Origin of the sequence: Arthrobacter sp. MYb23 (genome assembly GCF_002979775.1) — a bacterium.
Lineage (GTDB): Bacteria > Actinomycetota > Actinomycetes > Actinomycetales > Micrococcaceae > Arthrobacter.
The window spans coordinates 1-57671 of the sequence record NZ_PCPR01000001.1 but is presented as its reverse complement, the minus strand read 5'-3'; the positions used below and the strand labels follow the sequence as shown (position 1 = coordinate 57671).

The 57671-nt window shown below is 62.3% G+C and carries 48 protein-coding genes and 1 tRNA gene (1 of these 49 running past the window's edge); 37 read left to right on the top strand and 12 right to left on the bottom strand.

Annotated features, from left to right (window positions below; genetic code table 11):
- The 6 genes from CQ020_RS00250 to CQ020_RS00225 form a co-directional block, all read left to right on the top strand.
- Positions 1-318, top strand: partial view of an NAD(P)H-hydrate epimerase gene (locus CQ020_RS00250; protein WP_181151706.1) — the final stretch only. Its footprint begins 1260 nt before the window's first position; the window shows 318 of its 1578 coding nt (coding positions 1261-1578); its start codon lies beyond the left edge, outside the window; it ends in the stop codon at positions 316-318.
- A gap of 69 nt (positions 319-387) precedes the next feature.
- A complete protein-coding gene (glgX, locus tag CQ020_RS00245) occupies positions 388-2670 on the top strand; it encodes a glycogen debranching protein GlgX (RefSeq protein WP_105690072.1) in 2283 nt (760 codons plus the stop codon).
- Positions 2667-4979: a malto-oligosyltrehalose synthase gene (gene treY / locus CQ020_RS00240; protein ID WP_105690071.1), complete on the top strand. Its 2313-nt coding sequence runs from the start codon at positions 2667-2669 to the stop codon at positions 4977-4979. Before glgX ends, treY begins: the two co-directional genes overlap by 4 nt.
- Positions 4980-5070: 91 nt before the next feature.
- Entirely contained in the window at positions 5071-6843 is a 1773-nt protein-coding gene (gene treZ / locus CQ020_RS00235; protein ID WP_105690070.1) for a malto-oligosyltrehalose trehalohydrolase, read from the top strand.
- An 82-nt stretch (positions 6844-6925) separates the two neighbouring features.
- Positions 6926-7963: an L-glyceraldehyde 3-phosphate reductase gene (mgrA, locus tag CQ020_RS00230; RefSeq protein ID WP_105690069.1), complete on the top strand. Its 1038-nt coding sequence runs from the start codon at positions 6926-6928 to the stop codon at positions 7961-7963.
- A gap of 168 nt (positions 7964-8131) precedes the next feature.
- Positions 8132-9217, top strand: coding sequence for an inositol-3-phosphate synthase (locus tag CQ020_RS00225; protein ID WP_024817551.1), 1086 nt, complete (start codon positions 8132-8134; stop codon positions 9215-9217).
- A 223-nt stretch (positions 9218-9440) separates the two neighbouring features.
- Here CQ020_RS00225 and CQ020_RS00220 read toward each other — a convergent pair whose 3' ends face one another.
- Together CQ020_RS00220 and mshA are read right to left on the bottom strand one after the other, a co-directional pair.
- Positions 9441-11129: a formate--tetrahydrofolate ligase gene (locus CQ020_RS00220; RefSeq protein ID WP_105690068.1), complete on the bottom strand. Its 1689-nt coding sequence runs from the start codon at positions 11127-11129 to the stop codon at positions 9441-9443.
- Between the two features lie 98 nt (positions 11130-11227).
- Complete coding sequence (mshA, locus tag CQ020_RS00215) at positions 11228-12472, bottom strand: D-inositol-3-phosphate glycosyltransferase (protein WP_105690067.1); 1245 nt, start codon at positions 12470-12472, stop codon at positions 11228-11230.
- Between the two features lie 111 nt (positions 12473-12583).
- On the opposite strand from mshA, the gene CQ020_RS00210 reads away from it, so the two are divergent.
- Positions 12584-13102 (top strand): GNAT family N-acetyltransferase, encoded by a 519-nt coding sequence (locus tag CQ020_RS00210; protein WP_105690381.1) that lies wholly within the window; start codon positions 12584-12586, stop codon positions 13100-13102.
- Here CQ020_RS00210 and CQ020_RS00205 read toward each other — a convergent pair.
- Positions 13083-14471, bottom strand: coding sequence for a 6-phospho-beta-glucosidase (locus CQ020_RS00205; protein ID WP_105690066.1), 1389 nt, complete (start codon positions 14469-14471; stop codon positions 13083-13085). The genes CQ020_RS00210 and CQ020_RS00205 overlap by 20 nt on opposite strands.
- Positions 14472-14535: 64 nt before the next feature.
- On the opposite strand from CQ020_RS00205, the gene CQ020_RS00200 reads away from it, so the two are divergent.
- From CQ020_RS00200 to tsaD, 6 genes are read left to right on the top strand one after another with little or no spacing between them, the layout of a single operon-like run.
- Complete coding sequence (locus CQ020_RS00200; protein ID WP_258141617.1) at positions 14536-15630, top strand: carbohydrate kinase family protein; 1095 nt, start codon at positions 14536-14538, stop codon at positions 15628-15630.
- Between the two features lie 57 nt (positions 15631-15687).
- The gene (gene alr / locus CQ020_RS00195) at positions 15688-16941 is read left to right on the top strand and encodes an alanine racemase (RefSeq protein WP_105690064.1); all 1254 of its coding nucleotides are present in this window, start codon (positions 15688-15690) and stop codon (positions 16939-16941) included.
- Positions 16938-17513 (top strand): tRNA (adenosine(37)-N6)-threonylcarbamoyltransferase complex ATPase subunit type 1 TsaE, encoded by a 576-nt coding sequence (gene tsaE, locus CQ020_RS00190; protein ID WP_105690063.1) that lies wholly within the window; start codon positions 16938-16940, stop codon positions 17511-17513. The genes alr and tsaE overlap by 4 nt, the downstream gene beginning before the upstream one ends.
- A complete protein-coding gene (gene tsaB, locus CQ020_RS00185) occupies positions 17513-18184 on the top strand; it encodes a tRNA (adenosine(37)-N6)-threonylcarbamoyltransferase complex dimerization subunit type 1 TsaB (protein ID WP_105690062.1) in 672 nt (223 codons plus the stop codon). Before tsaE ends, tsaB begins: the two co-directional genes overlap by 1 nt.
- A gap of 13 nt (positions 18185-18197) precedes the next feature.
- Positions 18198-18701: a ribosomal protein S18-alanine N-acetyltransferase gene (rimI, locus tag CQ020_RS00180; RefSeq protein WP_105690380.1), complete on the top strand. Its 504-nt coding sequence runs from the start codon at positions 18198-18200 to the stop codon at positions 18699-18701.
- Positions 18698-19843 carry a tRNA (adenosine(37)-N6)-threonylcarbamoyltransferase complex transferase subunit TsaD gene (tsaD, locus tag CQ020_RS00175; protein WP_105690061.1) on the top strand — a complete coding sequence of 382 codons (1146 nt, stop codon included), beginning with the start codon at positions 18698-18700 and terminating at the stop codon, positions 19841-19843. The genes rimI and tsaD overlap by 4 nt, the downstream gene beginning before the upstream one ends.
- A gap of 32 nt (positions 19844-19875) precedes the next feature.
- On the opposite strand, the gene CQ020_RS00170 is transcribed toward tsaD, so the two are convergent.
- Positions 19876-21027 (bottom strand): glutamate--cysteine ligase, encoded by a 1152-nt coding sequence (locus CQ020_RS00170; RefSeq protein WP_024817541.1) that lies wholly within the window; start codon positions 21025-21027, stop codon positions 19876-19878.
- Positions 21028-21191: 164 nt separating this feature from the next.
- Between CQ020_RS00170 and CQ020_RS00165 the strand changes: the two genes are divergently transcribed.
- From CQ020_RS00165 to CQ020_RS00155, 3 genes are read left to right on the top strand one after another with little or no spacing between them, the layout of a single operon-like run.
- Positions 21192-22343 (top strand): GTP-binding protein, encoded by a 1152-nt coding sequence (locus tag CQ020_RS00165; RefSeq protein WP_105690060.1) that lies wholly within the window; start codon positions 21192-21194, stop codon positions 22341-22343.
- Positions 22344-22391: 48 nt separating this feature from the next.
- Positions 22392-22514, top strand: a complete 123-nt coding sequence (ykgO, locus tag CQ020_RS00160) for a type B 50S ribosomal protein L36 (protein WP_011775528.1) — start codon at positions 22392-22394, stop codon at positions 22512-22514.
- Positions 22515-22567: 53 nt separating this feature from the next.
- Complete coding sequence (locus CQ020_RS00155; protein WP_105690059.1) at positions 22568-23380, top strand: shikimate 5-dehydrogenase; 813 nt, start codon at positions 22568-22570, stop codon at positions 23378-23380.
- Positions 23381-23393: 13 nt separating this feature from the next.
- Here CQ020_RS00155 and CQ020_RS00150 read toward each other — a convergent pair whose 3' ends face one another.
- Positions 23394-24623, bottom strand: a complete 1230-nt coding sequence (locus CQ020_RS00150; protein WP_105690058.1) for a class I SAM-dependent methyltransferase — start codon at positions 24621-24623, stop codon at positions 23394-23396.
- A 67-nt stretch (positions 24624-24690) separates the two neighbouring features.
- Here CQ020_RS00150 and CQ020_RS00145 point away from each other — a divergent pair, with 67 nt between their 5' ends.
- From CQ020_RS00145 to CQ020_RS00105, 9 genes are all read left to right on the top strand, one after another.
- Entirely contained in the window at positions 24691-25053 is a 363-nt protein-coding gene (locus tag CQ020_RS00145) for a hypothetical protein (protein ID WP_105690057.1), read from the top strand.
- A gap of 191 nt (positions 25054-25244) precedes the next feature.
- Positions 25245-25541: a co-chaperone GroES gene (gene groES, locus CQ020_RS00140; protein WP_011775524.1), complete on the top strand. Its 297-nt coding sequence runs from the start codon at positions 25245-25247 to the stop codon at positions 25539-25541.
- Between the two features lie 84 nt (positions 25542-25625).
- Positions 25626-27239 carry a chaperonin GroEL gene (gene groL, locus CQ020_RS00135; RefSeq protein ID WP_062073085.1) on the top strand — a complete coding sequence of 538 codons (1614 nt, stop codon included), beginning with the start codon at positions 25626-25628 and terminating at the stop codon, positions 27237-27239.
- Between the two features lie 173 nt (positions 27240-27412).
- A complete protein-coding gene (locus tag CQ020_RS00130; protein ID WP_105690056.1) occupies positions 27413-29050 on the top strand; it encodes a response regulator transcription factor in 1638 nt (545 codons plus the stop codon).
- 150 nt (positions 29051-29200) lie between these two features.
- Positions 29201-30298: an NAD(P)/FAD-dependent oxidoreductase gene (locus tag CQ020_RS00125; RefSeq protein WP_105690055.1), complete on the top strand. Its 1098-nt coding sequence runs from the start codon at positions 29201-29203 to the stop codon at positions 30296-30298.
- Between the two features lie 216 nt (positions 30299-30514).
- Positions 30515-32578, top strand: a complete 2064-nt coding sequence (locus CQ020_RS00120; RefSeq protein WP_258141616.1) for an acyltransferase family protein — start codon at positions 30515-30517, stop codon at positions 32576-32578.
- Positions 32578-34656, top strand: coding sequence for an acyltransferase family protein (locus tag CQ020_RS00115; protein ID WP_374955173.1), 2079 nt, complete (start codon positions 32578-32580; stop codon positions 34654-34656). Before CQ020_RS00120 ends, CQ020_RS00115 begins: the two co-directional genes overlap by 1 nt.
- A gap of 261 nt (positions 34657-34917) precedes the next feature.
- Entirely contained in the window at positions 34918-36429 is a 1512-nt protein-coding gene (gene guaB / locus CQ020_RS00110; RefSeq protein ID WP_024817531.1) for an IMP dehydrogenase, read from the top strand.
- Between the two features lie 104 nt (positions 36430-36533).
- Complete coding sequence (locus CQ020_RS00105; protein ID WP_105690052.1) at positions 36534-38426, top strand: ABC transporter ATP-binding protein; 1893 nt, start codon at positions 36534-36536, stop codon at positions 38424-38426.
- 3 nt (positions 38427-38429) lie between these two features.
- Here CQ020_RS00105 and CQ020_RS00100 read toward each other — a convergent pair whose 3' ends face one another.
- Genes CQ020_RS00100 through CQ020_RS00090 form a run of 3 tightly spaced genes read right to left on the bottom strand, consistent with a single transcriptional unit; the run spans position 38430 to position 40664 of the window.
- Positions 38430-39080, bottom strand: coding sequence for a hypothetical protein (locus tag CQ020_RS00100; protein WP_105690051.1), 651 nt, complete (start codon positions 39078-39080; stop codon positions 38430-38432).
- Positions 39081-39085: 5 nt separating this feature from the next.
- A complete protein-coding gene (locus CQ020_RS00095; protein ID WP_105690050.1) occupies positions 39086-39715 on the bottom strand; it encodes a hypothetical protein in 630 nt (209 codons plus the stop codon).
- A gap of 49 nt (positions 39716-39764) precedes the next feature.
- Entirely contained in the window at positions 39765-40664 is a 900-nt protein-coding gene (locus CQ020_RS00090; RefSeq protein WP_105690049.1) for a WXG100 family type VII secretion target, read from the bottom strand.
- 150 nt (positions 40665-40814) lie between these two features.
- Between CQ020_RS00090 and CQ020_RS00085 the strand changes: the two genes are divergently transcribed.
- The 7 genes from CQ020_RS00085 to CQ020_RS00055 all read left to right on the top strand — a co-directional run bounded on the left by CQ020_RS00085 (position 40815) and on the right by CQ020_RS00055 (position 51750).
- Positions 40815-41948 carry a GuaB3 family IMP dehydrogenase-related protein gene (locus tag CQ020_RS00085; RefSeq protein WP_024817526.1) on the top strand — a complete coding sequence of 378 codons (1134 nt, stop codon included), beginning with the start codon at positions 40815-40817 and terminating at the stop codon, positions 41946-41948.
- Between the two features lie 81 nt (positions 41949-42029).
- Positions 42030-43784, top strand: a complete 1755-nt coding sequence (locus CQ020_RS00080) for a glycerol-3-phosphate dehydrogenase/oxidase (protein ID WP_105690048.1) — start codon at positions 42030-42032, stop codon at positions 43782-43784.
- A 47-nt stretch (positions 43785-43831) separates the two neighbouring features.
- Positions 43832-44320 carry a PTS sugar transporter subunit IIA gene (locus CQ020_RS00075; RefSeq protein WP_105690047.1) on the top strand — a complete coding sequence of 163 codons (489 nt, stop codon included), beginning with the start codon at positions 43832-43834 and terminating at the stop codon, positions 44318-44320.
- Between the two features lie 64 nt (positions 44321-44384).
- The gene (locus CQ020_RS00070; RefSeq protein ID WP_105690046.1) at positions 44385-45242 is read left to right on the top strand and encodes an SURF1 family protein; all 858 of its coding nucleotides are present in this window, start codon (positions 44385-44387) and stop codon (positions 45240-45242) included.
- Positions 45239-45739 (top strand): DUF3817 domain-containing protein, encoded by a 501-nt coding sequence (locus CQ020_RS00065; RefSeq protein WP_105690045.1) that lies wholly within the window; start codon positions 45239-45241, stop codon positions 45737-45739. Before CQ020_RS00070 ends, CQ020_RS00065 begins: the two co-directional genes overlap by 4 nt.
- A 105-nt stretch (positions 45740-45844) precedes the next feature.
- Positions 45845-47434 (top strand): glutamine-hydrolyzing GMP synthase, encoded by a 1590-nt coding sequence (gene guaA, locus CQ020_RS00060; RefSeq protein WP_105690044.1) that lies wholly within the window; start codon positions 45845-45847, stop codon positions 47432-47434.
- A gap of 161 nt (positions 47435-47595) precedes the next feature.
- Positions 47596-51750: a DUF4011 domain-containing protein gene (locus tag CQ020_RS00055; RefSeq protein ID WP_105690043.1), complete on the top strand. Its 4155-nt coding sequence runs from the start codon at positions 47596-47598 to the stop codon at positions 51748-51750.
- A gap of 26 nt (positions 51751-51776) precedes the next feature.
- Here CQ020_RS00055 and CQ020_RS00050 read toward each other — a convergent pair whose 3' ends face one another.
- The 3 genes from CQ020_RS00050 to CQ020_RS00040 all read right to left on the bottom strand — a co-directional run bounded on the left by CQ020_RS00050 (position 51777) and on the right by CQ020_RS00040 (position 53684).
- Positions 51777-52349, bottom strand: coding sequence for an RcpC/CpaB family pilus assembly protein (locus CQ020_RS00050; RefSeq protein ID WP_258141613.1), 573 nt, complete (start codon positions 52347-52349; stop codon positions 51777-51779).
- Positions 52350-52650: 301 nt separating this feature from the next.
- Entirely contained in the window at positions 52651-52914 is a 264-nt protein-coding gene (locus tag CQ020_RS00045; protein ID WP_105690041.1) for an FmdB family zinc ribbon protein, read from the bottom strand.
- Positions 52915-53069: 155 nt separating this feature from the next.
- Positions 53070-53684 carry a 5-formyltetrahydrofolate cyclo-ligase gene (locus tag CQ020_RS00040; protein WP_105690040.1) on the bottom strand — a complete coding sequence of 205 codons (615 nt, stop codon included), beginning with the start codon at positions 53682-53684 and terminating at the stop codon, positions 53070-53072.
- A gap of 100 nt (positions 53685-53784) precedes the next feature.
- Between CQ020_RS00040 and galU the strand changes: the two genes are divergently transcribed.
- The 5 genes from galU (at position 53785) to CQ020_RS00015 (ending at position 56904) form a co-directional block, all read left to right on the top strand.
- On the top strand, positions 53785-54717 hold the full coding sequence (gene galU, locus CQ020_RS00035) for a UTP--glucose-1-phosphate uridylyltransferase GalU (RefSeq protein WP_181151705.1): 933 nt from the start codon (positions 53785-53787) through the stop codon (positions 54715-54717).
- Between the two features lie 11 nt (positions 54718-54728).
- Positions 54729-55340, top strand: coding sequence for a GNAT family N-acetyltransferase (locus CQ020_RS00030; protein ID WP_105690379.1), 612 nt, complete (start codon positions 54729-54731; stop codon positions 55338-55340).
- Between the two features lie 145 nt (positions 55341-55485).
- On the top strand, positions 55486-56376 hold the full coding sequence (locus CQ020_RS00025; RefSeq protein ID WP_105690378.1) for a hypothetical protein: 891 nt from the start codon (positions 55486-55488) through the stop codon (positions 56374-56376).
- 65 nt (positions 56377-56441) lie between these two features.
- A complete protein-coding gene (locus tag CQ020_RS00020) occupies positions 56442-56726 on the top strand; it encodes an SDR family oxidoreductase (RefSeq protein ID WP_258141612.1) in 285 nt (94 codons plus the stop codon).
- Between the two features lie 105 nt (positions 56727-56831).
- Positions 56832-56904: transfer RNA gene (locus CQ020_RS00015), tRNA-Ala, on the top strand.
- A gap of 39 nt (positions 56905-56943) precedes the next feature.
- Here the strand turns inward: CQ020_RS00015 and CQ020_RS00010 are convergent.
- A complete protein-coding gene (locus CQ020_RS00010; protein ID WP_105690039.1) occupies positions 56944-57411 on the bottom strand; it encodes a hypothetical protein in 468 nt (155 codons plus the stop codon).
- Positions 57412-57671 lie beyond the last annotated feature (260 nt).

The following is a 57671-nucleotide window of genomic DNA, read 5'->3' as shown; positions in this document are numbered from 1 at the left end:
GTTTTCAGCCAGTCCGAAGGCACTGCGTGGATGGCCACCGCAGGGAGCGGCGATGTCTTGGCCGGCGTTCTGGGGGCCTTGCTGGCGCAGTCTACGGAGTTGATCCGCCATGACGACGGCGCGTATGCCGCCTTGGGCTTGGATCCCGCCGACCGCTGGGCTGCCGTGGCAGCGGTAGCGGCGAGCGTCCACGGACGAGCGGGAGCCCTGGCATCCGCGGATTTCGACGCAGGCCCCATTACAGCCTCGGCCATCATGACGGCGGTTCCGCGGGTCATTGGTTCGCTCAACGCGGAATACGACCGAACAAGACCCTAAGGTTGCTGTCGGTGTCTGGGGGCTTGAGTAGGCTTGCAACAGTTGTTCGCATCATCTAGAGGAGAACGCATGGAAGTCTGGCCTGGATCGGCTTATCCGCTGGGTGCCACCTTTGACGGCACCGGCACCAACTTCGCGCTGTTTAGCGAGAAGGCCGAAAAAGTGGAATTGTGTCTCTTCGACGACGACGGCGGGGAAGTCCGCGTAGAAGTTACTGAAGTAGATGGTTACGTATGGCACTGCTATCTGCCGCAGGTCCAACCGGGACAGAAGTACGGCTACAGGGTGCACGGTGCCTACGACCCTGACGCCGGCCAACGCTTCAACCCCAACAAACTGCTGTTGGATCCTTATGCCAAGGCTGTCCACCGGCAGATTGACTGGGACCCGTCCTTGTTCTCATACAACATGGGTGACCCGGATTCGCGCAATGACGAGGACTCTGCACCGCACATGATGCTGGGCGTGGTCATCAACCCGTTCTTTGACTGGGACGGCGACAAGCTCCTGCGAATTCCGTACCACAAGTCCGTGATCTACGAGGCCCATGTCAAGGGACTCACTCAGATGCATCCCGAAGTACCCGAGGAACAACGCGGCACGTACGCCGGCGTGGCGCACCCGGCGGTTATTTCCCACCTGCAGAAGCTGGGCATTACCGCGATTGAACTCATGCCGGTGCACCAGTTCGTCAACGACGGCATCCTGCAGGACAAGGGCCTGAATAACTACTGGGGCTACAACACCATCGGCTTCTTTGCGCCCCACAACAGCTACAGCTCCAAGGGCGATACGGGACAGCAGGTCCAGGATTTCAAAGCCATGGTTCGGGCGCTGCACACGGCTGGTATCGAGGTCATCCTTGACGTCGTGTACAACCACACTGCTGAGGGAAACCATCTGGGACCCACTCTGTCCTTCAAGGGCATTGACAACTCTGCGTACTACCGCCTGGTGGAAGACGACCAGAAGTACTACATGGACTACACCGGAACGGGCAACTCGCTGAACGTGCGCAGCCCGCACTCCCTCCAGCTGCTCATGGACTCCCTGCGCTACTGGGTTACCGAGATGCACGTTGACGGATTCCGGTTCGACCTCGCCTCCACGCTGGCACGCGAGTTCTATGACGTGGACAAACTGTCCACCTTCTTCGAACTTATCCAGCAGGACCCCGTGGTCTCCCAGGTGAAGCTCATTGCCGAGCCTTGGGACGTCGGACCCGGCGGATACCAGGTGGGCAACTTCCCTCCGCAGTGGACGGAGTGGAACGGCCAATACCGTGATACGGTCCGGGACTTCTGGCGCGGCGAACCCGCCACCCTTGGCGAGTTCGCTTCACGGCTGACCGGTTCGGCGGATCTCTACGAACACTCGGGGCGTCGACCCGTGGCGTCCATCAACTTCGTCACCGCCCACGACGGTTTCACGCTGGCAGACCTTGTGTCCTACAACGAGAAACACAATGATGCCAACGGCGAAGACAACAACGACGGCGAATCCCACAACCGTTCCTGGAACTGCGGTGCGGAAGGGCCCACGGACGATCCCACTGTCCTTGGCCTGAGGGCACGTCAGCAGCGCAACTTCATTGCCTCGCTGTTCCTGTCCCAGGGTGTTCCCATGCTCCTGCACGGCGACGAACTGGGCCGGACGCAAAACGGCAACAACAACGGCTACTGCCAGGATTCCGAACTGACCTGGATCAACTGGGACAACGTGGACCAGCCCCTGATCGAGTTCACGGCAGCGGTCAGCGCACTCCGGGCCAAACACCCCAGCCTGCGCCGAAGCCGCTTCTTCGATGGCCGTCCGGTGCTGCGTGGAGAAGGCGAGCGACTCCCGGACATCGTATGGCTGGATGCCGACGCCAGCACCATGACTCCGTCCGATTGGGACGAAGCTTTGGGCCGCTCCGTGGGCGTTTTCCTCAACGGCGATGGCATCCATGGCCGGGATACGCAGGGCCGACGCATCACTGACGTCAACTTCCTGTTGTACTTCAACGCCGACCAGGACGAGGTAGGCTTCCGGATTCCTTCCGATGAGTACGCACCGGCCTGGGATGTCATGATCGATACCGCCGGAGAAGGTGCTGAAGCGGGTGTGATCAAGCCCGACCAGATCCTGATGGTAGGCGGTAAGTCACTGGTGGTCCTCCGCGCCCACAGCACCCCCGAAATCGAACCCGATCACTCGGTGGCAGCTTCCCTCGCCGCGTTGACGCAGACGAGCACCCCGGAAACGGCGTCCATCACCGCCCCTGCAGTGACGTCCTTGCCGTTCGACTACAAGGGCTCTGCGCCCGAAGGCAACGACGGTGAAGGTGAAACAAAGGAGACGGAAGCATGAGGACGCCTGTCTCAACGTATCGGCTCCAGATTCGCCCGAGCTTCACGTTGCAGGACGCGGCTGAGCTCACCGGATACTTGCAATCCCTGGGAATCGATTGGGTCTACGTCTCACCCATCCTGACTGCAGAAAAGGGTTCGGACCACGGCTATGACGTGACCGATCCTTCAACTGTTGATCCCTCCCGCGGAGGCCCGGAGGGGCTTGCTGCGCTGTCCCGTGCTGCTAAGGACAAGGGCCTGGGCATTCTGGCTGACATCGTGCCCAATCACATGGGCGTAGCGTCGCCCAAGCAGAACCTCTGGTGGTGGCAGCTCCTCAAGGAAGGCCGCGGCTCAAAGTATGCCGAAGCTTTCGATGTCGACTGGGACTTTGGCGGGGGAAAGATCCGCATCCCGGTCTTGGGAAGTGACGACGACCTGGACGAACTGAAGATCGTGGACGACGAACTACGGTACTACGATCACAGTTTTCCGCTGGCCGAGGGCACCTACACCCCCGGGGAGAGCCCACGCGAAGTCCATGCACGGCAGCACTATGAGCTGGTTGGCTGGCGCCGGGCGGATGCCGACCTGAACTACCGCCGGTTCTTCGCAGTGAACACCCTGGCCGGAGTTCGCGTGGAAGTTCCCTGGGTCTTTGATGAGTCCCACGCAGAGGTAGTCCGTTGGTTCCGTGAAGACTTGGTGGACGGGCTGAGAATCGACCACCCGGATGGGCTCGCCGATCCTGAGGGCTACCTCGCAAGGCTGCGCGAAGCTACTGGAGGCGCCTACCTGCTGGTGGAGAAGATCCTGGAGCCGGGGGAGCAGTTGCCGGAGAACTTCGAGTGCGAAGGGACCACGGGATACGACGCCTTGGCTGACGTCGACCGTCTATTGGTGGACCCGACGGCGGAGGAGTACCTGAACTCCCTTGATGCCCGTCTCCGGAATGCAGACGCGCCCGCGGATTACGAGGCCATGATTCATGGGACCAAGCGCCGGATCGCCGATGGGATCCTGCGCTCGGAAGTCCTGCGCCTGGCCCGCCTCGTGCCTGAATCCTTGGAGCTGCCTTTCGCCAAGGTAGCCGATGCCCTGGCTGAGGTCATTTGCTGCTTCCCCATCTACAGGACGTACCTGCCCTATGGCGGGAAAACCCTGACGGAGTCCGTGGAGAACGCCGCCAGGCAGCGCCCTGACCTGGCAACTGTCCTGAGCCACCTTCAGCCGCTCTTGCTGGATGAGTCGAGTCTTCTGGCCCGGCGTTTTCAGCAGACGTCCGGCATGGTGATGGCCAAGGGTGTGGAGGACACCGCATTCTTCCGCTACACCCGTCTGGGGTCACTGACGGAAGTGGGCGCCGATCCCACGGAATTCTCCATCCCCGGCAATGTCTTCCATGAGCGCATGGCGCGGCGGCAACAGCTTTTGCCGCTTTCCATGACGACGCTGAGCACCCACGACACCAAACGGAGCGAGGATGCCAGGGCAAGAATCTCCGTGATCTCCGAGGCAGTACCGGAATGGGAGCTTTTCCTCGGCATCGTCCACGAGCTCGCTCCCATCCCCGACGGCCCCCTCTCCGCCTTGGTGTGGCAATCGATCGCAGGCGCGTGGCCGGCAGATCGCCAGCGGTTGCAGTCCTACGCCTTGAAAGCGGCACGGGAGGCCGGCAACTCCACCAACTGGACCGATCCCAACCAGGATTTCGAGCACCAGTTGGCTGCCGCCGTCGACGCCGTTTTCGACGTACCGGAGGTAGGAGCCGCACTGACGAACTTCGTCAACGAGCTCGAACCATATGGAACCTCCAACTCGCTATCCGCCAAGCTGATCCAGCTGACCATGCCAGGAGTTCCTGACGTGTATCAGGGGACCGAATTCAGGGACGGTTCACTGACCGACCCCGACAACCGGCGGCCCGTGGATTTCAAGGCCCGGATCGCCGCTCTGGAAGAGTTGGATGGCGGTGGCAAGCCCGCATTCACCGATGATGCCGCCAAACTTCTGGTGGTTTCCCGCGCACTGAGGCTTCGCCGTGACAGGCCGGAGCTGTTCGCCGGTTACCTTCCGGTGGCGGCCCAAGGCGCTGCAGCGGGCCACGTGGTGGCCTTCGACCGCGGAGCCGAACGTCGGGGAGCTCTCACCGTTGCCACCCGCCTGCCCAAACGGCTGGCCAGGGAAGGCGGCTGGCGGGACACGGCCATTGACTTGACGGTGAACTGCCGGGACGAACTCACCGGGGCCAGCTATGAGGCAGGCACCGTCCCTCTGGCCACCTTGCTGGAGCACTACCCGGTGGCCTTGCTGGTTCCAACGGACTAATTTCCGGACGGTGCGATCACCGTTTCACGCTGATCGCACCGTCAACACCCGTCATTGCAAAGCACGCTTGAAACACGTACAGGGGAGCATGATGCTGGAGCACGCTGCTGGAAAGAATCTTTACGACCTCTGGGCTCCGAATGCGGATTCGGTTCGGTTGCTCGCCGGAGGCCACGAGTACGCCATGGAGAAGCATCACGACGGCGCCGCGTCCGGATGGTGGCGGGCGCCGGCTGATGTGGCCACGCAGGAGACCGACGGGGTGCGGTACGGCTACATCGTTGACGGCGAGGGACCGTTTCCCGATCCGCGCTCGCGGAGGCAGCCAGACGGGGTCCACGCATTGTCCGCCACTTTCGATCCTTCCGCCCACGAGTGGAAGGACAACGAATGGAAGGGGCGGAGCCTCAAGGGTTCGGTCATCTATGAACTGCATCTGGGCACCTTCACTCCGGAGGGCACGCTGGATGCCGCCGCAGGAAAACTGGATTACCTGGCGGACCTCGGCGTCGACTTCATAGAGTTGCTCCCGGTCAACGGATTCAACGGTGTTCACAATTGGGGCTACGACGGCGTCCTTTGGTATGCCGTGCACGAGCCTTATGGTGGCCCCGCCGCCTATCAGCGCTTTGTGGATGCGGCGCACGCTGCGGGCTTGGGCGTCATCCAGGACGTTGTCTATAACCACCTCGGGCCAAGCGGTAACTATCTGCCGAAGTTCGGCCCCTACCTGAAGTCGGGGGAGGGCAACACCTGGGGTGATTCTGTAAATCTTGACGGCCCAGGCTCGGACGATGTTCGCCGCTACATCCTGGAGAACGCAGCGATGTGGCTCCGGGATTACCATGTGGACGGACTCCGTCTGGATGCTGTGCATGCGTTGCGTGACGAGCGTGCCGTGCACATCCTCGAGGAGTTCGGGGCGCTGGGAGATGAGGTAGAGGAGGCAACGGGGATACCCAGGACGCTGATTGCAGAATCGGATCTGAACAACCCGCGGCTCATTTACCCACGCAAAGACAACGGCTATGGCTTGGCGGGCCAATGGAGCGACGACTTCCACCACGCTGTGCACGTCAACCTCAGCGGGGAAACCACCGGCTACTACTCAGACTTTGACTCGCTCGCAGTCCTTGCGAAGGTCCTGGAACATGGATTCCTTCATGATGGCAGTTACTCCAGCTTCAGGGGCCGGCATCATGGACGGCCTATCCGCCACGATCTTGCCCACCCTTCCGCGCTTGTTGTCTGCTTGCAGAACCACGACCAAATCGGGAACCGGGCCACAGGGGACCGCCTTACCGCGTCGTTGTCGTACGGAAAGCTGGCCATCGGCGCTGTGCTGACCATGACGTCCCCCTTCACGCCCATGTTGTTCATGGGTGAGGAGTTTGCGGCGTCCACCCCGTGGCAGTTTTTCACCTCCCACCCCGAACCTGAGCTGGGTAAAGCTACCGCCGAAGGGCGTATCAAAGAGTTCGAACGCATGGGATGGGACCCCGCGGTTGTTCCCGATCCGCAGGATCCCGAGACATTCCAGCGCTCCAAGCTCAGGTGGGACGAAGCCGGGGAGGGGGAGCACGCACGCTTGCTGCAGCTGTACAGGGATTTGGCACAGCTGCGCCGTAATACTCCGGAGTTGGTGGACGGCGGCTTCGGCGGGACATCCGTTGAGTTCGACGACGACGAACACTGGCTGCAGTTCTCCCGCGGCACCGTCAGGGTGGTGTGCAACTTCGGAAACGAAACTCTGGGCACGCCCTTAAGTGGCTCCGTGATGCTGGCCACTGACGATGAAGCAGCCCTTGAAGACGGGACGCTGACACTTCCCGGCGGTAGCGCCGCCGTCGTGCGCGTTCACTAAGTCCACGGCAGAGCAGAGGTGACGGCGCCCACATAGCGGACGGCGCCGTCACCTCTGTTTCTGCAGTGGCAGGATGGTACGTATGACTTATTCGGCTGCGGAAAACCGCTACGAAACCATGCCCTACCGCCGCGTCGGACGCAGCGGACTCAAACTCCCGGCCATCTCCATGGGCCTTTGGCACAACTTCGGCGATGACAAGCGCTTTGACGAACAGCGTGCCATCCTGCGCCGTGCATTTGATCTCGGTGTCAACCACTTTGACCTCGCCAACAACTACGGACCGCCGGATGGCTCGGCCGAGACCAACTTCGGGCGACACCTGAAGGACGACTTCAAGCCCTACCGTGACGAACTGGTCATCTCCACCAAGGCTGGTTACTACATGTGGCCGGGCCCCTATGGCGAGTGGGGATCCCGTAAATACCTGATCTCCAGCCTGGATCAGTCCCTGGAACGCATGGGCCTGGACTATGTGGACATTTTCTACAGCCACCGTCCTGACCCCGAGACGCCGATGGAAGAGACCATGGGCGCACTGGACTACGCGGTCCGGTCCGGCAAGGCACTGTACGCGGGCATCTCGTCTTACACCCCGGAGCAGACGCTCGAAGCCGCCCGGATCCTGAAGGAACTCGGCACCCCGTTGCTCATCCACCAGCCCAGCTACTCCATGCTGAACCGGTGGACGGAGAACGGCTCACCCAACCTTTACGAGGCATTGGATCAGGTGGGTGCCGGTTCCATCGCCTTCTCACCGCTGGCGCAGGGCATGCTCACCAACCGCTACCTCAACGGTGTACCGGCAGACTCCCGGGCAGCCAAGGAACGGTTCCTGTCTGGATCCCAGCTGACCGAGGAAAAGCTGGACCGGGTCAGGGGCCTGAACGCCATCGCCGAAGGGCGTGGGCAGACACTCGCGCAGATGGCCATCGCCTGGATCCTGCGCGATCAGCCCAAGGGTTCACCCGTGACCTCCGCACTGGTTGGTGCCTCCAGCGTGGCCCAGCTGGAGGACACCCTCAGCGCGATCAACAACCTGAACTTCACCGCCGAAGAGCTGGCGGCGATTGACGAATTCGCTGTTGAATCCGACATCAACAGGTGGGCGCAGAAGTAGCCTTCAAGAACTGACACAAACAGCGGAGGCCGGTAGGGAACAAAACCGGCCTCCGCTGTGTTGGTTACAATGCAAGTGTGCGCCGAATGGCGCCGTGCCAATCAGCCGTGCCCTGGACTCAGTCAGGGATGCGCCTGGCACCTGAGGTTATTTCTCAAAAGGAGTTCCGTGTCTTCACATCCGATTCGTGTTGCCATTGTCGGCGTAGGTAACTGCGCTGCATCGCTGGTCCAAGGAGTTCAGTACTATCGCGACGCTGACCCTAAGGCCACGATCCCGGGTCTGATGCACGTCGAGTTCGGCCAGTACCACGTCAACGACGTCCAGTTCGTTGCTGCCTTCGACGTCGATGGCAAAAAGGTTGGGCTTGACCTCGCAGATGCCATCGGTGCCAGCGAAAACAACACCATCAAGATCGCCGACGTTCCCGCCACCGGTGTGACTGTCCAGCGTGGCCACACCCTGGACGGCCTCGGCAAGTACTACCGCGAAACGATCGTGGAGGCTCCGGAAGAAGCTGTTGACATTGTTGCCGCGCTCCGCGAAGCCAAGGCCGACGTCATGGTTTGCTACCTGCCCGTTGGTTCGGACCAGGCCGCCAAGTTCTACGCCCAGTGCGCCATTGACGCAGGCGTGGCCTTCGTCAACGCCCTGCCCGTCTTCATCGCAGGCACCAAAGAGTGGGCTGACAAGTTCACCGAAGCCGGGATCCCGATTGTGGGCGATGACATCAAGAGCCAGATCGGTGCCACCATCACGCACCGTGTCATGGCCAAGCTGTTCGAAGACCGTGGTGTGACGTTGGACCGCACATACCAGCTCAACGTCGGCGGCAACATGGACTTCAAGAACATGCTGGAACGCGACCGTCTTGAGTCCAAGAAGATCTCCAAGACCCAGGCCGTCACCTCCAACGTGGAAGCAGAACTGCACGCCGACGACGTCCACATTGGACCGTCCGACTACGTTGCTTGGCTCGATGACCGCAAGTGGGCCTTCGTCCGACTTGAGGGCCGCAACTTTGGTGACGCCCCCGTTTCGCTCGAGTACAAGCTCGAAGTGTGGGACTCCCCGAACTCCGCCGGCGTGATCATTGACGCTATTCGCGCTGCGAAGATCGGCCTGGACCGCGGAATCGGCGGCCCGCTGCTCTCCGCTTCCAGCTACTTCATGAAGTCTCCGCCGGAGCAGTTCAACGATGACCTCGCCCGCGACAAGGTTGAAGCCTTCATCCGCGGCGACATCGAACGCTAAACACCCCCATCAGAGCAAACGCCCCCGTCTTCCGATGCGGGGGCGTTTGCTGTATCCGGACGCTCTATCAGTTCCCTCGGGCTTGACCGCGACCCTCTCTCCCTTTCCTCAAGAAAGTGATAGATGGTCGGGTTGAAGGGCTTGGGATGTGATAGATGGTCGGGTTGAAGGGCTGGGGATGTGAGAGATGGTCGGGTTGAAGGGTATGGGATGTGAGAGAGGGTTAGAAGAGGCCGGTAGGTTGGCCGTCAGAGTCCACGTCCATGCGCATGGCGGCCGGTTCCTTGGGGAGGCCGGGCATGGTCATCACCGCACCGGTCAGCGCAACAATGAAACCAGCTCCGGTCTTGGGGATCAGATCGCGGACGTGCACCCGGAATCCCTTGGGCGCACCAAGCCTGGACGCATCGTCGGTGAAGGAATACTGGGTCTTGGCCATGCAGACAGGGAACTCTGACCACCCGTTCTTCTCTATTTCGGCGAGACGCTTGAGTGCCGGGACGGAGAAATCCACGCCGTCGGCCCCGTAGATTTCCTGCGCAATCGTCTGGATCTTGTCCTCAACACTGAGTTCCAGCGGGTACAGGTGGTGGAAGTTGGCCGGCGCATCCAGCGCAGCGGCCACCTTGGCGGCGAGCTCATCACCGCCGTCGCCTCCACCCCCGCGCCCCCAAACATCGGCAACCGCCGCCTGCACGCCTTCTGCGGCACACCAGGCGAGGAGCCACTGCAGTTCCTCGGGACTGTCCGTTGCAAATTTGTTGATGGACACAACAGGGGAGAGGCCGAACTTCGCCACGTTGCCCAAGTGCCTTTTCAAGTTCTCGACGCCGGCTGCCACGGCGTCGACGTTGGGCTCGCTGAGATGTTCCTTGGCAACGCCGCCTTGCATCTTGAGCGCGCGGATGGTGGCCACCACCACGACGGCGGATGGCGCCACTTCGCCGACGCGCGCCTTGATGTCCATGTACTTCTCGGCACCAAGGTCAGCGCCGAAACCGGCTTCGGTGACCACGACGTCGGCAAGCTGCATGGCGGTGCGGGTGGCGATCAACGAATTGCATCCGTGCGCAATGTTCGCGAAGGGGCCGCCATGGACCAAAGCCGGGGTCCCCGCGATGGTTTGGACGAGGTTGGGCTTGATGGCGTCCTTCAAGAGCATGGTGAGCGCGCCCTCCACTCCGAGGTCCGAAACCGTGACTGGTGCGCGATCGTAGGTGTACCCGAAGGTGATGCGTCCCAGCCGGTCCCGAAGATCGTCAAGGTCTGAGGCGAGACAGAAGACCGCCATGATTTCCGAGGCCACGGTGATGTCGAAGCCGTCTTGCCTGGGCACTCCCTGCATGGGGCCGCCGAGTCCGATGATGACTTCGCGCAAAGCGCGGTCGTTCATGTCCAGCACGCGTTTGAACGTCATGCGGCGTGGGTCGATGCCGAGTTGGTTGCCTTGAAAAATGTGATTGTCCACCAGGGCCATGAGGGCGTTGTTTGCCGAGGTGATGGCGTGGAAGTCGCCCGTGAAGTGCAGGTTGATGTCGTCCATGGGCAACACCTGGGAGTAGCCGCCGCCCGTGGCTCCCCCCTTCATGCCCAGGATGGGACCCAGGGAGGGCTCGCGCAGGGCGATCATCACGTTGTGTCCGGCGCGGGCCAGGGAATCCGCGAGTCCCACGGTGGTAGTTGATTTGCCTTCGCCGGCCGGGGTGGGGGACATGGCAGAGACGAGCACTACCTTGCCGGGCGCCTTGCCCTGAGGCAGCACCAGTTTGGCGGTATTGATCTTGGCTTTGTAAGGCCCGTAGAGCTCGAGGGCGTCCAGAGGGATACCGGCGCGTTGGGCGATGTCCTCAATAGGAAGCATGGTGGCGTGGTGGGCAATCTCAAGATCACTCAGGACCTTGTTTTCAGACATCGTTGTCCTTCGGCTCTGCCCGCAGCGGGGATGCTGCTGCTGGGGTTCTTACGCTGTGCGCGACAATCTACCAGCCCGGGAGCGTATACGAGCTGAACTCAGCGCCGTGGGACCAGCAGACCACCGACGGCCTCCCGGTAGCTTTCCAGGGTGATGGCGGCGGTGCGCTGCCATCCGAAGGACTCGGCGTGGGTAGCTGCCAGCCGGCCCATGTCCTCGCGCGTTTGAACGTCGTCGTAAAGATCCTCCAGGGCGTCTGCCCAATCGGAGGGATCGTGTCCGTCCACCAGCATCCCCGTCCGCCCGTCGGAGATGGCGCGGGAAAGACCACCAACGTTGGTGGCCACCACCGGAGTGCCGCACGCCTGTGCTTCCAACGCCACCAAACCGAAGGACTCGCTGAAGGAGGGCATCACCACCACATCTGCTGAACGGAACCAGCTGGCCAGCTCCGGTGCCACTACAGGCGGCCGGTGCGTGACGACGTCGGACAAGCCGGCCTCTTCGATGATGTGCTGGAGGTTGAAGTCCTTGGCCCCGCTGAGGGATCCCAGTATGGTCATTTCCAAATCTATGTCCGGGCGGCGTTTGCGGAGGATTCCGGCGGCTTTGACGAACACTTGAGGACCTTTGAGCCGTTGGATCCTGCCGGCAAAGAGGATATGAAAGCTGTCCGGCCTGACTCCCCGCAAAGAACGGGACTTCCGACGGAATGACGGCGTGAACACCTTGAGGTCCACTCCGGGCGGAGCGACATCGATCCTGTCCAGTTCCGCCCCGTAGTGCGACACCAATTCCTCCGCCTCGGCAGGAGTGTTGGCGACCAGCCTGGAGGCACCGTCCACAATCCGTTGTTCGCCGTCTTCCCTGCGCCGCGGCTCCGGCCGTTCACCTGACTCCAGGACCAGGTTTTTGACCTTGGCCATGGTGTGCATGGTGTGGATCAGGGGGACACCCCAGAGTTCTGACAACTCGAGCCCCGCCACGCCGGAAACCCAGTAATGGGAGTGGATGGCGTCGTAGCGGCCGTGGAGCTGTTTGTGGCGGATCTTGTCGATTTCTTCGACCATGTGGTGCAGAAGTGCCGGGAGTTCTTCCTTGGGGAGTTTGCGCCGTGGTCCTGCCATGACGTTGTGAACGCAGACGCCGGGCCCCGGATGCTCGACGGCGGGCTGGCCGGCTTTGGTGGATCGCGTGAAGATCTCCACCTCCACTCCGGACTCAGCAAGTGCCATGGCCAGGGCGCGGACGTAGACGTTCATTCCGCCGGCATCTCCCGCGCCGGGCTGTTCCATGGGGGAGGTGTGGAGCGACAGAAAGGCCACACGACGGATCAATGGCACCCGGGTCCTCCTCACGATCACAGCAAAATCAACTTTGCGCTGCAGAAAACATTACTCCTGCCGTTGACTCCCCAGCTGGGCAAGCTCCGCTATGTGGACAAGACTGCTAGCGTGGCCGCTGTGAGCCAAGAACAATCCTTTGACATCCGTACGGCAACACCTGAGGACTGGCCTGGAATGTGGTCGATCCTGCAACCGGTGATCCGCGAAGGCGAGACCTTCACGTGGGACCGTGACACCACCGAACAAGCCGCCAGGACCAAATGGATGAAGGAAGCACCCGGCCAGACCTTCGTTGCGGTGCGTCAGGACACCGGCGAGATCCTGGGTACGGGGGAGTTCCATGCCAACCAAGCGGGCGGTGGAAGCCACGTTGCCAACGCCGGTTACATGGTGGGGGCCAACAACTCGGGCCAAGGCATCGCCAGGGCACTCTGCGCCTACTCACTGAGCGAAGCAAAGGCGGCAGGTTTCCGTTCCATGCAGTACAACGCCGTGGTGGAGAGCAACGTGCGTGCTGTGTGGTTGTGGCAGTCCATGGGTTTCAAGATTCTGGCGACTGTTCCTGAAGCCTTTAACCATCCGGAGATCGGCTACGTGGGCCTGCATGTCATGTACCGGAAGCTTTAAGCCACAACCGGGTTAAATCAGGAAAAGCGGCCTCGTACCCTTCCAGCAATTGCCGGCCCAGGGGGAGCGAACCCACCAGCGGGTGAGCGGCAAAGGCTTGCACGGCCGCCTCGCGTTCTCCGGAAACCACAGCGCGGATGGTTAGCCGCTCCACCTCTTTGACGTGCCGCATGAGTGTAAGGAACTGCCCGTCCGGGCGGTCCTGTGCGAGCGGCACCGCGCCGTCGGGAGTTACCTCGCAAGGAACCTCGACGACGGCGTCCGCTGGCAGGCCGGGCACGGCAACCTCGGCGCCGGGCCCAGCAAGTGACACGGGCGAGTTGGGCACATTGAGGACCAATTGGGCCGTGCCGCCGCCGGAGAGCGCACGCATGACCGAAAGCGCCACACGTTCGTAGCCGCCGCCTGCGAGATCGGACTCGTCCCGCTGCTCCCCGTGGGTCCGAGCCTCTGCCAGGTAGCCTTCCTCACGGGAGCGCCGGGCGGCATCCCAGAGCGGGTACGGATGCGAAGCCTGCAGAAGCGAGGGATACAGCGATTGCTGCTGGCTGTGAATGGACGCTCCACGGGTTTGCTGTTGCTGTCCGATGGCTTCGGTGGCGTGGGAGGTTTGGTAGTAGTAATAAAGATATTCGTTGGGCAGGCAGCCGAGCTGAAGCAGGGTGTGCTGCCCGAACAAGCGGCCTTCCTCCATGGTCTCAAGAGCAGCGTGATCGGACAGCAGAGCCGGCAAGAGGTCCCGCCCCTCCGGGGCCAACCGGTAAAGCCAGCCCAAGTGGTTCAGCCCGTAGTAGCCCACGCCGTCGAGCGTTCCTTCTCTCAAGGGTGCCCCCGCGGCCCGGGCAGCCCGCTGGACCAAGCCCCCGGCGGAATCACAGATGCCGATCACCCGGTTCCCCAAGACCGGCACCAAAGCCTCGGTGACCATGCCGGCCGGATTGGTGAAGTTGATGAGCCACGCGTCAGGGCAATGGCGACGCATCGCCTCAGCGAGTTCCAGCATCCGTGGAATGGAGCGGAGCGCGTAGGAGATGCCGCCGGCCCCGGTAGTCTCCTGGCCCAGCAACCCCAGCTTCAAGGGAATCTGTTCGTCTGCGATCCTCCCCGCAGTACCGCCCGGACGGATTGCCGAGAACACCATGTCCGTCCCGGTGAGCGCCTGCCCAAGATCAGTGGAAACCACGACGGCCGGCGAAGAAGCGTCGTCCACGGGCATGTCGCGGAGCACCGCCTCAATGGCTGTGAGCCGTGATTCATCCACGTCAAAGAGAACAAGTTCGTCTACCAAACCCGCGAAAGGGCCCTCGCACAACGCCCGGTACACGAGGGGAACCCGGAATCCGCCGCCACCGGCGATCATGAGCCGCATGCTCCGAGTCTATGCAGGCCCGCAAGTCTATGCAGCCCACTACGTGCAGCGTAGTCTGCCGTGCATGGACGCTATGCCCCAGCGACGATTCGACCCCCTGGCTGCCGTGCGGTCGGACGGGGACCACCAGTGCGACCTTCTCCTGACCGGAACGGTTTTCCAGGACATCATCTTTACCGGACTTCCGCACGCACCCGAACCCGGTACGGAGGTGTGGAGCGAAGGCATGGGCAGTTGCCCCGGCGGTGTGGCCAACCAAGCCATTGCTGCCGCGCGGCTCGGCTTGCGAACCAACCTCGCGGCAACCTTCGGGGACGACGGCTACGGCGACTACAACTGGCAGATCCTGGAAAGCCAGGAGCACGTTGACCTCTCGCTTTCCCAGAGGGTTTCCGGCTGGCACTCACCCGTGACGGTATCCATGTGCGTGAACCAGGACCGGTCCATGGTCACGCACGGCCACCCGGCTCCGATCAGTTCCTCGGAACTGATCGGGAAGCCGCCCAGGGCGCTCGCCGCCGTCGCCGATTTAGGCGAGGAGATGGAACCGTGGATGCTCGCAGCGAAGGATGCGGGCACCAAGCTCTTTGGCGTGGTGGGCTGGGACCCCACCGGGGAGTGGTCCGAGCGTCGGCTGGACCAGCTGGCGAATTTCCATGCCTTCCTGCCCAATGCTCCCGAAGCGATGGCGTTCACCGGCAAAGCGGACCCGTGGGCGGCCTTGTATTCGCTGGCTGACCGTGTCCCCGTGGCCGTGGTAACTCTTGGCCCTCAAGGCGCGGTGGCAGTGGACTCCGAAACCGGGGAAGAGGAGTGGGTGCCGTCCCTGCCCGTATCAGCTTCCGATCCCACGGGCGCCGGAGACTGTTTCGGGGCGGCGTTCATTGTGGGATGCCTGGCGGGGTGGAGATTGGGGGACCGGCTCCGGTTCGCGAACCTTTGCGCCTCCCTGGCGGTTCAGGAAGTGGGAGGCTCACTGGCTGCGCCGGGGTGGGGCGACATCGCTGACTGGTGGCAACGGGCAAACGCACGGAAAGAGCGTCAGTCCAGTCAGTGGTTGCGGCGCTTCGCCTTCCTGGAACCGATCGTGAAGGACATCCCGGCGGAAGCGCAACGACGAGCCCGGGCCACCATCGCGCACTTGTCTGACGCCCAGTAGCCCCTGACGGAGCCCCGCAGTTAACCCGAGTTCACTGACAGCATTAGAATCTCTAGGGTGACTTACGAAGCAGCTGCAGATATCGGGATCGGGACGAAGGCCTCCATAGCAAAGTCAGCGGTGCTGGAGCGCTCCGCCGTGATCGACCTCGACGCCGTGCGGCACAACGTTCGTCAGTTCGTCGGCATCGCCTCCCCGGCCGCTGTTATGGCCGTGGTGAAGGCGGACGCTTATGGGCACGGTGCCGTACAGGTGGCCCGGGCAGCCCTCGACGCCGGAGCGGCCTGGCTGGGCGTTGCCCACATCTCCGAGGCACTCGTCTTGCGCGCCGCCGGAGTGGATGCTCCACTGCTTGCCTGGCTGCACACCCGTGAAAGTAACTTCCAAGCGGCAGTCGCCGCGGGCATCGACGTCGGCATTTCCGGTTGGGAGCTGGAAGCGGTAGTCGCCGCAGCACGGGAACAGGAACGGCCCGCGCGGGTGCATCTCAAGGTGGACACGGGACTGGGCCGGAATGGCTGCACCATTGCCGACTGGGACCAATTGTTGGGCCAGGCCGTGGACTACCAGGACCAAGGCCTCCTCAGGGTGGTGGGAATCTTCTCCCACCTCGCCGTTGCCGACGAGCCGCACCGCCCGGAAACCGACGAGCAACTGGCCGTCTTCCGCGAAGCCATTGCCATGGCCGAGGACGCGGGCGTAGACACCGAGGTCCGGCACATAGCCAACACACCGGCAGCCTTGTCCCGCCCGGACTCTCACTTCGACCTCGTCCGTGTGGGCCTGGGCATCTACGGTTTGTCTCCCTTCGAGGGGGCTACCTCTGCCGAACTTGGCCTCCATCCCGCCATGACGGTCCGGACCCTCCTGTCCAACTGCAAGAAGGTGCCCGAAGGCCAAGGCGTCTCCTACGGCCTCAATTACCGGACCAGCGCGGAAAGCACGCTGGGCCTGGTGCCGCTGGGTTACGCAGACGGCGTCCCAAGGATCGCCACCGGGGGTCCCGTGCGGGTGAATGGCATCAATTACCCGGTGGTGGGCAGGATTGCGATGGACCAGATGGTCATTGATCTGGGCCCGCTGTCCCCGGAAGAGGCGGCCGGCTTCAAAGGCGCCGAGGCTGTCATGTTCGGCAACGGTGCCGATGGCGGCCCTACGGCCGATGATTGGGCGGCTGCAGCTGGAACCAATAACTACGAAATCGTGACGCGCATCAGCCCCAGGGTCCCGCGCAGCTACGTCAACGAACGGCCTGCCATGCCGGAGGCGCCTGCGGCTGTCGCCGGCCAAGCTGAAACGGCAGCGCTGTGAGCGAAGCCCAGTGGGAACGCACGCTCACGGTCACGACGGCGGAGCAGACCCATGCGCTCGCAGCAGCTGTGGGCGGGGTGCTTGAGGCCGGGGATCTCCTGGTCCTGACCGGTGAGCTGGGCGCGGGCAAGACGACATTCACCCAAGGCCTTGGCGAGGGCCTGGGGGTGCGTGCAGGCATCATCTCGCCAACGTTTGTTCTGGTACGGATCCACCCCAATCTCCCCGATGGCCCCAGGCCCGGCGGTCCGGACCTGGTCCATGTTGACGCCTATCGACTGGACTCGGCAGCGGAAATCGATGACATCGATCTTGAAAACACCATGGACACGGCGGTAACAGTGGTGGAGTGGGGCCGGGACCGGGTGGAGCACCTCTCTGACAGCCGACTGGAGATTGACCTGCACAGGGCAGTGGGTGGAGAACACCCGGAGACCTCCACAGGCGGGGTGGTCATGGACTTCGATACCGATGACGACGACGAACCCCGCACCATCGTGTTCCGTGGGTTCGGTCCCCGTTGGACCGAGGCGCCGAACATCCTTGAGACCAGCGAATACGGAGGCAATTGATGCTGATCCTGGCCATTGATACGTCAGCGGTTGCCAGTGCGGCCCTGATTTCGGATGATGCCATGGAGGGCGTTGTTGATTCCTTCGCCACCGAGGACACCCGCAGCCACGCCGAAGTCCTCGCTCCCGGGATCGAGAAGCTCTTGGCCGGTGCCGGCGTCACGGGCCAAGACATCGACGCGATCGTCACGGGAGTTGGACCTGGCCCGTTCACCGGACTCCGTTCCGGCATTGCGACGGCCCGCACCCTCGCTTTCGTGTGGAACAAGCCGTTGTACGGGCTCATGAGCCTGGATGCCATCGCGTTGGAAGTAGCGGAGTCAACAGCCGCTACCCCCGAATTCCTTGTGGCCACGGATGCCCGACGCAAAGAGGTCTACTGGGCCCGTTACTCGCTGGCTGAGGGCCAGCTTCCGGAGCTCGCAGACGGCCCGCATGTGGGTTTCGCTTCCGAGCTTCCGGAGTTGCCGGTATTCGGTGCGGGTGCAGGTTTATATGCTGATGTCCTCACTGCGGATGAGGACTTTGCCCAGACACAACCGGACGCGGCCTCGCTGGGTCAGTTCGCTTTGGCCAGGCTCACGGCCGGGCAGGCGTTGCTTGACTCCACTCCGCTGTATCTTCGCGAATCCGATGCCCAGGTGCCCGGGCCCAGGAAGCGTGCTCTTTGATGGGAAGGACACTGTGAAACTGTCACCCAAGCTGGAACTCGCCGGTGTTTCACTGCGCGACATGACTGAGGCCGATATCCCGGCAGTTGAGGTGTTGGAGCGTCGCTTGTTCCCCGTGGACGCCTGGCCCCTGCAGATGTTCTTCGACGAGTTGGCCCAGCCCGAGACCCGGCGATACGTGGTGGCGGAGGTTTCCGGGGAGATCGTGGCTTACGCCGGATTGATGTGCATCGAACCGATTGCGGACGTCCAGACAATCGCCGTCGTGCCTGAATTCGAAGGCAAAGGAATCGGCTCCGCTGTCCTCACGGAACTGATTGAAGAAGCCCGGCGCCGCCGTGCGGATGACGTCCTGCTTGAAGTCCGGGCGGACAACCCCCGTGCCCAGCAACTGTACGTTCGGTTCGGCTTCGAACAGATCCACGTCCGTCCCCGCTATTACCGGGACGGCACCGACGCCCTGATCATGAGGCTTGAACTGAACAAACCACAGTCCAACGAAGGAGCCACAGCGTGAGCGGGCAGTATCCGGAACAGCCAAAGCAGCCCTTGGTGCTTGGCATCGAGTCCTCCTGCGACGAGACCGGCGTTGGAATCGTGCGGGGCACTACGTTGCTGACCAATACCGTCTCTTCTTCCATGGATGAGCACGTCCGCTTCGGTGGTGTCATCCCGGAGATCGCTTCGCGTGCGCACCTGGACGCTTTTGTTCCGACGCTTCAAGAGTCGCTGCATGAGGCAGGCGTGACCTTGGACGACATCGATGCCATTGCCGTGACGTCCGGTCCCGGTCTGGCCGGAGCGCTGATGGTGGGCGTCTGTGCTGCCAAGGCTTTGGCTGTGGCCACCGGCAAACCGCTCTATGCCATCAACCACTTGGTGGCGCACGTGGGCGTGGGCCTGCTGGATGGACGTCGGGGAACTGACGGAAAGCACGACGCCGGTGCTGCCGCCGGCCTGGGTGCCGGAAAGCTGCCCGAGAACCTCGGGGCTCTCCTGGTATCGGGTGGGCACACTGAAATCCTGAGGATCAGGAGCATCACGGACGACGTTGAACTGCTTGGCTCAACCATTGATGACGCCGCCGGTGAAGCGTACGACAAAGTTGCCCGCATCCTTGGCCTCGGTTACCCGGGTGGGCCCGCCATCGACAAACTGGCGCGCCAAGGCAATCCCAAGTCCATCCGGTTCCCGCGCGGCCTGAGCCAGCCCAAGTACATGGGGACCGCCGAGGACAAGGGCCCGCACCGCTATGACTGGTCGTTCAGCGGCCTGAAGACCGCTGTGGCCCGTTGCGTGGAACAGTTTGAGGCCCGTGGCGAGGAAGTGCCGGTGGCCGACATCGCCGCGGCTTTCCAGGAAGCCGTGGTGGACGTCATCAGTTCCAAGGCGGTCCTGGCCTGCAAGGAACACGGCATCACCGATGTCCTGCTGGGTGGTGGCGTTGCAGCGAATTCGCGGCTCCGGGAGCTGACCGGGCAGCGCTGTACCTCGGCCGGAATCACGCTGCATGTACCGCCGCTGGACCTTTGCACGGACAACGGCGCCATGGTGGCAGCGCTGGGAGCCCAGCTGATCATGGCTGGCGTCGCCCCCAGCGGAGTTAATTTCGCGCCGGATTCCTCCATGCCCGTCACCACGGTGTCAGTGCCTGCCTAGGCTTCCCACCAAGGCAGGCGCACCGGCCGGGACTACGCGTCGGGACCTTTGCGCATCTGCTGAACGAGGTCCATGACCACTGCCTGCAGATCGCCGTTGTGTTCGGCGGCGACGCGGCGCTGCCGCTGGTAACTGGCGCCTCGTTCAACGATCTTGAGGACGTCCGCCAACTCTTCGGAACAACCCAGCTTGGCAGCCACCGGCTCCAGCCGCGCAACCGTTTCCGCGAGGTGTTCGGTGACCAACTGCTCGTTGCCCTCGGCATCGAGGATGATGATGGCTTCCATGCCGTAGCGGGCGGCGCGCCACTTGTTCTCCTGCACATGCCATGGCGGCATGGTGGGGATGGTGCCGCCGGCGTCCAGGATGGAGGAGAACTCGTCCACCAGGCACTGGGTCAGTGCAGCGATGGCGCCTACTTCTTCAAGGGTGGCCAGGCCGTCGCAGATCCGCATCTCGATGGTGCCCAGGTTGGACACGGGCCGGATATCCCAACGGATCTCAGACGTGGCATCGATGACACCGGTGGTGAACATGTCCTGGACGTAGGACTCGTAGGCTTCCCACGAATCAAACTGGAAGGGAAGTCCCGCGGTGGGCAATTGCTGGAACATGAGCGCGCGTTGGGACGCGTAGCCGGTTTCCTCGCCTGCCCAGTAGGGGCTGGAGGCGGACAGTGCCTGGAAATGGGGGAAGTAGTTGACCAGGCCGTCCAAGACGGGGAGGACCTTTTCCTTGCGGTCGATGCCCACGTGGACGTGAACGCCATAGATGACCATCTGGCGTCCCCACCATTGGGTCCGCTCGATCAGCTTGGCGTAGCGCTCTTTGTCGGTGACGGGCTGGAGCAGGGGAGGGCTGAAGGGGTGGCTGCCTGCGCAGAACACCTCCACGCCCATGGGGTCGGTGACTTCACGGACTGCTGCCAGCGATCGGCTGAGATCGTCTTTGGCGTCTTTGACAGTCTCGCAAATACCGGTGACGAGCTCCACGGTGTTGAGGAGCAACTCGCGCTTGATGTGGGGGTGTTCGTCGTCCTCGTTGAGGTCGGGGTGGTTCGCAGCGACGCCTTTGAGGACATCGTTGGCGACTGATACCAATTCCCCTGTGCGTGCATTGACGAGCGCCAACTCCCATTCCACACCCAGTGTCGATTGCCTGGATGGCGCAAAATCAATCTGCACGTAGTCCCCTCATTGTGTTGTCTCAGCCGGACGCGTTCCCCGCTGCGGGGCCGCCAGCGGTCGGATCAAGTCTAATGCAGCCCGAACGCCAGTGATATCGCCGCTTTGCGGGCTGCAATGAGCCGTCACTTGCTAATAAGAATGATTCTCAATAGAATCGACCCATGCACCTTTCAGTCGTCAGTTCCCTGGACAGCCAATGCCGTGAGGCAGCCACCAGCAGGCTGGGCCGAACGCACTCCAACTCGGTGGTGGTCCTCCATGACCTCCTGGACGGTTCTCTGGTACTTCGCCGTGTTTACCGGGATGGCCTTTTGTTCGAACGCGAAACAACAGTCCTGGAACATGGTTGCCTCAGCTGCACAGTTCGGTTGGACGTGGTGCCGACGGCGGAACGCCTTGCCGCGTGCGGTTTCGACCACGTTGTCCTTGGCCTGCCACCAGGAGTGGCAGCCGGGATGGCCGTTGCGGAGCTTCGCGGTGGCCTCAGCCGCCCGGCGGTGATCGACAACGCGGTGTTGGCACTGGACCCGGCGGATCTGGAGGACCATATCTGGGACCGGCACACACTGTTTGAATCCGGATTCACCTCAATGCCGCAGGATGAGCGCACCAGCGGCGAGTTCCTCATCGGTGAGTTCGGGCAAGTGGACACCGTCATGGTGCATCCGGGCCTGGGCGCAGTGTTGACCGGGGATCACCGTGAAGGATCGGCGCAGTGGTTGACCGGAATGGAGCTACTGGGCGAATTGGCGCCCCACGCAGCAAAGGTCGGGGAAGCTGACGAGTTCCGGCCAGGGTGCTTTGATGATGCCGAAGCGGCGGCACGCAACCGCCCCGGCGTCGTGCGCGTTCCTGTCAGCGAGACGCCAGGTTCCTTCCGGACGGTACTCCACAAAGCGGGTCGGCCCTTGCATCCCGGGCGCTTCCGCGATGCGCTTCCTCAACTGGCCGTGGGCACGCACTGGCTGCGTGGGCGCCTCTGGATCGCATCGGCGCCGAAAACGCGGATCGCGGTCCAGGGAATCGGGCCGCGGGTGTGGCTTGAAAGCACCGGAAAGTGGTTGGCCGACTCCGCTGAATCAGCCCCCGGCAGTGCGCGCCCTGGAGCGGCGGGTGCCGACGTCGACTCCTTTCTTGACTGGCACCCCAGCCATGGCGACCGCGGAACTGTCCTGGCCATCACTGGACGGTCCGAGGATATTGACCCACAGGAAATCAGTGATCTGTTGGAAGGTTGCCAACTGACGGAAGCAGAGATGGAGCAAGATTTCGGGGTCTGGGATGACCCCCTGGAACTGAGCGACGCCCTCTAGAGCCAGCAACACAAACCAGGCCAAACACCCAACAAAAGGAGAAACACCATGAAGGTCAGGAATTCGCTGCGTGCCCTCAAGAAGATCCCCGGCGCCCAGATTGTGCGCCGGCGCGGGCGTACCTTTGTCATCAACAAGAACAACCCGCGGATGAAAGCACGGCAGGGCTAAGCGCGCGGCAGCCCCAGGACGGCAGTGCCGAAGGGGCGTTGTTTAATGGGGGAATGCCAATCCTGAACAAAGACATGTCCTTGTGCATTTCGCTCGCGGCCCGGCCCAGCAACATCGGTACCCGGTTCCACAACTACCTGTACGATCTGCTGGGCTTGAACTTTGTCTACAAGGCATTCGCCCCTGCTGACATCACCCTTGCGGTGGCGGGCATCCGCGGCCTCCCGATCCGGGGCGCCGCGGTGTCCATGCCGTACAAGGAAGCAGTCATCCCGTTGGTTGACGTGATGGATCCATCGGCCAAAGCCATTGATTCGGTCAACACCATCGTCAACAACGACGGCGTCCTCACCGCCTACAACACGGACTACATCGCTATTGCCCGGCTCCTGAAGGACCATCAGGTTCCCAGCAGCCACACCGTGTTGCTCCGTGGTGCCGGCGGCATGGCCAAGGCTGTTGCCGCAGCCCTGCGGGACGCGGGGTTCACCGCTGTCACCATCGTGGCGCGCAACGAGGACACTGGCCGTGCCCTTGCGGATCTCTACGGCTTCGCATGGCAGAACGACGTCAACGGTTCCACCGCGGACCTCATCATTAATGTCACTCCGCTGGGAATGGCAGGCGCGGATGAAACGGCCCAGTCCTTCGACGACGCCGCGATTGCCGCTGCCCAAGTGGTGTTCGACGTCGTGGCATTGCCTTCTGAGACACCGCTCATCAGCGCAGCCCGGAAGGCGGGCAAGAAAGTGATCACTGGCGCTGCGGTCATTGCCATCCAGGCGGAAGAGCAGTTTGTCCTCTACACCGGTGTGCGCCCGAGCCCTGGGCAAGTCCGCGAAGCGTCTGAATTCTCGCGTCGCTGACGGCAGGGGAGCGCTAGAACGTCACGGGCTCCACAACAACAGCCACTCTCTCCTCGCCGATCCTGGTGAGGACCAGGGTGGCTGTTCTTGCGTCCTTGCCCTTTGCGGGTTTGGCGGGAAGCAACTGCTTCCGCAGTTCCTCCGGGGTTACCGCCGTGCCGCGCTTCTTGATGTCCAGCACCGTGATGCCGTTGGTCTTAACCCAGGCTTTGAGGGCCTTGACGTTGTACGGCATGACTTCAAGGACCTTGTAGGCGCGGGCAAAGGGTGTGTCGTGCAGTTCCGGAGCGCAGATGTAAGCGATGTGCTCATCCACCAGGTGTCCACCCAGCCGTTCGGCAACATCGGCCACCAGGCCTGCGCGGATCACCGCACCGTCGGGTTCGTAGAGGAAACCCTCAACAGGCCCGACGGCGGCTACCGGGCCGCCGTCGAAATCCTCGGCGCTGGTGATTTCCGCAGCGCCCTGGCTGCCAATCACCAGCGCGGCGCGACGCACGCCGGGGCGGGACACAGCGTTGAACCACAGGGTCACTTCGGTGACATCTCCGCCTACCGATACCCACTGGGCCTCGCAGCCTGAGGGCACGGAGTCATGAGGAATGCCCGGACCCATTTTGACGCCGATGGCGCGGCCGGTAGCCGCCAGGCGTTCCACGAAGGACAACGGGGGAGAGAAAGCTTCAGGGTCCCAGATCCGTTTGGTTCCGGACGTGGAAGTGGTTCGCCGGGCGGGATCCAGCCATACACCGTCGATCCCCTCCAAGTCCACGGTTGTTGCATCGGAGTGCACCACAGTGGCATGCGGAAAAGGCATGAGGTTGATGGTGGCGCAGGCGGCAGTGGTTTCATCCATCTCCACGGCGGTCACCGAAATGTCCATGGAAGCCATCGCCATGGAATCGGCGCCCAGGCCACAGCCGAGGTCTGCAACGTGGGAAATACCGGCCTTCGCGAAACGCTCGGCGTGGCGGGCGGCGACGTTCAAGCGCGTGGCCTGCTCCAAGCCGGCCTGGGTGAACAGCATCTGCCGGGCAAACTCACCGAACTTTGCCTCTGCACGTGTCCGAAGCCGGGATTGGGTGAGGACCGCTGCTACGAGTTCGGGGGAGTGCCCTGCCTTCCGGAGGTCGGCGTTGACGCTGAATGAGTCGGCCTCCCGGTAGGGTCCCAATGAGGCAAGAAGTTCCCATCCTTCAGTAGTCAGCAAGGGTGCGATCTGTTCCTGCGGTGCGTGAGACATGGGATCAAGCCTAACGGCGCGGCGGTTGACGGCGTGACTGGCGAATCAGCCGGATAGGGTTGTTTTCATGGAAGACAACGCTGCCCCGCACACCTCCACCCTGACAAAGTTCGCGCGCCCCGCCCTGATAGCGGGGGTCGTGATCGCGGTGGTCTGCATCGGCCTGCTGATCATCATCTTCGCCTTGGATTCCTTCAATGCCGCTACGTATTCGGTGGCTGGCAAGAGCGTCAATGATGCCACCGACGAAGCGCGGGGCATCCGCGAACTTTACAGTGGTGCCCGGACCGGTGGCATCATCACGTTGGTGATCTCCGGCGTCGTGGCTGTTGCCTCTGCCGTGGTGCTTTATTTGAACCGCGGCAATGCTCCCCTGGACGAGGATGACGACGGCGAAGACTACGATCTGGACGACCTCACGGGCAGGTGAAGGACGTTCACTCGTGACGAAATGCTGGCACTCACCTTGACCGAGTGCTAACGCTTACATAGAGTCGTATTAGCACTCTCCCCCGGAGGGTGCTAATCACGCCAAGCGTCTTCCGGCACCGCGACGACGGATGCACGCTCCGGCACCCTAGTTCTTAGTCCATGAATCAGCTCATGAAAAGGAGAGTCCGAGTGTCGGTCTCGATTAAGCCTCTTGAGGATCGTATTGTTGTTCGCCCGCTCGAAGCAGAGCAGACCACGGCTTCCGGCCTGGTAATTCCGGACTCCGCGCAGGAGAAGCCGCAGGAAGGCGAAGTTGTTGCAATCGGCCCCGGCCGCTTCGATGACAACGGCAACCGCGTACCGGTTGACGTAGCTGTTGGCGACGTCGTCATCTACTCCAAGTACGGTGGAACCGAAGTCAAGACCGGCGGCAACGAGTACCTCGTTCTGTCCGCCCGCGACGTCCTTGCGATCGTCGTAAAGTAACTTCCCGGAGCCCCGCACCGCCGTCGCGTTGGAATCATTCCAGCCGTCAGCGGTGCGGGTTTTCTGTCTTGAAAGGACACAACCATGGCAAAGCAGCTTGCTTTTAACGATGCTGCCCGCCGGTCTCTTGAGGCCGGTATCGACAAGCTCGCCAACACTGTCAAGGTGACGCTTGGCCCGCGCGGCCGCAACGTCGTGCTGGACAAGAAGTGGGGCGCTCCCACGATCACCAACGACGGCGTGACCATCGCCCGCGAAGTTGAGCTTGATGACCCCTACGAGAACCTTGGCGCACAGCTGGCCAAGGAAGTAGCCACCAAGACCAACGACGTCGCCGGCGACGGCACCACCACGGCTACCGTGCTGGCACAGGCGCTGGTCAAGGAAGGCCTGCGCAACGTTGCTGCCGGCGCCGCTCCTGGCGAGATCAAGCGCGGCATCGAGGTTTCCGTTGAAGCCGTCGCAGCCCGCCTCCTGGAGAATGCCCGCGAAGTCGAAGGCACCCAGGTTGCCAGCGTTGCAGCTATCTCCGCGCAGAGCGACGAGGTTGGCGAACTGCTGGCCGAAGCATTCGGCAAGGTTGGCAAAGATGGTGTCATCACCATTGAAGAATCCTCCACCACCCAGACCGAACTGGTCCTCACCGAGGGCATGCAGTTCGACAAGGGCTACCTTTCCCCGTACTTCGTCACCGACGCTGAGCGCCAGGAAGCCGTCCTTGAGGACGCCCTGATCCTGATCAACCAGGGCAAGATCTCCTCGCTGCAGGACTTCCTGCCGCTCCTGGAGAAGGCCCTGCAGGCAAACAAGCCGCTCTTCATCATTGCTGAAGACATTGAAGGCGAAGCCCTTTCCACGCTGATCGTCAACCGCATCCGCGGCACGCTCAACGTTGTTGCCGTCAAGGCTCCGGGCTTCGGCGACCGCCGCAAGGCCATGCTCCAGGACATCGCCACGCTCACGGGCGCCCAGGTTGTTTCCCCGGATCTTGGCCTGAGCCTGGACACTGTTGGCCTGGAGGTACTTGGTACCGCACGCCGCATCACGGTGACCAAGGACAACACCACCATTGTTGACGGCGCCGGCACGGCTGAGGACGTTGCCGACCGCGTTGCACAGCTGCGCGCTGAACTCACCCGGACGGACTCCGACTGGGACAAGGAAAAGCTGCAGGAACGCCTGGCCAAGCTGGCCGGCGGCATCGGCGTGATCAAGGTTGGCGCAGCCACCGAGGTTGAGCTGAAGGAAAAGAAGCACCGCATCGAGGACGCTGTTTCCTCCACGCGCGCAGCCCTCGAAGAAGGCATTGTTTCCGGTGGCGGTTCCGCTCTCATCCACGCCCTCAAGGCACTGGACGAGTCCCCGGCCGTCAAGGCGCTGGAAGGTGACGCAGCAGCTGCTGTGGGCATCGTCCGCCGCGCCCTGGTTCAGCCGCTGCGCTGGATCGCCCAGAACGCCGGATTCGACGGCTTCGTTGTTGTTGCCAAGGTTTCCGAGCTGGAAGCCAACCACGGCTTCAACGCCAAGTCCGGCGAGTACGAGGACCTGATCGCCGCTGGCGTGATCGACCCCGTCAAGGTCACCCGCTCGGCTCTCCGCAACGCCGCTTCCATCGCTGCCCTGGTTCTCACCACCGAGACCCTGGTTGCCGAGAAGCCGGCTGAGGAAGAAGACGCACACGCAGGCCACCAGCACTAACGGCTCTGTTCACCACAAGCCCCGGTCACATTGACCGGGGCTTGTGGTGTTTTCGAAGAGCAGTCCTGGCCTGCGCCCGCAGCTCTTGTGAGCGTACGACGGCGGCGGTAATCTGACGCTACTGGGTCGGCTTGGGTGCGCCAACCGCTATGTTCCCGGTCGCAAGGTGAGCCATGACAGTTCCGGACACAGACTTGGATTTGGGGCGATCGGCGTTCCATGAGCGCCGCTGGCGCGATGCGCTTGAGTGCCTCTCCCGCGCCGATGCCGAGGGCGGTCTACCTCCGCAGGATATTGAACTGGCAGCTTCAGTGGCCATGTTGCTCGGCTTGAACACTCAGAGCATCGAGTACCTGGCCAGGGCTCACGACGAATTCCTGACTGTGGGAGACACTGACAGCGCCGCGAGGTGTGCCGCGTGGCTGGTCATGTTCCTGATGGACATGGGTGAGGCAGCCCGTGGCAATGGTTGGTTGTCCCGCGCCAAGCACTTGCTGGAGGGGATGCCCGGTCCTGGTGCAGCCGAGGGGTACCTCCTGATCCCGACGGCCCTGGGGTTGTTGCGCGGTGGAGCCCCGGATGCTGGACAGGGTTTGTTCGCCAGGGCGCTGGAGCTGGGTACCTCGTTCCACGATAAAGACCTCCAGGCCTTGGGCAGGCTTGGCATCGGCACGTCCCACGTTTCCCTTGGACACGTAGAAGAAGGGTTGCGGCTCCTGGATGAAGTGATGGTTTCGGTCGCCGCAGGTGAAGTCTCTCCCATCCCCGCGGGCATCATCTATTGTGCCGTTCTGGGCAGTTGCCGTCTTTCCAACGATGTCCGCCGCGCCCACGAGTGGACCGCGGCCCTGGAACGCTGGTGTGGGGATCGTCCGGACATGGTCATGTTCAGTGGACAATGCCAGGCCTACCGCGCCGAACTCCTGATACTCCATGGAGCGTGGGACGACGCACTAGCGGTTGCCCGTGCCGCCGAAGGAAGGGTGAGGAAGGGGGATCCGGATGCAACGTTCGGATCCTGGTACCAGCAGGGTGAAGCACTCCGGCTGCAGGGATTCGTGGAGGAAGCCGCCAAGGCCTACGCCACAGCCGCCGGAACAGGTTTCGAACCCGTTCCCGGCATCGCACTGCTTCAGCTCGCCCAGCGCAAAACGGCCCAGGCCCAAGCCACCATACGTCGCGCGATGGCGGGCGCCGACTCAGCCAACCGTCGTCGTTTGCTGCCAACCGTCGTCGAGATTGAACTTGCCGCTGGAGACGTGGTTGCGGCCAGGCATGCAGTGGACGAGCTGTCAGAGCCCCTTCCGGAGAATGGCAGGCCGCTGGAGCTGGCACTTGCTGTCCACGCCTCCGCGCAGGTTCTGCTGGCCGAAGGCCAACCCCAGGACGCCCTTCGGGAGTCCAGGCGTGCGTGGAGGACCTGGTACAGCCTCGAGGCTCCCTATCAGGCCGCCCGGTGCAGGGTACTCGCCGGGCGTGCTTGTGCCCTCTTGGGCGACCCCGACTCTGCCGTGATGGAGTTCGAAGCTGCCAGTGCCGAGTTTGCAGATCTTGGGGCGACGCCGGCAGTGGCCGAAGTCCTGGAACTCACCGGCGAGAAGGGCAAGGGTGGCAGCTCCCCTCTGACAGGCCGTGAAGTGGAAGTGCTCCGCCTCGTGGCTGGAGGGCACGCGAACCGGACCATCGCCCGGGAGCTCTATCTCAGTGAAAAGACGGTGGCCAGGCACGTGAGCAACATCCTCTCCAAGCTCGCCGTGCAGTCGCGGGCCGCAGCAACCGGCTACGCCTTCGAACACGGACTGATGCGCTGACGTCCTGCCGCCCCTGCGTAGAAATACCCATGCCTTGCGGCATGAGTGGCTCATTTGGCCGATGCGGTGCCACGATCCAGGCTCCTAGCGTGGCTCCTATCAGATCACTGCGGGCGCAGTGATTCACGGCAAGTGAGATAGGAGACGATGATGTCCATAAATCGGAATCCAGAGGTTGACACCGTCATCGTGGGAGGTGGCCAAGCCGGGCTCGCCCTCGGATATTGGTTGGCCAAACAAGGCAGGAAGTTCCTCATCCTGGACCAACATCAACGGCCGGGGGATGCTTGGCGTCAACGCTGGGACTCCTTGAGGCTCTTCACACCGGCCAAATATGACGGCCTCCCGGGATCGCCTTTCCCCGGAGACCCCCTGGACTTTCCCTCAAAAGATCAACTGGCCGATTTCCTGGAGGATTATGTCCGCCGCTTTGACCTTCCTTTCGTTCCCGGCGTCAGCGTGGAGGACATCAGCCGTGAAGGTGAGGTTTTCCTGCTGAAGGCAGGGAACCAGGAATGGAGAAGCCAGAATGTGGTGATTGCCACCGGCGGGCATCGTATCCCGAAGGTGCCGGCGTTTGCAGGGAAGCTGGATAGAGGCATCCTGCAACTGCACTCACAAGATTACAAAAACGCCGGTCAGTTGAAGGAGGGCCCTGTGCTGGTGGTGGGACTGGGAAATTCCGGAGCAGAGATCGCCCTTGAAGTTGCCCGCTTCCGTCCCACACTTCTTGCGGGCAAACCCAGCGCCGAGATGCCCATGCGACACGGCCGGGCGGCTGCACGCTTCGCCCTGCCGGTGGTTCGGTTCCTGGGCCTTTATGTCCTCAACCTCAACACCCCCATGGGACGAAAAGCCGCCCCCAAGTTCATCTCCATGGCTGCCCCGCTGATCCGTACCAAGACCAAGGACCTGGCTGCCGCCGGTGTCAGCCTCAACCCCAGGTTGGCTGGTGTTCAGGATGGTCTCCCGGTCCTTGAAGACGGGACACGGGTGGAGGCCGCGAATGTCATCTGGTGCACGGGCTATCACGAGGATTATTCGTGGGTGAACCTGCCGGCCTTTGATCACCACGGTGAACCGCAGCAGACCAGGGGAGTGGCCAACGGCGTCCCGGGCCTGTACTTCATTGGCCAGGAATTCCTGTTTGCGGCGGCCTCGGCAACGCTGCCGGGAGTCTGCCGGGACGCCCGATACCTTGCCGGGCGGGTCACGGTGCCGCGTTCCAGTGGACTAGTCAACGTGTGATAACTCACGTTATGGAGGGTTGCGCCAAGCGGCAGGATTGACGGGCCGAGGAAGTATCAGCACAGGTCACGCACAGGTTTGGGTGGCACAATGTATGGCTGGACCTGTGCTGATGGGGCATCGAATGGCGGCCAGGAACACTCTCCCACATGGGTTACGCGACTAAAAACGCGTAATATTGATGCTTTGTGCCACAGCTTTGAGGAACTGCCTACCGTGACTACGCCAACGATTCCAGCCCCTGCCCACCACGGCAGGCGGGCTTCCGGACCCGTTGCGAAGTCCAAGTTCCGCCCCGAAATCCAAGGCCTTCGGTCCTTGGCCGTCCTCATGGTGGTGAGCTACCACATCTGGATCGGCAGGGTTTCCGGAGGTGTTGATGTCTTTCTCCTGATCTCAGCTTTCCTCATGACCCTTCAGTTCACGGGACGGTACAAACAGGGCCGCCCCATGGACCTGGTGCGCCACTGGCTGCACCTGTTCAGGCGGCTGCTGCCCGCCGTCGTCGTGGTTCTCGTGTCAACTCTCGCAGCAACCTTCATTTTCCTGCCGGCCACGCGCTGGTTTGAGATTGTCCAGCAAACCTGGGCCTCGCTGTTCTACTTTGAAAACCGGCTGTTGCAGGACCTGGCGGTTGACTACTACGCCACGGACCACAGCATGGCCAGCCCGGTGCAGCACTTCTGGTCGCTGTCCATCCAGGGCCAGGTGTTCATTCTGTGGCCCGTCATCTTCGCAACTGCAGCGCTGGTGTGCCGCCGCTTTGCCCTCCGCTACCGCGCCACGCTGGTGTACGTTTTCGCGATCATCTTCCTGGTCTCGTTCGTCTACTCCATCATCTTCACCGCCAGCAACCAGGCAGTGGCGTACTTCGATACCTTTGCCCGTTTGTGGGAGTTTGCCCTGGGCACACTGGTGGCCTTGATCCTGCCCGCGCTGAACTTTTCCAAGCCTGTACGCATTGTCATGGGATGGGTGGGTGTGGCCGCCATGCTCAGCTGCGGAATACTGCTCCAGGTACAGACGGCGTTCCCCGGCTTCGTCGCTTTATGGCCCACGCTGGCTGCGGTAGCCGTGATCGCTGCCGGGCAAACCGGAAGCCGCTTAGGTGTGGACCGGATCCTGAGTTCGAAGTTCCTTGTCCGGCTCGGTGATAACTCCTACGCCCTCTACCTCTGGCATTGGCCCATTCTTGTGATTGCTTTGGCATGGAGCGGCAAGGACCATGCTGGCTGGCTGTCCGGTACGGTGATTATCGCGTTGTCGCTGACCTTGGCTTTCCTGACCACCAAGTTCGTGGGAAAACCGTTCCGGGAATGGAAATGGCCGGAGGTAAAGCGGCGCCGTTCAGTGATTGCCATCGCTGCGTGCCTCGCTGTTGTGTCCGCGCCCCTCATGGCGTTCCAGTATCGTCTGGATCTGGATGAGCAAGCAGCCGAGGCACGCATGGTGTTCGATAACCCGGGAGCGAAGATCCTCTTGCCTGACTACGTCAATGAAGCAGCTCCGAATGCACCCATCCAGCCCACAGTGGAAAGGGTTGGGCGCGACTGGGCGAGCCTGCCCGCCGACTGCTCCGGAGACGTCAAACCTGAAGCGAAGTCGCTCCAGGAGAACTGCAAACAGAACGGCGTCGGGGCGGACGCCACAAAAACGGTACTGGTTGTGGGCAACTCCCATTCCCAGCAGTGGCTTGCTGCAATGGCGGTCCTGGCCGAAGAGCATCATTGGCGCCTCTACTCCCTTCTATACGGGGGTTGCCCTTTCACCACTGAAGATCCCCAATCCGAGCCAGCCTGCAACCAGTTCAACAGTGATGTGGTCAACCACATTCGGGAACACACTCCGGATGCTCTCTTCATGGTGGGAACTGCGGCGGTGCCCTCTTGGCCTGATGAAACACTGACGTACGGTTTTGAGGATCTCATCCCCCAAGTCACTGAGCTGGGCATCCGCGTCGTGGCGGTGCGGGACAATCCCCGCTTCAATTACAGCCTGAGAGACTGCACCCTGGCCAAAGGCGTGGACAGTCCGGACTGCCGGCCGCTCAAGGCCGATGTCCTGGCCGAACCAAGCCCGTTTGATGCAGTGACGGGCAAATTCGAGAACCTGTCCTTATTGGATCTGACTGATCTGATCTGCCCGGAACTCTATTGCCCACCTGTCATCGGCAATACCTTCGTCTACCTCGATGACAACCACCTGACCAAAACCTACGTCCAGAGCATGGCAGGCATGCTGGACGAAAGGTGGTTTGCCGCGACAGGGTGGCAGCGATGATGCCAAAACCGGCTACGCCGCCGCAACAGCCTTCCTCCTCCGGGCAACAAGCAAAACCCGGTTTCCGCCCTGAAGTCCAAGGCCTGCGTGCGTTGGCTGTGCTCATGGTTGCGGCCTACCATATCTGGCTCGGCAAGGTCTCCGGCGGAGTGGACGTCTTCCTGCTGATCTCGGCTTTCCTGCTGACATTGTCCTTCACCCGCAAGCTCGAAAGCCGCACGCCACTGAAGCTTGTGCGGCACTGGCTCCACGTTTTCAAGCGACTGTTGCCCGCCGTCGTGGTCGTCCTGCTGGCAATCCTCGCCGGTACCTGGGCACTCATCCCGCAGAGCCGGTGGCCGGACGTCCTCACCGAAGCGTGGGCATCGTTGATGTACCGGCAAAACTGGCAGCTTGCCGCCTTCGCGGTGGACTACTACGCCCAGCAGCACGTGGACGCCAGCCCCCTCCAGCACTTTTGGTCTCTGTCTGTCCAAGGCCAGGTGTTCATTTTGTGGCCATTGATCTTTGCTGGAGTCGCCCTGCTGCAGCCGCTGTTGGCCAGGCTGTTTCCGCATCGAAAAGCCCTGGGTCACCGCCAGCTGCTGTTCATCGCCTTCGGTGTGGTCTTCATGGCATCGCTCGTGTTCTCCATCGAGCAAACAGCCACCAACCAGGCATATGCCTACTTTGACACCCGTGCCCGCCTATGGGAATTTGCCCTGGGATCCCTCCTTGCCTTGGCGATTCCGTATCTGAAGCCCGGGCGCAGGCTCCGTGTTTTCCTGGGGTGGGCCGGTATTGCGGCAATGCTCGCCTGCGGGCTGGTGCTCCCCGTTGACCGATCCTTCCCTGGTTTCGTTGCACTTTGGCCAACCCTTGCAGCGGCTGCCGTGATCGTCGCCGGTCACAGCGGAAGCCGTTTCGGCGCCGACCGTCTCCTGAGTTCGCGTCCGCTGGTCCTGCTGGGGGACAACTCTTACGCGTTGTACTTGTGGCACTGGCCGGTGTTGGTGTTCTTCCTCCTGGCCTCCGGCACCACCATGCCCAGCCTCGTTCAAGGCCTGGGAATCATGGCGGTTTCCTTGCTGCTCGCTGTCGCCACCACGAGGTTTGTGGAAGTACCGCTGCGCAGCTGGAAGTGGCCGGACGTGCGGTCCTGGCGGGCCGCCGTCGTGATTGTCTCCTGCGGTGCGCTTCTTGCCTTACCTGTCACGGCGTGGCAAAGCGCCATCACCGCGGAAGCGGCAGCCATTGCGGATCAGCCCCACGAACTGACGCCTGGCGCTGCGGCGCTGTCCCCGGAATACGCCGGTAAGCCCAGCGAGGAAGCCCTCATTATCCCTGCGCCGGCGGCCATGAAGGACGAGTGGGCCAACGTGGACGGGGCGTGCACAGGGGACAATGTGCCCACCGACCCTGTCCTGGAGGGATGCCTGCAGAATGAGGAACCTGAGGTAGTTACCAAGAGGATTGTGGTGTTGGGTGACTCCCACTCTCAGCAATACCTGGCTGCACTGGGCCCGATTGCCAAGCAGCACGGCTGGGAAGTGGTGACGCTGATCAAGGGTGGCTGCCGCTTCGGCGCCCAATCGTCGGAGCGTGCAGATTTCTGCAACGACTTCAACAAGGCAAGTTCTGCCTACGTTCTGGAGCACAAGCCCGACGCCGTGTTCACGGTGGCGTCGCTGACGCACGTGGACGCACCCTTTGAGACTGAAGTTCCCGGGTACCTTGAAGGCATCAAGCCGTTCACGGACCTGGGGATCGATGTGGTGGGTGTCCGGGACAACCCGCGTTTCAGTTTCAACATGCCTGAGTGCGTCCAGAAGAAGGGCAAGGATTCGCCGGACTGCAATGTGCCGCTTGAAGAATCCTTGGCCGAGTCCTCACCTTTGGACGATTACCTCGGCAAGGTGGAGGGGCTCTACCTGATGGACATGAGCGACTTCATCTGCGAGCAGGGGACATGTCCGGCGGTGGTGGGCAATGTCTATGTCTATAAGGACGACAACCACCTTTCCAAGACCTACGTGCAGACCATGATCCCGATGTTTGAAGAGCGGCTGTTGGCCGCCACCGGATGGTCCGCCAGCTAGGTTCCGCACCTGAAGGCGGAGTGGAAAGTACGACGCCGTTCTGTCGCCTTGGTAGCTGCTGTGAGTGCTGTTACTCACACTCAGGCCTCCCGGAATATGGTGATCGCCGCGAAGGTTCTAGTATTTACCCAATACCTTCTGCACAGGTAATTTCTGCACAGGTACTTCAATGCACAGGCCAGTCCCGTAATGACGGGCTGGTCATCAGTTGCAACCCCTACCAGTTAAGCCCCCGGAAACCCAGGTAAGAGGCGCACACTCATGACCGAGCCCGAACACAATCCCTTTGGCCTCATTGGCCTGACGTACGATGACGTCCTGCTACTCCCCGGACACACGGATGTCATTCCGTCCGAGGCAGATACGTCCTCCCGCATCTCGCGCCGGATCAGCGTCCAGACGCCGCTGCTGTCCGCCGCCATGGACACCGTCACCGAGTCCCGCATGGCCATCGCCATGGCACGACAAGGTGGTCTGGGCGTGGTTCACCGCAACCTGTCCATCGATGACCAGGCCGAGCACGTTGATCGCGTCAAGCGCAGCGAATCCGGCATGATCACCAACCCGTTGACCATCGGCCCGCAGGCAACGTTGCAGGAACTTGACGTGCTGTGTTCCCGGTACCGTGTCTCCGGCCTTCCCGTGGTGGACACCGACGGCCGCCTGTTGGGTATCGTCACCAACCGCGATACCCGCTTCATTCCGGAATCGGAATTCCCGCTGCGCAGCGTCAGCGACGCCATGACCAAGATGCCGCTCATCACCGGTCACGTGGGTATCAGCCGCGAGGAAGCCTCGCACAAGCTGGCCACCAACAAGATCGAGAAACTTCCCCTCGTTGATGAGCAGGGCCGCTTGATGGGCCTCATCACCACCAAGGACTTCACCAAGGCCGAGCAGTACCCGCTGGCCACCAAGGATGACGAGGGCCGCCTTCGCGTAGGTGCCGCAATCGGCTTCTTCGGTGACGGCTGGGAACGCGCCATGAAGCTCATCGACGCCGGTGTGGACGCATTGTTCGTTGACACCGCAAACGGCCACTCCCAGGGCGTGCTGGACATGATCCGCCGCCTGAAGTCCGATCCCATTGCGGCGCACGTGGACATCATCGGCGGCCAGGCGGCCACCCGAGAAGGTGCCCAGGCGCTGATCGACGCCGGCGCTGACGGCATCAAGGTGGGCGTGGGACCGGGATCCATCTGCACCACCCGCGTGGTTGCCGGTGTGGGCGTTCCGCAGATCACCGCCATCTACGAATCTGCCAAGGCGGCAATCCCTGCCGGGGTTCCGCTGATTGCCGACGGCGGCCTCCAGTACTCGGGCGACATCGGCAAGGCACTTGTTGCAGGAGCCGACACCGTGATGCTGGGCTCCCTCCTTGCCGGCTGTGAGGAGTCCCCGGGCGAGCTCATTTTCGTCAACGGCAAGCAGTTCAAGAGCTACCGTGGCATGGGATCCCTTGGCGCGATGCAGTCCCGGGGGAAGAACACGTCCTACTCCAAGGACCGCTACTTCCAGGCTGACGTCTCCGGCGATGACAAGCTCATCCCCGAAGGTATTGAGGGCCGGGTTGCGTTCCGGGGCCCGCTGGCTTCGGTGGCTTACCAGCTGGTGGGCGGCCTCCGCCAGACCATGTTCTACACCGGAGCCCCCACCATTCCGGAGCTGAAAGCACGCGGCAAGTTTGTCCGCATCACGCCGGCCGGACTCAAAGAGTCCCACCCGCATGACATCCAGATGACGGTCGAGGCACCCAACTACGGTTCGCGCTGATCCATCACCTTCTTAGACAGTTGTTCCCCGTGGAAGTTTCCACGGGGAACAACTGTTTAACGGGACGCGGCAGAATTGTCGGTCCTGAAGAATAGGCTGGGCATATGTCAGAACAGCCCGCGCAACCGCGGCACCCGGAGTCGGTCCGGCTGAACTCAGCCCAACCGGGCAAGCCGCCGCCCCGCAAGCTGGCCTTGCGGCCGTACGCACGCGCCGTCGGGCAGGTCCTGAAGGTGAGCTTCAAAGCCTCACCCGGCGCGGTCATCATGAAGGTGGCAGGCTCGTTGATCTCGGCCACCCTTCCGCTGGTTACCACCTACTTCGCCGCTTTGACCACCACAGCGCTGGCGGCCGGATATGCGGGGGATCCCGACTCCGGCCCACGGGCCATTCTGTACGTCATCATCACTGCCGCGTTGGGATTGTTCTGGGGAGCTTTCAGCAGTGTTGACCGGTACATCCAGCAGCTGATGAGCTTCAAAGTGGGTGCCATCGTGGGGGACATGATGTACCAGCGGTTCCTGGCGCTGGAGTTCTGGCGCTATGACGACAAGGAAACGGTGGATCTTTACGACCGCGCCAAGCGGTTCTCCGATTCCTACGCCCGCGTGCTGGACCGGATAGCCGCCATCTTTACGCAGTTCGTTTCCGTGGTCCTGGCCATTGGTGCTCTGCTGCTGGTCAGCTGGTGGATAGCCGTCATTGTGTTGGTAGCCATCGTGCCCAGCGTGTACCTGCAGTTCAAACTCTCCCGCGAGCAGATCGCACACTGGAACACACAGGTGGATTCGCGGCGGCAACGCCGGATGATCGAACAAAACCTGCTCCGGCCCCAGCACATCGCAGAGATGCGTCTATATGGGATCGTTGGATACCTCATGGACCTGCGGTCGAGGTTGCGCGACGCCGACGAGCGCAGGCGTTTGGACTTCCAGAAGCGTTACATCCCCAAGCAGCTTGCCGCCGATTCCCTTCAGTACGGAGCCGAGGTGGTGTCCTTGGTGTGGGTGGTTGGTCAGATCATCGCAAGGGCGCAGCCGGTGGGACAGTTCCTCTACGTTCAGCAGATTGTGAGCCGTGCGCTGTCCACCGCCAACAGCCTCGTCTCCTCGCTCAGTTCCATTGATGAGGACCTGGCCAACCTTAAGGACTACGAGCTTTTCATGGCCCTTCCCGTCCCCAGTGGAAAAGAACAGCCGCTGCCAAGCTCGCCCGTCACCGTGGAAATGCGGGACATCCGGTTCAGTTACACGGGGAGCGACCTTGAGGTCATCAAGGGCATTTCCATGACCATCAAGGCCGGTCAGCACATTGCGATTGTGGGGGAGAACGGCGCTGGCAAGTCAACGCTGATCCGTATCCTGGCGGGCCTGTACCGGCCGGATTCCGGCCAGGTCCTGCTGGACGGCGTAGACCTCGCCGGGATTGACGTCACCAGCTGGCACCGGCACCTGGCCGTTCTGAGCCAGGAGTTCCTGAAATACGAGTTCGCCACCGCCGCGGAGAACATCTACCTGGGAGATGTGGACCAGCCCCGGGACGATGACCGCATCCGGCGGGCGGCCGCTGACGCCGAAGCCATGGAATTCATCAACAAGTTGCCCAATGGCCTGGAGAACCACGTCAGTAACTGGATGGAGGACCCCCGGGGACGCAAGGGAAGCGGGCTCTCAGGTGGCCAATGGCAACGACTGGCCATGGCGCGGAACTTCTATCGCGACGCCTCGTTCATGGTCATGGACGAGCCCACATCCGCTATTGATGCTTTGGCCGAGCACCGAATCTTCACCAGGCTGTTCGCGGACCGGAGCAGCACCATCATCGCCATCAGTCATCGCCTGGCCACCATAGAGAAGGCAGACATCGTGTACATGCTGGAAGACGGCCGGATAGCGGAGCAGGGGACACATAAGGAATTGGTTGCCCTGCGCGGCAGGTACTTCCGTATGTTTGAATCCCAGCTCTCCGTGGATGAGAGCAGTCAGAACACACCCTGAGGCTTATAGCGGGCCGTACCCTGCGTTGCCGTAGGGATCACGCCACGTGGCGAGGTCCTGCTCCAGCAGCGCCCGGAAATGCGGATCAGTTGCAGCCTTGCGGCGAAGCGACTCCCTCGAACGGCTCGCGATGGTGGCCGGGACGATGATCCCAACCACGAGGAGGCACACCATGAAGGCTAGAACCGAAGCCAGCGTCAGCAGTGCGCCAGGATCCTGCCAGGTGGACGGTTTGGCCGTGAAAGCGAACAGTCCCGTGAAGACGAGCAGGACGAACGCCACGAAGGAAAGCGCCCCGCGCAGGTTCCCAGGACCACGATTGACCAGCGCCCGGTCTGTCCGCGGCAACCGGTTCCGAACCCTCGCGAAGTATATTCCGCACAGTACGGTGAGGGCTGCGCCGGGAATGCCGAGGGCAGGAAGCGTTACGAGCGTGCCAAGCCGAACAGCCAGGACTACACCCAGGAGGACAAGGAACCCGCCGAATCCGATTCCGGCAGCCCATGCGCCCATGTAAGCTCCTCGGGCGCTGGCGAGCTCACGCAGGCGGGAACGCGCATTCGTCGGGGTGATAGCCGAGAGCTCCGGGGAAAGCCAATAGTCAAGGGAACGGTCTGAGTGGTAAAGCGGTGCAGGGCCTGACTGATAGCTCACCCGGGTTATCGCTCCAAGCCTGCGCGGACGCGTGCGTCGAGTTGATCACGCGTAAGGGCCGTAGAATCGAGATTTTCGCCTTCGCCCGCGGCGATCGACAGGGAACCGTCGGCCTCAGCTTTGACGTGCACCGCTCGGGAGGTTCCGTCGTTGAAGTGCCGGCGGGTGGTTGCGGCCGCGGGAAAGCCGTCCGGCGCTTGGTTCAGGTAATAGTCGGCCATCTGCACTGCAGTGGCGACCATACCTTCGGAGCCCGTAATGGGGTGCAGCTCGTGAACGCCGTACTTGCTCAGATTCAGCAGCAGGGCACCCTGCTCTGCGCCGAACATGAAGGAAACATGCTCCGAGGACGGGGTGACGAGGGCTGTTTCCAGCCACGCCGTGGCATCCGCGAGGACAGCCGTAACGGTCGCGGCCGGCCCAACCGGCAGGAGAGCGTCGTTTTCGATCTTCATCAACCCACGTTCCAACAGCGTGGCAACACCGGCCTGTTCCAGCGGCGCCCCGGCGGCGTGATCGAGGCGGAAAAGGGTCTGGCATTTCAGTGCGCCGTCGGTGCCGGCCAGCGCAATGAGAGCGATGAGCTCGTGTTCGGTGATGAGCAATGCCTGGGTTTCTTCTGTCTGGGTGGTCATTTCTACCTTCTGTTAAGGGTTTCTCTGTCCAGTGTAGGAAGTGGCGCGATCATGTAAGCCATCCCCAGACCTTCTTTGCGCCGTCGGCTATTGCTCCGGCGGCGTCCTGTGCTCCTTCCCAGACATGCTCCGCGCCATCAGCGATCATGGACGATGCGGAGTCGTAGCCCATGTTCGTCGCCAGGAGGCCCAAGCCACCCCAGGCGATGCCGGCGATGGCGCAGGCAGGGCCAACCACCGGAAAAAAGCTACCCACGGCCAACGCGGCAGAGATCCCGCCGTCCACCGCCATTCCGGGATGTCCCGTCTGGATTCCTTGGTAGACCTGAATTCCGCCGGTGACGAAGCCCAAGGCCCCAGAGAGCCGCCCGAGCATTGAACTGCCGTTGAGCAGTTGGGTGCCCTTGACATACCCGGCGCCGGCCGCCTGGCCGTACTGGGCGCTGAGCCAGGGCCACCGGGTCAGTTCCGTTACCAACCCGCCCTTGGCCATCTGGGCCAGGATCGAGTCCGTCGCCAAACCGCTGGCGGTGACGAGGGCGTTGCCGGCCCACCAACCCTGGCTGCCGGTGACGCCTAACAGCCCCTCCCACCCAGTGGTGGGGGTGTCGCCGTTGACGGTGCCGCCGGGAGTCTGCGGGCTGTTGGCCCCCGTAGACCCTCCCCTGGAGGACCCACCCTGAGTGCTGGCCTTCTGCTGTTCGTCAGCCTGGGCGCGCAGCATTCTGGATGCGTCATCCAAGGAACGGGAGGCCCTGTGCAACATGGGCCGCAGGGTGCTGTCCCATTCGCGGCGAAAGCGCTCGCCGTCGGCTCCCTTCCACGCAACGCCCGAGATCAGGCCATTGACCTGGAGTTCCTGGTTCTGGAGCCGGCTTCCCGCTTGTCCCATTTGTTTGGATAGCGAGTTGAGCTGTTCAATGTCGGCTCCGTATAACCCAGGCGCCATGGTTCCCCCTTGCAAGATGTGCGTATGGTTTCGCAGGCTATCGGATAAGTCCTGCGTTCTGCCATGGGGATTCCTGCCCATGTGGAAAGCTCCCGGGGGCAACGCGCGGCGCGAAGCGGGGTTCCGGGAGGGGTCAAGTAAAGTAGAGCCGTGACTTACGAGATTGAGATTGGCCGTGGCAAGCGTGGGCGTCGTGCCTACTCCCTGGATGACATCGCGATTGTTCCGAACCGCCGGACGCGTGACCCGAAGGACGTCTCTGTCTCCTGGCAGATCGACGCCTACAAATTCGACATGCCTGTCATCGCGGCGCCGATGGATTCGGTGATGTCACCGGAGTCCGCCATCGCGTTGGGGCGCCTGGGTGGCCTAGGCGTCCTGGACCTCGAAGGACTGTGGACCCGGTACGAGGACCCGCAGAAGGTCCTCGACGAGATCGCCGCTCTGGCTGATGAAACCAGCAGCCCAGCCGTTACGCGGCGCATGCAGGACCTGTACCAGGCTCCCGTGCAGCCGGAACTCATCAGCTCCCGGTTGGCCGAGATCCGCGCCGCGGGTGTGACTGTCGCCGGGTCGCTCACTCCGCAGCGCACCCAAGAGCACTACAAGACCGTAGTGGCAGCCGGCGTCGACATCTTCGTTATCCGTGGCACCACCGTCTCTGCCGAGCATGTCTCCAAGAACCACGAACCGCTGAACCTCAAGCAGTTCATTTACGAACTCGATGTTCCCGTCATCGTCGGTGGCGCAGCCGGTTATACCCCTGCCCTCCACTTGATGCGAACGGGCGCGGCCGGCGTCCTGGTCGGATTCGGTGGTGGCGCCACATCCACTACACGCCGTGCCCTCGGCATCCACTCGCCCATGGCTTCGGCCATCTCTGACGTCGCTGCCGCCCGCCGTGACTACATGGATGAGTCCGGGGGACGTTACGTCCACGTTATTGCCGACGGCGGCATGGGCAGCTCCGGCGACATCGTCAAGGCCATCGCCATGGGCGCCGACGCCGTCATGCTCGGCAGCGCCCTTGCCCGCGCCGAAGAAGCCCCTGGCCGTGGCTGGCACTGGGGTCCTGAAGCCCACCACCTTGAGTCTCCGCGTGGTGACCGCGTCAACGTGGGTACCGTTGGTCCGCTGGAAGAGGTCCTGTTCGGTCCTGGCCACCACACCGATGGAACGTCGAACCTGATTGGTGCCCTGCGCCGCTCGATGGCGACCACAGGCTATTCAGACCTGAAGGAATTCCAACGGGTGGACGTCGTCGTCTCGCCGTACCTGGGCTAGGCCTCCGGCGGCCCTGCCCAACGTGGCAAGCAGCAAGTAGGGTAGGGGACTACCAAGCTGTTGCGTTTGAGGAGGGGTCCGATGAGCAATGTCGCAGGCGGTCCGCAGGGAACTTCACCGGGAGCACTGAGCCCGGAATCCCGCGCCGCGTCAATCGAAGTCCTGAAGGCCACTGCCCAGCCGGGCAAAGAGCTGGACATCCTGATTGTCGGAGGCGGCGTGGTGGGCGCCGGTGCGGCCCTGGATGCCGTCACCCGTGGACTGACGGTCGGGATCGTGGAGGCCCGGGACTGGTCGTCGGGCACTTCGTCCCGATCCTCAAAACTCATCCACGGTGGACTGCGGTACCTGGAGATGCTCGATTTCGGCTTAGTGCAGGAAGCCCTTCAAGAGCGGGGGCTGCTGATCCAGCGAATCGCTCCGCACTTGGTGCGGCCTGTCCCCTTCCTGTACCCGCTGACGCGCCGTATCTGGGAGCGCCCTTACGTGGGCGCGGGAATCATGCTCTATGACACGTTGGGTCTGACCTCCGGCAATAGCCGGGGCGTCCCCATGCACAAACACCTGTTCCGTCGCGGAACCCTCCGCGCGGCTCCAAGCCTCAAAGAAGATGCCTTCGTAGGTTCCATCCGTTACTACGACGCCCAGGTGGACGATGCCCGTTTGGTGGTCAACGTCGTCAGGACCGCGGCCCACTACGGAGCCCATGCCGCGAATCGCGTCCGAGTGGTGGATTTCCTCCGTGAAGGGGAACGCGTTGTCGGGGCCAAGGTAGAGAACCAAGAGGACGGAAGCGTCTTCGAAATAAGGGCGAAGCAAGTGGTCAACGCCACCGGCGTGTGGACCGATGAAACGCAGGCCATGGTCACGGACCGCGGCCAGCTCAAGGTTCGTGCATCCAAGGGAATCCACCTTGTGGTGCCACGGGACCGGTTCCAGTCCACCGTCGGGCTGATTCTCCGCACCGAAAAGTCAGTGCTCTTTGTGATCCCCTGGGGCCGGCACTGGATTATCGGCACTACGGATACGGATTGGACGCTGGACAAGGCCCACCCGGCGGCTTCCAGCAAGGACATCGACTACGTTCTGGAGCATGTCAACAAGGTTCTCAAGCGCCCGCTGACCCGCGAGGATGTGGAAGGTGTGTACGCAGGCCTCCGGCCTCTGCTGGCGGGGGACAACGACTCCACTGCCAAGTTGTCCCGCGAACATGTGGTGGCGCATCCGGTGCCGGGGCTCGTTGTGGTGGCCGGCGGGAAGTACACCACCTACCGCGTCATGGCCAAAGATGCCGTCGACGAGGCAACCAGGGCCATGGACGAACGCGTGCCATCCAGCTGTACAGAAACCATTCCGCTCCTCGGAGCAGAGGGATTCAAAGCTGCCTGGAACCGACGCAGCAGGTTAGCAGAACAGTCCGGAGTTCACGTGGCCCGGGTGGAGCATCTGCTCAACCGCTTCGGATCCATGACTCCGGAAGTCCTGGAGATCATCGCCGCCCGGCCGGAATTGGGGGAGCCCCTCCCCGGAGCCGATGACTATTTGGCCGCAGAAGTTGTTTATGCAACAACCCATGAGGGCGCACGGCACGTTGACGATGTCCTGACCCGCCGCACCCGGATCTCCATCGAGGCATGGGACCGCGGTGTGTCGGCAGCGCCCGTAGTAGCTAAGCTGATGGGAGAAATCCTTGGCTGGAGCGAGACTCAGCGCGAAAGCGAAATCAAGCACTACCTGGCGCGTGTGGAAGCTGAACGGCTTAGTCAGCAGCAACCCGATGACGAATCGGCCGATGCTGCGCGCATGGGAGTGGATGACATCGTTCCCCTTCGCTGACCAGCTCAAGGGACTGAGGCCGGCAGGCCACACGGAGGGAACATAACTTGGCTGAACCACTCGACCGGTACGACGCGGAACTGACAACCCCGGATACGGTCATCCTTGAACTTGTTGCCCGGGACAAGATCGATGCCGCAGCTCAACTGGCTCACAGGCTCTACGCAGCCGGCAGGATTTCCAACCTTGAGGGCTTCCTGGAGCAAGTGCATTCGCGGGAGCACCAGCTAGCCACCGGCCTACCGGGTGGCATCGGCCTTCCGCATGCCCGCAGCGAATTCGTGGACAGAATCTCCATAGCGGTAGGTGTGACCAAATTCGGCCATGCCCTGGACTTCGGCGCCACTGACGGTCCGGCAACCTTGGTCCTACTCATCGCCACGCCCGCCAGTTCCTTCTCCGACCACCTCGAGGTCCTGGCCACGTTGGCCCGTTCGCTGTCAAAGGAGTCGTTCCGGGAGTCTCTGCGCCGGGCGCACGATACCGAGGTCATTTCCGAACTCATCAACTCCAGCCTGGTGTTCTTCGACCACTAACGGTGATCGAAGCCGCTTCCGCCTCGTTTCGTTGTTCTACAGCCGGACGAAGTACGGTTAAGGGGTGTTGAAAACCGCGTTGAAACCCCGCTGGATCGCAGGACTGGTCTTTGCGCTTCTGTTGTCCGGGGTGTTTGTGCTGCTCAGCCAATGGCAGCTCAGCCGGTCTGCCCAACATGAGCCCCCGGCGCCGTCCAGCATTGAAGAAGTAAAACCGCTGGTGGATGTCCTCCAGCCGGGCCAGTTCTTTCCCGGTTCGGTCTCGGACCAGATGGTCACCGCCACGGGAACCTACGATCCCCAGAAGCAGGTCCTCGTTGAGGGCCGCCTTTACAACAACCAAAAAGGCTTCTGGATCGTCTCGGCCTTTGCCGTCAACGACGCCCCCGCGCTCAAGGGCGCTGGTGCCTCGCCACAAACCTGGATCCCGGTGGCCCGCGGCTGGGTGGCCGACGCCGCCCAAGCCGGCCCGCCGCCGTCGGGAACCATCACGCTGACCGGTCGCCTCATCCCGTCTGAAGCGCCGGTTCCAAACGTCGACGCCGGTCCAGGCCGGGCGTCCGCTGTCTCAGCGGCGGAGCTCATCAACACGTGGGAAGTGTCCAGTTACCAAGGCTTCATCGCAGCGACGTCTGAAGTTTCGGGCGGCGTCACGCTTCCCCTCGGAGACGACGTCAAGGCGCTCAACATCCCGCCGCAGCCCCCTGCAGAGCAGGTCAACTGGCTGAACCTCTTCTATGCAGTGGAATGGGTAGTCTTCGCCGGCTTCTCGATCTTCATCTGGTGGCGGCTGGTGAAGGACGACTACCGGCGCGACCTTGAGGAAGACGAGGACGAGGATGACGAGTTCGACGATGACGGCCACCCCGAGGCAACCACAGAACCCACCAGCCCAGAGCCAGAACAAAAGGTGCAGCAATGATTGAGCCAAAACCGGCTATCCAGCCCGAACAATCCGGACCCAAGCCAAAGAAGAGGCGCTTCGGCGGGACGGAAGCACAAATCCGTTCGGCGTTGAAGTTCTACAAAGTCATGGCGTACCTCACAGGCGCCATGCTGCTCCTGCTGTGCGCGGAATTGATCGCCCGCTACGGCTTCGGCGTCTCGCTCTTCGCTGGTGGCACGAATGCTGTTACGGGCCAGCCGTTTGGCTTTGGCTTTGCTGAATCCGAACCCAAGGGAGTCATTGGCGGCTTCAACATCTCAACCTCGGTGCTGATTGTGCACGGTTGGATGTACGTGGTCTACCTGGTTTCCAACTTCCGCCTGTGGTCGCTCATGCGCTGGCCTTTCTCCAAGATGGTCCTTTTGGCGCTCGGTGGAGTCGTCCCGTTGCTGTCCTTCATCGTGGAGAAGAAATTCCATGCTCAGGTGGAAGCGGAACTCGCAGCCAATCCGCAGGCGTTCAAGCGCTACTAGAACCTGCGGCGTCCAGATGTGAGATGCCTAACGGCGGGGCCGTTTTGGGCTTTGGACGCCTTCGTCAACGTGCGCCCGGGCAGCCCGGCAAAGTAGTCTTGTCTGGTGACTACTCCCACCGCACCCCAAACTTCCCAGAAGCCGGTGCTGGTTGTTGACTACGGTGCCCAGTACGCGCAGCTGATTGCCCGCCGCGTCCGCGAAGCGAATGTGTATTCGGAAATTGTTCCGCATACCTTCACCACCGAGCAGCTTCTGGCCAAGAACCCGGCAGCCATCATTCTCTCCGGAGGGCCCTCAAGCGTGTACGCAGAGGGCGCCCCGAGCGTTGGCGCTGACCTCTTCGAAGCCGGGGTGCCCGTTTTCGGCATCTGCTACGGCTTCCAGGCCATGGCCAACGCCCTGGGTGGCAAGGTGGCCCAGACGGGTCTCCGGGAGTACGGCGCAACCGAAGCGCTGGTTGTAGGCGATGCCCGCTCCATCCTGGATGGCGTTCCTTCTTCCCAGAACACCTGGATGAGCCACGGTGACTCCGTTCAGGAAGCCCCTGAGGGCTTCGAAGTGCTCGCCTCCACTGCCGGCGCACCGGTAGCGGCCTTCGCTAATGAAGAGAAGCGCCTCTACGGTGTCCAGTGGCACCCCGAGGTCAAGCACTCCGTCCACGGCCAGCACGTCCTGGAGAACTTCCTCTTCAAGGGAGCGGGCCTGAGCCCCAACTGGACCACCGGCAACATCCTTGAAGAGCAGGTGGATCGTATCCGCCAGCAGATCGGGGACTCCAAGGTCATTTGTGGCCTCTCCGGTGGTGTCGACTCCGCGGTAGCTGCCGCTTTGGTCCAGCGCGCTGTTGGTGACCAGCTGACCTGTGTCTTCGTGGATCACGGCCTCCTGCGTGAAGGTGAAGCCGAGCAGGTAGAGCGCGACTTCGTTGCAGCCACGGGCGTCAACCTCTACGTAGCCAACGAGCAGGAACGCTTCCAGTCGGCTCTTGCCGGCGTCAGTGATCCGGAGACCAAGCGCAAGATCATCGGCCGCGAATTTATCCGTGCCTTCGAGGAAGCGGAGAGGGCCATCATCGCCCAAGCCGCTGCCGAGGGTGAAAAGATCAAGTTCCTCGTCCAAGGCACCCTGTACCCGGACGTCGTCGAATCAGGCGGCGGCGAAGGTGCGGCAAACATCAAGAGCCACCACAACGTGGGTGGTCTTCCCGAGGATCTGCAGTTCGAGCTCGTCGAGCCCCTGCGGGCCCTGTTCAAGGACGAAGTCCGCGCCGTCGGTGCCCAGCTCGGCCTGCCTCAGGAAATCGTCGGCCGCCAGCCGTTCCCAGGCCCCGGCCTGGGAATCCGGATCGTGGGCGAAGTGACCAAGGAGCGCCTGGACCTGCTGCGCAAGGCTGACGCCATTGCCCGTGCAGAGCTCACGGCCGCAGGGTTGGACAACGACGTCTGGCAGATGCCGGTTGTCCTCCTGGCCGATGTCCGCAGCGTTGGTGTTCAGGGTGACGGCCGTACCTATGGTCACCCGATCGTGCTGCGTCCGGTGTCTTCCGAGGACGCCATGACAGCGGACTGGTCGCGGTTGCCGTATGACCTGCTTGCCCGGATCTCCAACAGGATCACCAATGAGGTGGACGGAGTTAACCGCGTGGTGCTGGACGTCACCAGCAAGCCGCCGGGAACCATCGAGTGGGAATAGCATTCTGAGTGGCCGGCCTCCTCCGGGAGGCCGGCCACTGTGCTTGAACGTGGGATCAGTTTTTATCCCACGAATGCTGCAACTGTGAAATGACGGCGAATTTCACAGCGGAACAGCGTTGCGGAGCGAGCTGTCCGAGGATACCCGCTACCCTCGAAAGTATGCCGGTATGGTCCAAGGCGTCTAAAGCTAGTACAGAAAAGAAGGCAGAAGTCGTGTCAGTAGGTCAAGGCCAGGAAGAGGGCTCCGAAGAGCTCCGCAAATGGCTGTCTGGTCTCAAACCCGTTACCGGGGCAGACACAATGCTGCGCTTCGTCAAGACGCCTGAAGGCGCCATCGATCTCAGCAACGCCCACCCCTCCGGGCTGGCGCAGTTGCTCGCAGGCCGGCGAACACGGCTGTCCACGCTCATCAGGGATCGCCAGCAGTATCTGGTGGCGGCCCGGGCGGCCCGCAACATCCGATCCAAAATCTTCGAGCTCAGCAATGACCGCGGCATCGAGGCAGGCTATCTGTCCGCCGGGACCGTGGTGTGGACCTCTGCCGTTGGCGGCAAGCCCCAACGCGTTTCCGCACCGGTGATGCTGACCTCCATCGTCCTTACCGTCAGGCCGGGCGAAGACGACTTTGAGCTTCAGCTCACCGAGCAAGCACGAATGAACCCTGCCTTGGTGCGCCATCTAAAGACTGTTCATGGCATCGTCTTTGACGTTAACGCTGTGGCACGCATGGCCTACAACACTGCCCGGCTGGATCCCCAGCCGGTCTTGGACCGTTTGTCCACGCTGATTCAGCCGATTCATGGTGCCGAGGTGGAGTTCAACCTGCTGGTCACCACGCTGGCTGACCTCTCAGGCAACCTTGATGACCCATGGATCAACATGAACAACCCCACGGTGGCGGCCCTCTCCACTGCCGCCAACGGTGGCGACATTGAGCCGGAGCCGATCAAGGCGGGCAGGTTCCCCAGCCTGGACCTGCGGGATCCGGCTGACGAGCTTCTTTTGCTCGATGCTGATACGGATCAGCAGTATGTGGTGGACGCCGTCCGCGCCGGGGATTCGCTTGTTGTCAGTACCCCGCCCGGAAGCGGGCAGACGCAAACCGCAATCAACGCCATCGGTGCGTTGGTCAGCGAAGGCAAGTCCGTGCTGGTGGTGGGAGACAGGCAATCCAGCCTTGGAGGACTTTCCGGCCACCTTGAATCGCTGGGCCTGGAGTCAATGCTCTTCCGGCCCGGAAATGGCACCACCCCCCAGCAACTCAAAGGTCAGCTGGTCAGGGCCATCATGCGTAATGAGAAGGCACTTGAGCCACAGCTTGGAAACCTCCACCAGACACTGACCGGCCACCGTCATGCACTGATGGACCACGTCGCCTCCCTGCATAACGTCCGTGAGCGTTGGGGTTGCTCGCCCTATCAGGCAATGCAGTCCCTTGCTGAGTTGACGTCCATACACCCCGCACCCTCCACGACGGTGCGCTTGAAGCGAAGCGTCCTGGACAACATCAAGGACCGTGAAGAACTCGCGGGCCGCCTGCGTCGGGCTGCCGAGCTTGGCAGCTTCAGCCGGGCCTCCACCTCCAGCCCTTGGTATGGCGCCAGACTGGTAACCCGCAAGGAGACCGAGGAAGCGCAGCAGCTTGCCCGCTTGGCCGAGGAGAAACTTCCTGTCCTTCGGGATCGCATGAAGCAGGTTTCCGATCACGCCGAGATTCGTCTGGGTGAGACTTTCACTGAGTGGGGTGCCCAGCTGGAATTGCTGATCGCCGTGCGGGAAAGCCTGGATAAGTTCACTCCGGACATCTTTGATCGACCGGTTCACGATCTCATTTCCGCCACCGCCAGCTCTGCCTGGCGCCGTGAACGCAATCTTGAGATGCCCTCAATGCAGCGTTCCCGCCTGCGCCGGGTGGCCAAGGAATATGTGCGGCCTGGCGTCCACATCGCGGATCTTCACAGCTCCCTGGTCCTGGTCCAGGAGCAGCGGGCTCTTTGGGCTGGCTACGCAACAACCCAGAGACACCCTGCGGTTCCCTCCGGTCTTGCCGATCTCGGGTCGCTCTACCGGGAACTCGATGGCGAACTGCGTCGCCTTGGTGATGCGCTCAAGCACACATCCGACGGCGGCTCCCTCCACGGGACACCGTATCTGCAGCTTATGGAACGGCTGGAGCGGCTCGTTGCGGACACGGCCACGCTGGAGACACTTCCCGAGCGGACGCTCCTCATTGAGGAAATGCGTGAGCACGGCCTCGGTGAGCTGCTGGCGGACCTTGCCGCGAGGGAAGTCCCGGCGGCGTCCGTGGCTGCCGAGCTGGATCTGGCCTGGTGGCAGTCCGCTTTGGAAGCCATGATCAGCGGTGATGATTACCTCGCCATGTCTGACGGTGATTCGTTGCGTCGACTCGAAGCGGAATACCGTCTGGCAGACCAGGCACATATTGCCAGCGGGGCAGCCCGGCTCAGGTGGCAGCTGGCCCAGAAGTGGCGCCAGGGTCTTCTTGAGCACCCACGGCAGGCGGAGTTGCTCCGTGCCTTGTTGAAGGACGGCCGGGTGACATTGCCCGCCCTGAGCGCCCAAGCACCGGATCTGGTGCCCCTGCTGGTCCCGGTTTGGTCCGTCAGTCCTTATCTGCTCACCGGTGTTCTCCCGGCAGAGCAGAAATTCGACGCCGTGGTGATCATCGATGCCGAGTCCACTTCTCTGCAGGCAGTTCTCCCGGCAATCGCGAGGGCACGGCAGGTAGTTGCCTTTGGTGATGCCAAGATTGCACACGCACGCACGTTCAGCGTCGCCGTGGAGCCGCCGGTTGCCGGGGTGGCCAGCCATGAGAACGTGGACAGCGCATTCAAGGCACTGGCCCGAGTTCTTCCCACGTGGCAACTGAACTGGGTCTACCGTGCGGTGGACGAGGACCTGATCCTCCAGTTGAGCAAGAACTACTACGACGGCGGCCTGCGTCGTTTGCCCGACGGCAATTCGGTCACCGGCCTGGATCGCTCGATCCACGTGGAGTACATACCCGACGGCACCGGGCTGCCCGGCGCGGACCACGAGGGCGTCGAATCTGTCACTGCGGAGGTCAACCGCGTGGTGGATCTTGTCTTTGAACATGCCAGGCTCCGGCCCCGTACTTCCCTGGCAGTAGTGACCGCAAGCTTGCGCCATGCTGCCAGGATTGGCGAGGCCATCAGGCTCCAACTGCCTAACCACGCCCTGTTGTCCAGTTTCTTCGGAGCAGGCGCTGAATCCTTCCGCGTGGTGGACCTTGAGCGCGCCCAGGGACTGGTGCGCGACCATGTCATCTTCTCGCTGGGCTACGGCCGCACACCGCACGGCCGTGCGCTCCACTCCTTCGGTCCGCTGTCCATCGAGGGTGGTCGGAACCGTTTTGCCTTGGCGATGACCCGGGCCCGGCGCTCCATGCATGTCCTGTCTTGCTTCCGGCCCGAGGATCTCGACCTTGACCGCCTGGCCCATGGCGCAGTGGACTTCTATGAACTGCTGGACCGTGAGCTCTCCGGAAACAGCAACCTCGGAACACCTGCCTCGCGCGCTGTAGCCAGTGAGCAGGCATTGGGTGAAGATCCGCTGGTGGCCGATCTCGGCGAACGCTTGCGCGCCCGTGGAGCCCGGGTATGGCATCTTTACGATGGCGTCCTGGACATCGCTGCGGCTGCTGACCCCGTCCACACCATCGGCCGGGAGGGTGCCGAAATCCCCACCCCTGTTGCCATTGAATCCGATGGTACTGAACGGTACCGGCGGATGAGCGTCCGTGAGCGGAGCCGGTTGCGGCCGCAACTGCTGGAGCGCATGGGATGGCGCTACATGTCGCTCTGGACCATCGAGGTCTTCACCGATCCCTCGTCCTGCGCGGACCGGATCGGCTCGTACCTGGGGCTTGAGAACCATATCGCCCAGTCGGCGTCGGCCCACCATGGTTTCCTGCACGCGGATGAGGAACAATTGAACCCGGGAAATGCCCGGTCCTTGCTGGTTGACGGTACCGGTGACCAATTTGACCGGGAGCCTCATAGCGACGTTCACGAGGCAGAGAATGCGAAAGAAGCACCACTGATGGATCAGGAAATAGGCACAGGGGACAGCGCTGGCCAGGAATCCGGCGAGTCCGCCACCGGCAATTCTGCTGAGGACGGCGCCGATGCGAAATCCACCGCAACCAAGACCGGCTCCAACGGGATTCTTCCCACCAAAGCCGCTGAGGATGATCCCCGGCGGTGGGGCGATGACTCCGGCTACGACCATGAGCAGTGGCTTAAGGAACAGAAGCCTCCTCACTGGGGCTGAGCAGCCAGGGATAGTTGTGCCACCCACTACGGGCTGACCAAAACAAAGAAAAGCTTGCCTTGCGTTGATGCGCCGGCAAGCTTTTCTGCTTGTTGGGGATCGGCCGCCACCACCACCAGGCCATCAGTGTCACCTGTGCCCAACCATTCACCAGGCTTGCCGCCCAGGGCTGACGTCCAAAGGACAGGTACGGGGCCCGCAAGGATCTGGCTTTGCCGTGCTTCGTCATAGGATCCCGCGGATGTGAGGACCACAGTTATCAGTTGGCCCGGGGAGAGTAGCTGGATGGACGAGGCATCGGCCATCCTGAGGGGGACCGCTGCCGATCCCGGAGGTGATCCCGTCAGGAGGCCAGGGCCCAGCAGGCTGGACTCCGAGGGTATCTGCCCTCTGCCGAGAGGGGATGCGAGCTGACGGCCAGCCAAGGCGCTGATGCTGTCCGAAGCGCCGCTGATAGCGAGGTCGGGTGGCACTTCAACACTGGTGAAATCAGTTTCAGTCAGGGCGGTCCCCGTTGGAAGGTCCCGGGCTGCCGCAAGGACGCCTACGCGCTTCTCCGGAGCAGGGGTAAGTTGCTGGACTGCGATGCCCGCAGCCACACACAACAGGAGTGCTACGGCCAGGCGGCGGTTACGAGCAACCCAGGAGCCGAATCTTGTCCGTTGCCCCCGTTGACCAGAGTGACCTCGTGAGCGATTCCGGCTCAACCGCGAACTGCCCCGGGCACCGGAAGGACGTGGCAGGGAGGGCGGATGGTTCAGCGGTGGCCAATTGCCGGCGGCTCCTGATGAGCGTTCGGCGCGGGCAGGAAGGGCGCTGCGTGACGTGTGTGGCATGCCGCCACGTTAGCCAGCTTCCAGGGCCGCAAATAGGGCCCTGATGTCCTATGTGGAAAACCGTTTAGCTGCTTGCAGCTGCAGTGGCCGGTGCTGCTGCAGGGGCCGGCGAAGGAGCTGCGGGGGCGGCCGAAACGGTGCTGCCCTTGGCATCGCGGGAATCAGTCCGGTAGAACCCGGAGCCCTTGAAAACGACGCCCACGCTATTGAACTTCTTCCGCAGCGCGCCCTGGCACTCGGGGCATTCCGTCAAGGAGCTGTCAGAAAAGGACTGGACGATGTCAAAGGCATGGTCACAGTCTTTGCAGGCGTATGCGTATGTGGGCACTGAGTTCCTCCTTTAGGACAAAATTCAGGTCCTGTGCGCCATCGGTGGAGAAAATCCGCCTTAGCAGTCGCAGGGCCTGAGTGCCAATTCTATCATCGCTCTACGCCAGGTGTACCAGTGGTTGTGCCGGACCTCACTCGGCAGACCAGCCCAAGTCAGCCGTGCTCGGCAGCGTCGTGGAGCTGAACTACGCCAGAAGGGGTCAGTACCTCTTGCACCGGGCGATCAAATGCCTCGGCGGGTATGGAGCCAGAAGGTAACAAATCGTCGTCGAACACCACCGCGATGGTGGGCGGCCGCCCGCTGGAAGCATCGAGGCCCTGAAGCAGCCGATCGTAGTAGCCGCCGCCTTGGCCGATCCGGTTGCCATCCCGGTCCACCGCAGTGGCGGGCATGAAGATGCCCGCGGCTCCGGCCACCACTGAGCTTTCAAGGCGTTCACCCTCTGGCTCGTCTATGGGCGCATAGGAAGACCGGACAAAGGCTGTTTCAGGTGTCCAATACACCCAGCTCAAAAGTCGTCCCGGCTCGCATACGGGCAGGAGAACCCGGTGCCCGGCCTCGTGCAGTGACGTGATCAAGGGGATGGTGGGCGGCTCGAAAGCTACGCCCAGGTACACGGCAAAGGTAGCGGAAGCGCCGGGGGAAACCCTTGCTGCCCAGGCTGTCCCGTGCTGTGCAAGCGACTCGCCTGCACGTGCCAGAAGTTCGGGAGTGAGGGTCCGCCTGTGCAGCCGCCGGCTGCTGCGAATGTCGTCCTTGGATGCCATGAATGTCCGATCGTGTGGTCTTCGCTTGCGGGGAGAGCGGCAGGGTTATCAATTGCGGAACCTAAATGTGCTACCGACGCGGCGAGGGGTTTAGCCGTTGATGTGTTCCGTCCGTTACATTAGTCCGGTGACTCTAGAAAACAACGCTGTCCGTAAGGCCGTCATTCCCGCAGCAGGCCTTGGCACCCGGTTCCTTCCCGCCACGAAGGCGATGCCGAAGGAAATGCTGCCCGTGGTGGACAAGCCTGCCATCCAGTATGTCGTCGAAGAAGCAGTCAAGGTGGGCCTGCATGACGTCCTGATGATTACAGGGCGCAGCAAGCGGGCTCTGGAAGACCACTTTGACCGTGTGCCGGCTCTTGAAGCCACCTTGGCTGAGAAGGGTGACACCGCCAAGCTCGAAGCCATTCAGTCCGCCACCAACCTCGGCGATATTCACTATGTCCGCCAAGGCGACCCGAACGGCCTCGGTCACGCTGTCCTTCGTGCAAAGCAGCACGTTGGGTATGAGCCCTTCGCCGTGCTGCTTGGCGATGACCTGATCGATGCCCGCGAGGACCTTCTGAGCGAAATGATCGCCGTTCAGCAGAAGACCGGTGGTTCCGTGGTTGCCCTCATTGAGGTGGAGCCCTCCAAGATCAGCGCTTATGGCTGCGCCGATGTTGAGGATATTGGCGAGGATGGCTACGTGCGCATCAAGCAGCTCGTTGAAAAGCCCTCTCCGGAAGAGGCGCCGTCAAACCTTGCCGTGATTGGACGTTACGTCCTGCACCCGGCCGTGTTCGACGTCCTGGAGAAGACGGCCCCCGGGCGAGGCGGAGAAATCCAGCTGACGGACGCCCTGGAGGTGCTCGCCGCCGGTGAAGGCGAAGGCTACGGGGTTTACGGCGTTGTCTTCCGCGGCCGCCGCTACGACACCGGTGACAAGCTCAGCTACCTCAAGGCGTGCATTGAGCTTGCTTGCGAACGCGAAGACCTTGGTCCTGAGCTTCGTGAGTGGCTGCCCAACTTCACAGCCACACTTCCCAAATAGCCAAATTCATGATGTACGGCTCTGCGATCTGGCCGGTAACGCTGGAAAGCGGAGACCTGCTGCTTCGGCCCATCCGTTACCGCGACAAGCGGGAGTGGTCCGAAGTTCGTTCGCGGAACAGCGAGTGGCTCGCGCCGTGGGAGGCGTCCAACCCGGCTCCGGGTGGACGCCTTCCCAGCTACCGCCAAATGGTGGGTTCCCTGAATGATCAAGCCCGTCAGTCAACAGCTTTGCCGTTTCTCATTGTTGAGCGAACCGCAGGCTTCCGCGAGCCGCGCATCGTCGGCCAACTGACGGTCTCGTCCATCGTGTGGGGATCGGCCATGATGGCTACCCTCGGCTATTGGGTAGATAAGGACCGCGCCGGGCGTGGCATTGCTCCAACAGCGGTTGCGATGGCAACCGACCACTGCTTCAGCGTTCTGGGTCTGCACCGCATGGAAATCAACATCCGACCCGAGAACTCGCCGAGTTTGAGGGTTGTGGAGAAGCTCGGATTCCGCGATGAGGGTTATCGGGAGCGCTACCTGCACATCAATGGCGAGTGGGCCGATCACCGCTCCTTCGCGTTGACGGCTGATGAAGTGCCGGAGGGACTCCTGCGCCGGTGGCTCAGGGCATAAACGGGCAGGTCATCGCCCTTTTCACCCATATCTCCAGTCATTTGCGGACTCGCCCACGACACACCGGCCGCAATGCCGCCACACCCGGCGATTTGCTTCTACGGTTTTGAATGTGGACTTCCCTCTCAGCAGCTCAGTGATACTCGTGGTCACTGTTGCGCTGTGGATGGTCTGGGTGGCACCGTACGTTCTGCGGAACAGGCGGCAACAAGTCCAAACAGCCGCTGGTCCAGCAGAGGCATTTGATGACGAACCAGACGAAACGCAGGCAGGGGTGGTACTGACTTTGGCACCTCAGCAGGAGAAACCGATGGAGACCATGCACAGCAAAGCACCGGCGTCGCCCCAGGAATCCCCAGCGGCTGAGCCTGTCCTCCGGAAGGCTCCCACAACGCCGTTCACTATCCGATATGCCCGGCTCACCCTGGCCCTGGCGGGCCTTGCCCTGCTGGTCACAGCAGCGGTTTCCGGGGTTCTAAGAATTCTTGGCATCGGTTCTGTGTGGTTGCCGCTCGTTTCGCTCATTGGCGCGGTGTTCGCCGTCGTGACCTTGCGGAAGCTCGCCCTGAGGGATCTTCGTGAACGGAGGGCTCGCCGTGCGGCGCAGGCCTCGACCATTCCGACACCGGCGCGGTACTTGCCCAAGGAACCGGTTGTCGAATCGAAGGAAACCAAGGTTTTCGACGCAGAAGCCACTAGCCGTGAAGCTGCGCGGTTGTCCGCCGTGGAACTGCGGCAGGCAGCGCTTGCTGTTGCTGTTGCCGCGGGTGACAAGTCCGTTCAGGTGGCCAATGACTCCAAGGGTGCCAGCTGGCAGCCGGTAGAGGTCCCAAAGCCCACATACGTCGCTGCTGCCAAAGCGCCGCGACCAGCCCCTGAGCCCTTGGATCTGCCTGAGGCACCGAAGCCGGTTGGCAAGCCCGTGCTGAAGCAAAACGTTGAACAGGCTGAGGCCGCAGCTGCTGTAGTGGCAACTGCGAAGGGCCACAGTGCCCTGAGCAACTTGGACGATGTTCTGCAGCGTCGCCGCGCCTAAGAATTTATGGCAACCATGTTGCCGGCGGCACCGGCCAGGTGGGTCGTGAGGTTGTCCGGCTCGCCGTGGAATCCGGACACAAGGTTTCGGTCCTAAGCCGCCACGTGCCGCTCGCTGGTTCGCCTCAGCACGACGACGGCGCCACGTACTTTGCGGGGGATGTCACCACCGGTAACGGCTTGGCGGCCGCCATGGCGGGTGCCGACGTCGTTGTTGATTGCCTTGAGGGGCAGTTTGGTAAAGCCCAAAAGCAGTTCGCAGACGGCGGCAACTACGCGCGCGGGGAAGAATTGTTCAGCTTGCCTTACCCCGAGCGATGGGTGACTTTCTTCGTGCCGGACACAACCTGACTCCGGAGCAGCCGTATGGCAAGGAGACGTTCGTGTCGTGGTTGGAAAAGCATGGGGAAAGTTTGTAGCCTAGGGACACTGGCCGGGCAGTTGAGGCTCGATCCAGGGGCTATAGCTCAGTTGGTAGAGCGCTTCGTTCGCATCGAAGAGGTCAGGAGTTCGAATCTCCTTAGCTCCACATTTTTTACGTTCCAGGGCCGTTGCCCTTGCGCTCACCCTACGGGCAGTTCAGCGTGCCCGTGAGGGGCTGACCGGCCCAGGAATTGGTGGAGTTGGGGACCTTGTAATAGCCGCGAATTTGGTACGTCCACGTTCCGGACAGGTTGCTCACGTTCTGGACTCCGGAGCTGTAGGACTTTCCAGCGGTTTTGCTCAGGTCGCCGGTGAACTGCACCACTCCGTCCGGGTCGATGATCTTCAGCTCGTGATAGTTCGCGTAGGAGACGGCGGTGAAAGTGCCGACGCTGATTTTTGCCTGGCCAAACCACAGGAAAGAATCACAGGACTTGGTGACCGCCACGGTGTTGGCAGCCGGCGCCGGGATCCGGGCAGCTGAGACGGACATGGCACCCGTCTCGGTGTCGTTGAACTTCGCATGGGCTGGAGAAATCTGGACACCCATTACCAGGAGTACGACAGCCAGAATGATGGCCGGTACCTGCCAGATGATGCCCTTGCCCTGCATGTGCGTGATCCCGTTCCCGTAGCGTGGTGTACTCCCTAAAGTGTGCCCAACCGGCCTCAGGAATGACCTCGGTGAACACTCAAGGTCTGCTCAAGAACGGAAGAAGCCACCATGTCGGTTCAATCCTCAGTACCCGCTGGCGGGTTACGCGGCGGCTTCATCCCCGGCTCCTGCGGCGGCTTTCGGGGCTGTCTTGGTGGGTTCTTTGGTCCAGATGGAGGCAAGCATTCCGATGACCAGGATGGCGGGAGCGCCATACA

Coding starts and splice junctions, on each gene's coding strand:
- CQ020_RS00125 (WP_105690055.1), top strand. CDS start 29,201: ATGTCCATAAATCGGAATCCAGAGGTTGACACCGTCATCGTGGGAGGT.
- CQ020_RS00080 (WP_105690048.1), top strand. CDS start 42,030: ATGAGCAATGTCGCAGGCGGTCCGCAGGGAACTTCACCGGGAGCACTG.
- CQ020_RS00010 (WP_105690039.1), bottom strand. CDS start 57,411: ATGCAGGGCAAGGGCATCATCTGGCAGGTACCGGCCATCATTCTGGCT.
- groL (WP_062073085.1), top strand. CDS start 25,626: ATGGCAAAGCAGCTTGCTTTTAACGATGCTGCCCGCCGGTCTCTTGAG.
- CQ020_RS00040 (WP_105690040.1), bottom strand. CDS start 53,684: ATGGCATCCAAGGACGACATTCGCAGCAGCCGGCGGCTGCACAGGCGG.
- CQ020_RS00090 (WP_105690049.1), bottom strand. CDS start 40,664: ATGGCGCCTGGGTTATACGGAGCCGACATTGAACAGCTCAACTCGCTA.
- mgrA (WP_105690069.1), top strand. CDS start 6,926: ATGACTTATTCGGCTGCGGAAAACCGCTACGAAACCATGCCCTACCGC.
- treY (WP_105690071.1), top strand. CDS start 2,667: ATGAGGACGCCTGTCTCAACGTATCGGCTCCAGATTCGCCCGAGCTTC.
- CQ020_RS00115 (WP_374955173.1), top strand. CDS start 32,578: ATGCCAAAACCGGCTACGCCGCCGCAACAGCCTTCCTCCTCCGGGCAA.
- CQ020_RS00165 (WP_105690060.1), top strand. CDS start 21,192: ATGCACCTTTCAGTCGTCAGTTCCCTGGACAGCCAATGCCGTGAGGCA.
- CQ020_RS00200 (WP_258141617.1), top strand. CDS start 14,536: ATGGACGCTATGCCCCAGCGACGATTCGACCCCCTGGCTGCCGTGCGG.
- CQ020_RS00150 (WP_105690058.1), bottom strand. CDS start 24,623: ATGTCTCACGCACCGCAGGAACAGATCGCACCCTTGCTGACTACTGAA.
- CQ020_RS00130 (WP_105690056.1), top strand. CDS start 27,413: ATGACAGTTCCGGACACAGACTTGGATTTGGGGCGATCGGCGTTCCAT.
- glgX (WP_105690072.1), top strand. CDS start 388: ATGGAAGTCTGGCCTGGATCGGCTTATCCGCTGGGTGCCACCTTTGAC.
- treZ (WP_105690070.1), top strand. CDS start 5,071: ATGCTGGAGCACGCTGCTGGAAAGAATCTTTACGACCTCTGGGCTCCG.
- galU (WP_181151705.1), top strand. CDS start 53,785: ATGTGTTCCGTCCGTTACATTAGTCCGGTGACTCTAGAAAACAACGCT.
- CQ020_RS00220 (WP_105690068.1), bottom strand. CDS start 11,129: ATGTCTGAAAACAAGGTCCTGAGTGATCTTGAGATTGCCCACCACGCC.
- CQ020_RS00095 (WP_105690050.1), bottom strand. CDS start 39,715: ATGACCACCCAGACAGAAGAAACCCAGGCATTGCTCATCACCGAACAC.
- CQ020_RS00065 (WP_105690045.1), top strand. CDS start 45,239: ATGATTGAGCCAAAACCGGCTATCCAGCCCGAACAATCCGGACCCAAG.
- tsaB (WP_105690062.1), top strand. CDS start 17,513: ATGCTGATCCTGGCCATTGATACGTCAGCGGTTGCCAGTGCGGCCCTG.
- CQ020_RS00030 (WP_105690379.1), top strand. CDS start 54,729: ATGTACGGCTCTGCGATCTGGCCGGTAACGCTGGAAAGCGGAGACCTG.
- CQ020_RS00105 (WP_105690052.1), top strand. CDS start 36,534: ATGTCAGAACAGCCCGCGCAACCGCGGCACCCGGAGTCGGTCCGGCTG.
- CQ020_RS00155 (WP_105690059.1), top strand. CDS start 22,568: ATGCCAATCCTGAACAAAGACATGTCCTTGTGCATTTCGCTCGCGGCC.
- ykgO (WP_011775528.1), top strand. CDS start 22,392: ATGAAGGTCAGGAATTCGCTGCGTGCCCTCAAGAAGATCCCCGGCGCC.
- CQ020_RS00055 (WP_105690043.1), top strand. CDS start 47,596: ATGCCGGTATGGTCCAAGGCGTCTAAAGCTAGTACAGAAAAGAAGGCA.
- CQ020_RS00145 (WP_105690057.1), top strand. CDS start 24,691: ATGGAAGACAACGCTGCCCCGCACACCTCCACCCTGACAAAGTTCGCG.
- guaB (WP_024817531.1), top strand. CDS start 34,918: ATGACCGAGCCCGAACACAATCCCTTTGGCCTCATTGGCCTGACGTAC.
- CQ020_RS00205 (WP_105690066.1), bottom strand. CDS start 14,471: ATGCGGCTCATGATCGCCGGTGGCGGCGGATTCCGGGTTCCCCTCGTG.